Consider the following 56128-nt stretch of genomic DNA (forward strand, 5'->3'; position numbering starts at 1 on the left):
AGGACGGGGTGACCCTGGCCCGGCGCAGCAGCGGGGGCGGGGCCGTGTTTCACGACCTTGGCAACAGCTGCTTCACCTTCATGGCGGGCAAGCCCGGCTATGACAAGAGCGTCTCCACCGCCATCGTGCTGGATGCGCTGAGGCGGCTCGGGGTCGAGGCCTTTGCCTCCGGTCGCAACGATTTGCTGGTGGCGACTCCGGACGGGGATCGCAAGGTGTCGGGCTCCGCCTACCGGGAGACCCAGGATCGCGGCTTTCACCACGGCACCCTGCTGTTGGACGCCGACCTTGGCCGACTCGCCAACTACCTCAATCCCGATCCCAAGAAGCTGGCGGCCAAGGGGATCAGCTCGGTACGCAGCCGGGTCGCGAACCTCTGCGATCTGCTGCCGGGGATCGACCATCAACAGGTGAGCGAGGCGCTAGTCGAGGCCTTCTTCGGCTACTACGGTGAGCGGGTGCTACCCGAGCATATCTCCCCCGAACAGATGCCCGACCTGCCAGGCTTTGCCGAGACCTTCGCCCGTCAGCGCAGCTGGGAGTGGAACTTCGGTCACGCCCCGGCGTTCAGCCATCAGCTGGACGAGCGCTTCGGCTGGGGCGGGGTGGAGCTGCACTTCGACGTGGAGAAGGGGGTGATAGGGAGGGCGCAGATCTTCAGCGACAGCCTGGATCCGGCCCCTCTGGATGTGCTGGCCGAGCGGCTGGTGGGCGCGTCCTACCGACCCGAGGCGATGGCGGTGCTGTTGCGCCAGCTGATGAGCGAGTTCCCGGCCAGGGCCCACGAGCTGGCGGAACTGGAGGCCTGGCTGGTGACGGCGCTACGCTGAGACGCTTGACCCGGATCACGAAACGGAGCAAGCCATCCGTCGCCGGTTTGTCGTCAGCCCGCGACTGTCGCGGTCATGATAAAAAGTAGGGCAGACCATTAGTTATTGTCGCTGTTTCCTGTGCCGCCCCGGGGGTATAACCGGGACACATTTGCAGTACTAATGGTCTTGTCATGAACGATCTTGTCTATCTGAAAGAGGAAGGCGTCAACGCCGTCCACCCCGACTTCTCCGCCCGTTTTGCCACCGTCAAAGCCAATTTCTTCTCGCGCAACCCCGATCTCTGGCCGGTGTTCCGCGAACCCGGCTTCGCCACCCTCAACGAGTTTCGCGCCCGTGGCCTGGCCCCGGATGCGCGCCTCAATGCCTGGCCCGATGGCCGTGCCCGCCTCGCCGACTTGTGCGAGACCATGCCGGTGCCCGCACAGATGCGCACCCCGGGTGAACCCATGACCGAGCTGCTGTTTGCCGGCGCCCTCTCCAAAGACTGGGAGAACCCCTCCAGCGTCGAGAACGTCATCACCATGTCGGCGGATCCCGCCATCTATGGCGCCCAGATGGGGATCCTCGCCAACCCCAACCTGGTCTACTCCGAATATGCCGGGGTGGCCGAGGAGCTCGAAAAAAAGGTGGTACGCCAGATTGCCCTGCTGGCGGGTTACGACCCGGCCCGCGCCACCGGCATCTTCACCCAGGGGGGGACCTTCTGTAACCTCTATGGCTATCTGCTCGGCATTCGCAAGAGTTTGCCAGAGGCCAAGCACAAGGGGCTCGGCCACTATCAGGATTACCGCATCATCAACTCCCAGGGCGGTCACTACTCCAACATCACCAACCTCTCCCTGCTCGGGGTCGACATCGAGAACAAGACCATCCGCATCCAGGTCGGCGAGAACAACGACATCGATCTGGTGGATCTCGAGCGTACCCTGACCGCCTGCTTTGCCCTCAAACACGTGGTGCCCACCATCATGCTCACCATGGGCACCACCGACACCTTCGGGGTGGATAGGGTGAAACCCGTGGTGGACCTGCGGGATCGGCTGTGCGAACGGTTCGAGGTGGCGGTCAAGCCCCACATCCACGTGGATGCTGCCATCGGCTGGTCGATGATCTTATTCCTGGATTACGACTTTGCCGCCAACCCGCTCGCGATCAACGCCGCGACGCTGGCCGGGATCGAGCGCAACGTGGCGCGCTTTGCGGAGCTGAAATTCGCCGACTCCTTCACCGTCGACTTCCAGAAGTGGGGCTATGTGCCTTACACCTCCAGCCTGGTGATGATCAAGGAGCGGGAGGACCTCAAGGCGATGGAGAATGACCCGGAAAACTTCTCCTACTTCGAGCGTGACATTCAGGGTCAGACCCACCTGCAGTCCACCATCGAGTGCTCCCGCGGGGCGAGCGGCCTGTTCGGCGCCTATGCGGCGCTCAACTACCTGGGGGTGGAGGGCTATCGCACCGTGCTGGCCCACTGCCTGCAAAACGCCAACTACTTCCGCTTCCGGTTAAGCCAGCTCGGCAACGTCAAGCTGGTGGCCCAGGAGAACCAGGGACCGAGCGTAGGCTTCAAGATCTACAACCCCGAGTGGGTGAGCGACCCGGAGGCCGAGTTCGCCTTCGAGCTGGCCCGCAGCCCGGACGCTGCCTACAAGGCGCGGCTGGCCCGCAACACCGAATACCACCGCAACCTGTTCAAGCAGCGCGGCAAGGTGGGGCTCTACACCAACTGGGTGGAGGCGGTGGCGCACTCGGAATACGACGAGCGCGGCAAGTACTCCTACATCGCCGGCGAGAAGGCGGTCTTCATGAACCCGGCCTGCACCCGCGAACAGATCGACGCCTTTATCGAGCATATTCGCGGCTGACGGCAGATTATCCATATGGAAAATGGGCAGGAATGACCTGCCCATTTTTATTTCACACCTTCTCTATATGAGGTGTTCCTTGTTGGCATGAAATATTGCGCCAAGGGGTTGATAGTCGGTCAAGAGTATCACCCGCAATGACAATTCAATAATGTCGACGCAAGTGCGCCGGCACGATATCTTCAGTCAATATTGAGCTCTCTGATTTCAGGGGTTGGGGACAGCACTGGCGCAGTCATATTGTTCACCCTTTAATCCCATGACATCACAAGTGACAGCCAACACATCGTTGGGTCTGGCCCAGGCAGGATCCCAACCACCCATGGGTTCATCATGGCGTTTGTCTTTATAAAGATCCCACATAATCATGCCGGAAGGGGCATATTTGGCAGTGCGGGTGGCAATTTCATGAAGCAGTTCTTTGCTCAACAACAAATTACCTGTCGCCGGTCTGCCTACTTCAAAACCGACCGTGATAGGGGGGGCTATCAATAACTTCTGGGGCTGAATGGATGCCATAGCATAGCTCGGTGAACCTTTTACCACCGCGTGTCCTGGGCGTACGGTGTCACCGGATTTCAACCAGTTGAAGAACGAACCGTAGTAATAATCAACTTGTCCTGCCAGATCGCAGGGAATATTGGTGTCTCCGCCACAATCTGTTTCACTCAGATCATAGGACATGATGCCGATGGTGCTGAGTCGGTCAACCAGTTCCGGATATTGCAGTGCCGCATTGTAAATCAATCCGTATAAATTGCCGCCCCACCAAGCACCGCCATAGGTATTGCTGGTATGGGCATTACTGCCCCAGTTGGCAGACATGTTCGGGATCCCGCCGGTTGCCGGGGCTGCGGTGCTCAGTGCCAGCTCAGGATTGATGGTATCGATGGCGCTGTAGAGGGAACGCATGATGGCCGCAAACTTGTCGACGGTATCCGGCATGATCCTGGGATAGGGTTGTTCAGCTGGAACGAGCTGCATGTTGTCATCGTAGACCAGCACGCCCTTACCCTGGCTCATCAGGCTGGCGGTGTCGATATATTCCACGTTGTTGGCTGGCGGTTGCACCGAATCCGGAGTCAGTCGCCAGCTGTAGGCGTTGAGATCCGCGTGCCAGAACTCCTCGTAATCGAGATCGATGCCTGCCACGCCAAGATCATTGGCCAATTGCACCACATTCAGATATGCCTGATCCGCAACCGGGCCGGATATCGGGTTGTCAAAGCGATTGCGAGTACCAGGGTTGGGGAAGGAGTCGTATTTCTCCCCTGCTGGACCACAGGCATCGACCTTGCCTGCCGTCACATCGTAGTATTCCGGGATGCAGCTGAAATTCCAGCCCCCGACGGCGATATAGGTTTCGACCCCATTATTCTTGAAGGTATTGATGATATCCTTGAGTCGGGAAAAATCGGCTGTGGATTGATTATCTCTGGGCATTTTATTGGTTGCAGCCGTGTCGCAGACATAACCAAACAATCCGGTGCAGGCCAGATCATTTTGCGTGTAATTGACCAGGCTGGGCTGAACAAAGGACAGCACCAATTTATTGAAATTGCTCTTTTGACTGGCCACCTGTTGACTCAAGGCTTCCAGATTGGCCAGTGAAGCGTAGTAGGCGGGAGTATTGGCAGCGGCATCCGGGCCACTCAGATAGTAGGCTGCTATTTCCGGGGATTGTGCCATGGCACCACCGGTGAACAGCAACGTGATGGCACCGAACAGGGTATGATTTTTCATATAACATCCTTATTGTTCTCTACCTGAATGCAGTAGAGCCGAAAGCAATATGGTTGCTCTCATATAGATTTATATTGGTTAGGTTTATCGATCGTTTTATTGGTCTGATATGACTCCTGTCATGAATGAGGAGTCCTGATAGTAAGGGGAGATGGCTACTTTTTGCTGAATGTAAACTGAATGGTGAGCAATGATGTGTTATTAACAGGGTTGTTATTTTTACTATCTTCTTAAAGCTGCGCGGGTAATATCACGCCGAGTTTTAAAAGGTAGCCAAGCCTAATGAGTTTTTTATTTTCAAGGCTTGGGTGGTGTCACTCCAGTAGAAGGACAGGATGACTGGAAATATAAAGAAAAAGAGTATGGGAGGTGAAGAACAGCCACCTTCCATACCCGAATATCACTTCTACCGCTTGACGCTTACTGTTTCTGCAAGCGGGTGAGTGTCAGCTTTCCACCCGGGTTCTCGGCGTGGAAGCGCACCGCATCCCCCACCTTCAGACCCTGGATCAGGGCCGGATCGGCCACCCGAAACACCATGGTCATAGGGGGCATCTTGAGGTTGTCGATCGCCTCGTGCTTGATGCCTACCTTGCCGTTGGCCGCGTCGATGCGGCTGATGACCCCCTGGGTCATCGCCATCTCGCCCATCTCGTTCATGCCTTCCATTTGGCTCATCTGGCCCATGTCGTGGCCGGCATGGTTCATCATCTCCTCGGCTTGCAGGCTGGTGTGGGCGGCGAGACCAAGCAGCAGGGTCAGGGTCAGCGTCTTGTAGTTCATGGTGTTTCCTCGTCGTTTATTCACATTCTTGGTTGTTAAAAAGGGCGCAGCCACCGGGTTAGCCGGCGGATTGGTGCTCGGTCGCTCCCAGGTGCCGGCTGCGCCACAGGTAGTAGGCGGCGGGCAGCACCAGCAGGGTCAGCACCAGCGCGCTCACCATGCCGCCGATCATGGGGGCGGCGATGCGCTGCATCACCTCGGAGCCTGTGCCCTGGCTCCACATGATGGGCAACAGGCCGGCGATGATGGTCACCACCGTCATCATCTTGGGGCGCAGGCGCAGGGCGGCGCCGTGGATCACTGCCCGGTGCAGGCCCGCCTGGTCCGGCTTGCCGCAGGCCACGAGGTCATCCCAGGCGTGGTTGAGGTAGACCAGCATCAAGACACCGGTCTCCACCGCTACCCCGGCCAGGGCGATAAAGCCCACCCCGACCGCCACCGAGAGGTTGAAGTCGAGCAGCCAGAGGGTCCAGATCCCGCCTACCACCGCCAGCGGCAGGGTAGTGAGGATGAGCAGTACCTCCTGGAAGCGGCGAAACGCCAGATAGAGCAGCAGCACGATAATGGCGACCGTGAGCGGCACCACGTAGGCGAGGCGTGCCTTGGCCCGCTCCATGTATTCGTACTGACCGGACCAGGTGAGGGCGTAGCCCGCCGGCAGCACCAGCTGCTTGTCCACCTCGGTTTTGGCCTCTGCCACAAAAGAGCCGATGTCGCGGCCGCGAATATCCACGTAGACCCAGCCGTTGAGGCGCGCGTTTTCACTGCGCAGCATGGGCGCCTCGTCGCTGATGTAGACCCGGGCCACGTCCGCCAGCGCGATGCGCGCCCCGCTCGGCGTCACCAGCGGCAGCAGCTCAAGACTGGCCACAGAATCGCGATAGCTCTGGGGGTAGCGCAGGTTGATGGGGTAGCGCTCGCGCCCCTCGATGGTCTGCCCCACCTCCATGCCGCCCACTGCGGTGGCGAGCACCGCCTGCACGTCGGCGATGTTGAGGCCGTAGCGGGCCGCCTTGAGCCGGTCGATATCCACCTTCACATAGCGGCCGCCTGCTACCCGCTCGGCGTAGACCGATGAGGCGCCCTCCACCTTGCCGACTACTTGCTCAAGCTGTTGGCCGAGCTGCTGGATCACCTTGAGATCGGGCCCGGCAATCTTGATGCCGACCGGGGTCTTGATGCCGGTGGCCAGCATGTCGATACGGGTCTTGATGGGGGGCACCCAGGCGTTGGTGAGGCCGGGGAAGCGGATAAGGGAGTCGAGCTCCTCCTTGAGCTTCTCCGGGGTCATGCCGGGGCGCCACTGGTCACGGGGTTTGAGCTGGATGCTGGTCTCCATCATCACCAGATCGGCGGGGTCGGTGGCCGATTCTGCGCGCCCCGCCTTGCCGAACACGTTCTGCACCTCGGGCACGGTACGAATCAGCTTGTCGGTCTGCTGCAAAATCTCCCGCGCCTTGCCCACCGAGATATTGGCCGCGGTGGTGGGCATATACATGATGTCCCCCTCATCGAGCGGCGGAATGAATTCGGAGCCCAGGTACTTGAGGGGCCAGAAGCCCGCCACCGTCACCACGGCGGCGATGGCCAGCGTGGTTTTCGGACGGGCCAAGACGGCCTTGAGCAGCGGCACATAGCCCTGGCTTAGCCAGCGGTTGAGGGGGTTGGCCTGCTCCGCCAGCACCTTGCCACGGATGAAGTAGCCCATGATCACCGGCACCAGCGTGATGGCGAGCGCGGCCGCCGCCGCCATGGCATAGGTCTTGGTGTAGGCGAGCGGGTGGAACATCCGCCCCTCCTGCGCCTCCAGCGCAAACACTGGCAGGAAGCTGATGGTGATGATCAGCAGGGAGAAGAAGATGGCGGGCCCCACCTCGATGCTCGCCTCGACGATCACTTGCCAGCGGTTCTTCTCCGTCAGCTCGGTGCGCTCCATATGCTTGTGGACGTTCTCGATCATCACGATGGCGCCATCCACCATGGCGCCGATGGCGATGGCGATGCCCCCCAGCGACATGATGTTGGCGTTGATCCCCTGCAGGTGCATGACGATGAAGGCGGTCAGGATGGCGATGGGCAAGGAGATGACCACCACCAGGGATGAGCGCAGGTGAAACAGGAAGGCGAGGCAGACCAGCACCACCACCGCGAACTCCTCCAGCAGCTTGCCGGAGAGGTTGTCGATGGCGCGCTGGATAAGATCGGATCGATCGTAGACGGTGACGATCTCCACCCCTTCCGGCAGGCTACTTTTGAGCTCTGCGAGCCGTTTCTTGACCCCGTCTATGGTGTGCTGGGCGTTCTCGCCGAAACGCATGACGATGATGCCACCCACCACTTCCCCCTCGCCGTTAAGCTCGGCGACGCCGCGTCGACTCTGGGGGCCGGTGACCACATCCGCCACATCGCCCAGCAGCAGCGGGGCGCCGCGCACATTGGTACCGAGCGGGATCTGCTTCAGATCCTCAACGCTTTTCAGATAGCCGTTGGAGCGTACCATGTACTCCGCTTCCGCCATCTCGATGACGGAGGCGCCGGTCTCCTGGTTGCCCTGCTGGATGGCAGTCTCGATAAGGGAGAGCGGGATGCCGTAGGCGCGCAACTTGTCGGGATCGACCCGCACCTGATACTGGCGCACCATGCCACCCACGGTGGCGACCTCGGAGACGCCGTCCACCGTCTGCAGCTCGAACTTGAGCAACCAGTTCTGCAGCGACGTGAGCTCGCTCAAGTCGTGCTTGCCGGTTCTGTCCACCAGCGCGTACTGGTAGACCCAGCCCACCCCGGTAGCATCGGGGCCGAGCTGGGGGCGGGCGGAGGCGGGCAGGTTGGGCGCAACCTGGCTCAAATACTCCAGCACCCGGGCACGGGCCCAGTAGAGGTCGGTGTTGTCATCAAACAGCACATAGACGAAGGAGTCGCCGAAGAAGGAGTAGCCACGCACCGTGGTGGCCCCCGGCACCGCCAGCATGGCGGTGGTGAGCGGGTAGGTCACCTGATCCTCCACCACCTGGGGCGCCTGGCCCGGATAGGCCGTCTTGATGATCACCTGCACGTCGGAGAGATCCGGCAGGGCGTCCACCGGGGTCTGCTTGACCGACCAGAGCCCCCAGGCGGTAAGCATGACGGTCAGCAGCAGCACCAGAAAGCGGTTGCCCACGGACCAGCGAATAATCGACGGGATCATGATTGGGCTCCTTGCTCATTTGGTGCAGAGAGCTGAACCTGTTTGTCGGCAAGGTAGCAAATGATGGCAGGGATCATGACTTGGCTCCCATATCGTGTTGGCTATGGTCCATGCCTTCCATCTTGCCCATCTCATCCGTCGCGGGTTTAGCTGCGTCGCCGCTTGCTGGCGCTTTCTCCTGATGGATGGTGGTGATGCGGTACTCATCCCCCTCCTGCATCACCTGCAGATGGAGGGTTTGTCCCTCGGCCAGCTTGCTGATATCGACCCCCTCGGCCACGGTGAATTCCATCTCCATGGCGGGCCACTGCCACTCGGGGATGGGCTGGTGGGAGACCATCAGGGTGCGGTTGGCGAGATCGATGCTTTCAACCTCACCCTGGGTCCACACCTGGGCGGGGCGCACCGCCGTCATGCGCTGGAAGTCCGAATCGATGGCCGATTCGGAGTCGAGCAGGAACTGGGCCGAGCTGACGATGCTGTCCCCCGCTTCAACCCCCTCCTGGATGGCAACCTTGTCGCCAAACTGCGGGCCCAGGGTGACGGCCACCGACTTGAAGCTGCCATCCCCCAGCGCCAGCACCAGCCTGTCCTGGCTGCCGGTACGGATCACCGCTTCGCTCGGCACCACCAGCCGGGGTTCCCCCTGCCCGGAGCGAATGCTCACCTTGGCGAACATATTGGGTTTCAAGAACTCGTCGGGGTTGGCGAAGCGCAGCCGTACCTTGAGGGTGCGAGTGGCGGCATCCAGGGTCGGATAGAGGTAATCGACCCGGCCCTGCCAGTGACGGCCGGGGGCATAGTCCAGGGTCATGGTGACCGGATCACCCACCTTCAGCTGGGCCGCCTGGCGCTCGAACACCTCGGCACTCACCCACACCTGCTTGAGGGTGCTGATGTTGAACAGCGCTGCAGCGGGCTCCACGTACTGGCCCTCGCGCACCTTGAGCTCGGAGACATAACCGCTGCTCGGGGCATAGATGCGCACCGTCTCCTGCACCTGACGGCTGCGCTTGAGGGCCGCTATCTGATCCGCCGGCACCTGCAGGGATTTCAGCTTGCCCTCGGCGGCGCGCAGCAGCAGCGGGTTGGCTGTATTGAGCGCCAGCAGGTACTCGTGCTGGGCATTGACCAGATCCGGGGCGTAGAGCTCGTAAATCAGGCTTCCCTTGCTGACCTGCTGCCCCTCGCTCTTGATGGCGAGGGTGCGGATCCAGCCCGCCATGCGGGCGTTGACCGCCTCCAGCCGGTCTTCGTCATAGCCGACGTAGCCCACCGTCTCGATCTGCTGGTGGATGGGCAATCGTTCCACCTTGGTGAGCCGCACCCCCAGGTTCTGCTGGATCTCGGGGCTGATGGTGACGGTGCCCGGCGAGCCGCTCTTCTGCTCCTCGTAGACGGGAATAAAGTCCATCCCCATGTTGTCCTTGGCGGGGCCGTCGCGCTTGTCGCGCGGATCCATGGGGTTGACCCAGTAGAGGGGCGTCTTCTCGGCGCTGGCGCCATCCGTGGTCTGTTTGGCGGCCCAGTAGCCGCCGCCGGCGCCGAGGGCGAGCAGCAACGCCGCCATTAACAGGGTCTTGTTCATGACAGGCCTCCGGCACACAGCGGGCGGGAGGACAGTGCGCTACGGGGCGCGAACGTCTTGGGTGATGACATGGTACTTCTTCTCTCGTATCGGGCCGTCCGGCCGTGAGCGGATGCGGTGCAACAGGCACGTGGCGCTCGGCGGACTGGGTTGGCCGACAATGGGGGCAGGGCCGACGGATCGGCCGTGCACGGCATGGCGATGGCAGCGCCATCGCCCGGGCTAACGGGAGAAGTGGTTTCTAATGGCGCAGCACGGACAGCATCAGATGCCGTCTGGGCCAGGAGGGGGGGTGGGTTCCACGCAGGCGCAGGAAGGGATCCCGCAACCAGTTGTCCAGCAGGGGACCGACATGCCACGAAGGGGGCAGCAACAACAGCGGAAGCAGCAATGACAGCAGCAGGCCGAGCAGGGGCGGCACACTGGTGGCGCCAAAGACGCCGCTCTGCATCTGGCACTCCTCCCCCGATGGGGCCGCCTCACTCAAGGGGCCCCCGTGGCAGGAGAGGGACGCTGTGTCGGCCTGGTGCATGGCGGCGTGCTGCACCGGCTCGCTCTGGTGCAGCCCATGAGACAGGGGGGACAGCGCCGGAGTCAGGATGGAACCGGATGCGTCGCTTGGCAGGGCGGTGGCTGCCCCATGCCAGCCGATGCAGAGGGTGAGATTGCAGACGAGCAACAACGCCAGCAATAGCCGGGCGATGAGTTCTGTGGGCAATCTCGATGACAACATGGTGCATCTTTCCTGTAACGAATATGAGAAATGTAAACCTTACCAACAGGAGAAGGTCAAGGTATGGCAGACCCGCTCTGCCAAAGAGTTGATATGGATTAAGAAATGGCGGGGCTATAAACAAAAAAGCCCCCGCATCGGCAGGGGCTTGGGGTCGGGAGATGGCAGAGATCCGGGCCAGGAGGCCCGGCACCGGGATCAGGCGAAGCAGGTCCAGATGGGGGCGTGATCGGAGGGTTTCTCGATGCCGCGCAGCTCGTAGTCGATGCCGGTCTCGGTCACTTTGTCCTTGAGGGCATTGGACGCCATGATGAGGTCGATGCGCAGGCCACGGTTCTCGTCAAAGCCCCTGGAGCGGTAGTCAAACCAGGAGAAACGCTCGCACTCGGTGGGGTTGGCGGCGCGGAAGGTGTCGGTGAGGCCGAAGCCTTTGAGCCGCTCCATCCACTCACGCTCGATGGGCAGGAAGGAGCACTTGCCATCCCGCAGCCAGCGCTTGCGGTTCGCCTCGCCGATGCCGATGTCGAGATCCGTGGGAGAGATGTTCATATCCCCGATCAGCGCTATCTGGTCGTCCGGGCTGTGGTGGGTCTCGAGGTAGTGCTGCAGGTCCTCGTAGAACTTCTGCTTGGCCGGGAACTTGGTCTCGTGATCCTGGCTCTCCCCTTGGGGGAAGTAGCCGTTCATCACCTTGATGAGGGAGCCATCTTCCCGCTTGAAACTGGCCATGATCATGCGGCGCTGGGCATCCTCGGGATCGGTGGGGAACCCCTTCTGCACGTCGATGGGCGCCTGCTTGCTCATGATGGCGACCCCGTAGTGACCCTTCTGGCCGTGGAAGACCACGTGGTAGCCCATGGCCTCCACGTCCGCGACCGGGAAGGCCTCGTCGTGGACCTTGATCTCCTGCAGGCCGATCACATCGGGCTGGTGCTTGTCGATGATGGCTTGCAACTGATGAAGACGGGCACGCAGGCCATTGATATTGAAAGAGATGATCTTCATGTCAGGGATGCTCATGTCGTTTTTATTAGTCGCTATTGGACTAGGAATCCGGTCTGGATGCAAGTTCCCGGGCTGTGCTCGGCGCGGCTCCTCTGCCCGGTATAGGGTTATCGGCAACCTGTTTACTGCCCCGCCGCAGGAGTGTGGAGAGCTTGTCAGCGGGTCATCTTTTTGACAAATACCACCACGAACAGCGCCAGCGTGAAGCTGCCGGTGAAGGCCTCGAAGGCGGCGAAGATCCGTGAGAGGCCGACCGGGGTGAAGTCGCCGTAGCCGAGAGTGGTGAAGGTCACCACGCTGTAGTAGAGGCATTCCAGCAGGAAGATGGCGTTCTCTTCGAGGGTCGCCTCCGGGCGGTAGATGAGGTGGTTGCCCGCGAAGTTGAGGCCGCAGAAGAAGTAGAAGATGCTGCAGATGAAGATGAGCAGCAGGGAGAAGAGCACCACCCGCATGGGGGCCTCGCCGTAGCCGCAGAAGAGATCCACTATCCAGGAGGCGAATCGGTGATAGGACCAGAACGGCATCTGCAGGCGGCGCATGGTGAGCTCCTGCTGGATGTAGCGGCCGGACATGGTGAAGATCCCCTGGGCCTCCGAGGCCTTGCGCAGATCCCGATAGGTCTCTTCCGCCTCCTTGAACCAGACGCGGGCCTGCACCGGATCCCGCTCGCTTCGCCCCTTCCTGTCCTGCATCAGGCGCCTGCCGGTATCCAGGTTGTCGAGCCGGGTGTTCTTCCAGCGGATGCCGAGCAGGTTGACGTCGTGCAACTCGGCGCAGTGCAGGTTGGCATCACTGACATCGGCCTTCATCAGGCTGCCGCCCTTGATGCGAATGCCGTAGAGATGAGCCCCCCGCAGGTTGGCGCGATAGAGGTTGCACTGCTCCAGCAGGAACCCCTGTGGCCCCTCTCTGTTCACCAGGTTGAGACCGGCGAGATCGGCGCGGGCCAGTTGCAGACCGTGGCACAGGCCTCCCTGGCGCACATAGTGCTCCAGCGCCGCGGCGGTGTCCGGGGATGAGTGAGAGGCATGAGGGTCGTGCCAGTGGCACAGGTCGTGATCCCCCGCCTCTTCGCTGCAGTGGCGGCCATCTGCCACCAGGTATCGGCACATCCCCATGCTGTCGCCCCTCCTTGCCTGAGTCTGTATCAGCATAGGTGAGGGAGGCGCGCCGCTGGTTAGGCTATCTGGTTAAATTCCTGGCGCAGCTTGCGGAAGCGATCCTGCTGGGCGGGATTGAGGGGGATGCCCTCCAGCACCTCCAGGGTCTCCTTGCACTCGGCGCCGAATTCCGGGCTCTTGCGGTGCTTCTGCATCAGTTGCAGCAGCACCTGGATCTTGTTGAGGGCGGCGCCGGTATTGGCGGGCGCCCGGCGCAGGGCCTCGCGGAAATGGCCGAGGGCCTGCTCCAGCTCCCCGCTCTGGTAGGCCTTGATGCCGAGATCGTTGAGCTGCTGGTAGCGCTGACGGCGCTCCTGCACCGTCTTGTCGTCGCGGGTCACCTGGATGCAGGTGGTGAGCAGCCGGTCTTCGTCCTGTGCCAGCAGGGATTGCAGGCTCTCGGCGTACTCGAACTCCCCGAGCTGGTAGAGGGCGAGTATGGTCTCGCCGAGCAGGGCGGGGGGCATGGTCTCGGGCTTGTCCAGCCAGTTCTGGTTGGCGCGATAGAGCATCTTCTTGCCCTTGAGCAGTTCTCCCAAGGCAATCCGGACCCTGGCCTGACAGATCTGCTCGAACACCGGGTAGTTGAACTCCGACATCATCAGGGAATCGCGAATGCGCGACAGGGCGGAGTTCACCTGCTTTTGCAGATTGGCGATGTGATAGCCGTCGTTGCTGTTGAGGGCATAGAGCGTCAGGGTCTGGATGTAGGCCCCCAGGTAGTGGGGCGTGCGATGGATGGAGTTGCGCGACAGGTCGATGAGGGAGAGCAACACATCCTTGGCCTGGCCGTAGTCGTGGCGCAGCAGGCACACCTCTGCCAGCCGGCGGGAGAGCTGCACCGACTGGGGGGAGATGTCCACCGCCCGGCGCAGCTCCTGCTGGGCCAGCTCCTCCTTGCCCAGGGAGAGCAGGGACTCCGCCAGCCAGAGATGGGCCTCCACCATCAGGGGGGTATTCTTCAGCGTCGCCTGCAGGTGGCTCACCGCCTCGTCATAGAGCGCCAGACGGTAGCAGGCCTTGCCCAGAGTCAGTCTGGCCCAGCTGTTCTCCTGGGCGGCCAGCAGCTGGCGCATCAGGCTGCGCGCCTCCTTGGCCTGGCCGAGCTTGAGCTGGGTGTCGGCCTGCAGGCAGCGGCAGAAGTTGGCGAAGCGCGGCGCCGCATCGGCCTGCCTGGCGCAGGCTTCGACCAGCGCTGGCAGGTCATCCCGGGTGAGGGCGGTAAAGACGCTCTCCAGGGCCTGGCGGCGGGCGAGGGCGCGCTTCAAGCGAAACGAGAACTGCTCCTGGGAGAAGGGTTTCATCAGGTATTCGTCGGGCTCGGCTTCAAGGGCGCTCAGCACCATGGCGCGGGAGCTGTCGCTGCTGACCATGATCACCACGCTCTGGGGTGGGATCAGCTGCTGATCCCGCAGGCTCTCCAGCAACTGGCGGCCGTTCTCCCCCGCCCCCAGCTCGTAGTCGAGCAGATAGATGTCGAAGCTCTCTTTCTGGCAGCGACGGCGCGCCTCGTCGGCGGAATTGATGTAGGTGATGCGGCTGATGCCGATGTTGATCAGCATTGCCTTCATCATCATCTGGAAGGATCGCTGCTCGTTGACCAGCAGGATGCGCCTGGGTTTGGGCTGTGCTTTCTTCTCTGGTGCGGGATCCGGTGTCTGCATCTGTCTTGCATCGAGGCGCTGCGGGCTGGTGGGAGAAGTGTGCCACCAAAGTCCGCAGGCAGGCAATTGAACATGGGAAGGGTCCCCGTTTTTCCCGCCGAGCGCAGAGCCGGGCCGCAAAAAATCATGGCGCGTACTTGATCTCCGTCAACCGGGCACGAGATGACAGTGGCGCGGTTCCATCCATTTTTTAGACTTGAAGGGAGGCAGATCCCGGCGATCTGCAGACGGGCAGCGGGCCCGCCGATGTTTTACCCGCACCATAAGGAGGAATCAAATGAGTTTGCTACCGAGCCGAACCAGCCTGTTTGATGACCTGTTCCACGACATGGCCTCCGGTTTCTACATCCGGCCCTTGCACGGGGATCCCCTGCCCAGCCAGATCAAGCTGGATCTGAGGGAAAGCGACGGCGGTTACCTGCTGCAAGCCGAGTTGCCCGGGGTGGCCAAGGAGGACATCCACGTGGACGTGCACGGCAAGCTGGTGACCCTGAAGGCGGAGATCCGCCAGCACGACAGTCAGAACAAGGAAGACAGGGCTCTGCGCAGCGAGCGCTACTATGGCAGCGTGTCACGCACCGTCGAACTGCCGGTGGAGGTGGCGCCGGACAAGGTCAGCGCCCGCTTCGACAACGGCATCCTCACGTTGCAACTGCCCAAACAGGCGGTCACCCCGGCGCCCCATCGGGTCCCCATCGAATAGCCGTCCGTCATGAAGAGGCCCCGCATTGCGGGGCCTCGTTGCTCATGGCTGGCTGCGCACCAGATAGGGGGCGAACTCCGGGGTGTGGCGCGCCGCAAACCCCTGATCCGTCTTCTCGATGAGATAGACCGCCAGCTTGTGCTCGGTGGCAAAGGCCATCGCCTGCTCCGGCCCCATCACCATGAGGGCGGTATCGAGGGCGTCGGCCTCGAGCGCGGTCGGGGTGATGACGCTGGCGGAGACCAGCTTGTGGGTGACGGGCTCGCCAGTGGCGGGATCGATGATGTGGGAGTAGCGTCGGCCATCGAGTTCGTAATAGTTGCGATAGCTGCCTGCGGTGCTGAGGGCCATGCCGTTCGGGGTGACCACATCCTCGATGGCGCCCGGCCTGTCCGAGGGCTCGACTATGGCCACCCGCCAGGGGTTGCCCTTGTCGTTGTGCCCCTTGCTGCGCACGGCGCCCGCCACCTCGACGAGATAGTTGTGCACCCCCTTGCGCTCGAGCAGTGCGGCGATTTCGTCGGACGCCGCCCCTTCCCCCAGGGTGGAGAGATCCAGATAAAGGTCGGGGATGGCCTTGCCGAGCAGGAAATGCTCCCCTTGCGGCGTCAGGCTGAGCTTGTCGATGCCGACTCGCTCCCGCGCCTTGGCAATCTGCTCTGCGGTGGGCCGCTTGACCGGGCGCTTGTCCGGCCCGAAGCCCCACAGGTTGACCAGGGGGCCCACTGTGACGTCCAGCTTGCCCTGGGTGAGGCGCCCCGCATCCATGCCCTGCTGCACTATCCTGGCCATGCTGGCCGGTATGACCATGGGGGCCTTGCCTGCGTCCTGATTGAAGCGGGAGATGAGGGAGCCAGGATCATAGGTGGAGATCTCCTGGTTGATGCGCGCCAGCAGGGTATCGACCTCCCCCTGCAGCGCGGCCTGGCCACCGGGGAAGGGGTCGCTCAGGGTCACCGCATAGTAGGTGCCCATGGTGTTGCCCTGAATGCGGGTCTGGGTCGGCGCCGGCTGACAGGCGGTCAACAGCAGCGTCAGGGAGAGCAGCAGGCCGCGGGGGGCCAGGGAGAGGGTCTTCATCTTGCATTCTCGCGGGAGTCATCGACGGGGGAGCAGCTTAGCCAAGGGCGCCGCAATTGACGAGCCCCGGGCGCCGGGTCTGGGTGGAAATAATTAAGCCGCGGCGGGGTGACGCCGGCAAATCTGTTCCACAGTTCAATGGACCCCGGGAGTGACCTGGTCCGCAGCTTTGAGCAAAAGCCGCTGCCATCCGGTGACATTTGGGTACAATGAAGATCGATCATGACAGCATCTTTAGCGTGTCGCCGAGCGATTCGCCAGACAAGGGTGTTGCCATTCCTCGTCAATCAAAGGAGAAGATGATGAAAAAGGTGTTAACCCTGCTGCTTCTGAGTTCACTGGCAGCCCCGGTGCTGGCCGATGAGTGCGCATTGGTCATCGAAGGCAATGACGCCATGCAGTACAACCTCAAAGAGATGAGCGTGCCGGCCACTTGCAAGGAGGTGACGGTGACTCTCAACCACACGGGCAAGTTGCCGGTGGCCAACATGGGTCACAACTGGGTGCTGGCCAACACCGCCGACTATCAGGCCGTCGCCACCGCGGGCATGAGCGCCGGTGTCGATCATGACTACCTGCCCAAGGACGATGCCAGGATACTGGCGCACACCAAGCTGGTGGGCGGCGGCGAGAGCACCAGTGTCACCTTCAAGACCGACGGGCTGGCAGGCAAGGATCTCACCTTCTTCTGCTCCTTCCCCGGCCACTTCGCCATGATGAAGGGCGCTTTCAAGGTCGGCTAAGCCGCTTTGCCTGTCATGACATTAAAAAGCCGGGATCTCCCGGCTTTTTCATTGGGGTTTACATCGGGGGGAGAAGGGCGGTGAATAAGCGTCTCTTTTCATGATCTGACCGGCGGTAGCCGGAGAATCAATGAGATAGACTGGGCCGCAAACGGGCCAGCGTCCCGCCGATGAACCGAACGGATAGAGAGAATGAGAGCAGTCAAATGGGTGCTCGGCTGCTGCCTGCTGCTGATGTGTGCCATCGCGCTGGCGGCGGAGCCCCCGGTCAAGAAGAGCCGCAACGGCATCTGCCATCCCAAGGGCGGCACCTACTACAGCCGCACCAAGTACTACGAACCCTACGACAGCATGCAGGCTTGCCTCGATAGTGGAGGCCGGGCTCCCAAACGCTGATCCTGCCTGTTGTTTAGCCGATCGGCTGCAGAGTAAAGAAGGCGATGGCCGTCTTCTTCTGGCACTCCAGTCGTATGCTCTCTTCCCCCTTGACCACCAAGGTCTCGTTGATGGCCACGGCTTGGCCTGCCACCTCGAGCTGACCGCTCAGCAGGTGGCAGAGGTAGGTCTTGTCCGCCTCCAGGGTGAGGGTCAGGGGGAAGGGCACATTGAGCACTCGCACGTTGGCGCTGAGGCGTTTCGGGTCGTAGATGAGCCCCAGATCCGTCACTTCCTTTTTCAGCAGCTCGCAGTGGGTCTCATCATCCCCGCTGAAATGGGCCGCCTCGAAGGTGGCATAGGGGTGGCCGTTGAGCACGAAACCGGCGCCGCTGACGGGCAGCAGGATGCGCTGATAACCGGGAAATTTGGAGAAGGGGCCCGCCGCCTTGATGGGGGCAGAGCTCAGCCGGTAGTCAAAATCGAGCTTGTCCAGGCTCGAGCCCGGGGGGGAGACAAGGATCTGGGCCGTGGTGCCCTGCTTGTTTTTCCAGGGCATCTTCAGCTGGTCAGACTCTTTAATCAGGGTGATCACGTTGGCGCCTCGACGAGGAGTGGGAGAGTGAGGCCAAGTGATACCATCCCGCAGGCCTGCTCACAAGGCGCGGGGGGCTGGGGACGGTCCGACTGTCCAGAATGTCGTCACTCCGGCCCCTGACCATCACAGGCTCCTGGATGAGGTGCTCAAGATGTCGCCGATCGGCGGAGTGTGGGGGAGTCAAAGGTCGAGGCTGTGATCCTGACGCTGTTAAACGGGCTCGAGGTCGCTACACTGGCACTTCTGCCGTATGGAGGCCCCATGACCCACAAGATCATTCTGGATACCGATCCCGGTATCGACGACGCCATGGCAATACTCTTTGCCGAGGCCCACCCCGCCATCGACTTGCTCGCCATCACTACTGTGTTTGGCAACGCCACCATAGAGAACGGGACCCGCAACGCCCTTTGGCTCAAGCAGAAATACGGTATGAGGGCGGAGGTGGCCCAGGGCGCCGCCGCGCCACTGCTGCGCGAACCCGTGGGGCCGACCACTGTGGTGCACGGCCCGAGCGGGCTGGGGGATGTGGAGGCGGGGGAGGTGACCCTGGCGCCGGATCCTCGCCCGGCCTGGCAATACATCGTCGAGACGGTGAAGGCCAACCCCGGCGAGATCACCCTGGTGACAATCGGGCCCCTCACCAATCTGGCGCTGGCGCTCGAGGCCGCCCCCGAGATCACCGCGCTAGTGAAGCAGGTGGTGGTGATGGGGGGCGCCTTTGGCGTCAACGGCCATCGCGGCAACGTGACCCCCTATGCCGAGGCCAACATTCACGACGATCCCGAGGCGGCCGATCGGGTGTTCACTGCCCCCTGGCCCGTGGTGATCATCGGGCTGGACGTGACCCAGCAGAGCTTCTTCAGCAGTGCCTACCTGGATGCCCTGCGGGACGATGCCGGTGAGCCCGGCCGCTTCCTGTGGGCGGTGAGCCGCTTCTACCTGCGCTTCTATTCCGAGCGCATCGGCCTCAATGGTTGCCACGTGCACGATCCGTCCGCCATCGCCTATGTGATCGATCCCGAGCTGTTCACCCTGCGGGAGGGCCCGGTACGGGTCATCGACCATGGTCCCGCCATCGGCCACACCCTGCAGAAGTTCGACGGCAAGTCCCACCCCCACGATGAGTGGGCGGGTTACCCGGCCCAGCGGGTCGGGGTGGCGGTGCGGGATCAGGCCCTGCTGGCGCTCTATCGTGAGACGCTGGTGGCCTGGGGGAAGGATTGCTGAGACGCTCGCCAGCGTGATGGACAAAGCGTGAGGCTCGCCAAATAATTGCCAGCCGACGCTGGCCTATACTGACGAAAACTGAGGTATTCAAGGAGCAAGCGGATGGCCTGGTTGTCTTTGTTGGTGGCGATAGCCCTCATCTGGTGGTTGATGAAGCTGGGGCGGGGCGCCCTGTTCGAGATCCGGTTGCAGCCTGGCAAGGTACTGCTGAAGCGAGGCTCTGTGCCGCCGCGCTTCCTGGCCCAGGCCAAGCAGATCCTGCAGCAGGAGCCGGTACGGGGGCGCATCCTGGGTCAGCGCGATGGCAACGGGGTCAGGCTGGTCTTCTCCCGCTCCATCCCTGAGCCCGTGGCCCAGCGCCTGCGCAGCGTCTTCCCCTATGGGGATTATCGCGGCGTCACCTCACCCCCGGATGGGCGCAATGCTCGCTGAACCCGCGGGCTGAACTCTTCCGCTGAACGTGCTGTTCACACCGGACGCCGGGCACTCTGCCCGGCGTTTGCTTTTCCCATAAGTCATGGCCAGGACGCAGTCATCAGCGCGGCACTTGCAGGGGCTTCATCACCTCGATCAGAAAGTCGATGAAGGCGCGGGTCTGGGGCTTCAAGAAGCGGCCGCCGCGAAAGACCGCATGGATCTCGTCATGGCGATCCTCATACGGGGAGGCCTGCCAGTCCGGCAACAGCGGCTGCAGAGTGCCATCGTCGATCCCCTGTTGCACCATCCAGCTCGACAGCAGCAAGATGCCGGTGCCCGCCTGGGCCGCGCACAGCAGCGGCGTGCCGCCGACCGAGGCGAGGTTGCCCCGCACCGCGACCCTGTGCCGCTGCGCCCCTTGCCGGAAATACCAGTGCTGGCGCTGGCGGCCATGGCCGCGGATGAGGCAGTTGTGGTGTGCCAGTTCATCGGGATGGGCGGGCTCGCCATGGCGCGCCAGATAAGCGGGGGAGGCAACCAGCAGGGTCCGGTTGGTGAGCAGGTGGCGGGCATGGAGGCCGCTGTCCACGGGGCGCCCGATGCGCACCGCCAGGTCCACGTTTTCGGCGTCGAGATCCACCAGCCGGTTGTCGAGCTCGATCTCGAGCCGCACCCCGGGGTAGCGGGCCAGGAAGGCCGGCAGGCGCGGCGCCAGCCAGGCGGCGCCGAAGCTCTCGAACACCGAGACCCGAAGCGGGCCCTCTGGCGCCGCCGGCAGGGGCTGCAGGGACTGCACCAGTTGATCCGCCTCCTCCAGCAGGGGGATGGAGCGGGCGAGGAAGTACTCCCCCTGCTCGGTCAGCACCAGCTGGCGGGTGCTGCGCTTGAACAGGGGGATCCCCAGCTGTTGCTCCAGCGCATCTATGGTGCGGGTCACCGAGGAGGGGGCCAGGTTGAGGGCCCGGGCGGCCCGGGAGAAACTTCCCGATTCCACCACCTGAGCCAGGATGCGGACGCGATCCAGCATGGGTATACCTTTGCGATAAACGCAAAACTGTTGCAGGTTATGGCGGTATTCTATCCATGGATGAAAGTGTGAACAATGTGCTCATCGCCCAAGGGGGGCGCTCACCTCAGGAGTATTGCCATGTCAGATCGTATCCAGCTTGCCAGCCAGGTACCCGCCGCCGTCTCGGCCATGATGGGGCTCGAAGCCTATCTCGGCGGGACCGATATTCCCCTGTCGCTCAAGGAGCTCATCAAGCTGCGGGCCTCCATGCTCAACGGCTGCGCCTACTGCATCGAGATGCACGCCGAGGTGGCCATGAAACACGGTGACAGCCCGCAGCGCCTGTTGGCGCTGGCCGCCTGGCGCGAATCCCCGCTGTTCGACGAGCGGGAGCGGGCCGTGCTGGCCTTGACCGACGAGGTGACCCTGATCGGCGAGCGAGGGCTCACCGAGGAGACCTACCAACAGGCCCTGGCCCTGCTTGGGGAAACCCTGCTGGCCCAGTGCTTGATGCAGGTGGTCACCATCAATGCCTGGAACCGGATCGCCGTGGCGACCCGAATGGAGCATAAACACCCCTGAGGGAGACGCAGTGGTGGGGTGTTGTCGTCAACGGGCCTTGTATGAGGCCCGTTTTTCATGGCGGGCCTCAGACAGGGCAGCCCCTTCTGCACCTCCATCGGTCCCGGGAAGTTAATCATACATTCGTTTGATTAATTATTTTTTTATTCCACCTCGGAATATGCGCATCCAGATCAAGGAATGGTGATGGCGCTTGTGCATCAAGAGGGGGTTGAATGGCTCTTTTTTGCCCTGTTTATCCCTCTGAAAATAAGGGTAATGGGTCATTTTGATTAATTGGTGAGCGATTTTGGCGAGGGGATAAATTAATGGAAGATGAATTGATGAACTGTGAATTTAATAAATTGGTCACTGTCAAGCGATTAACATCTGATACCTGTTGTCACCAGTCTTAAAACAATTTCGGGATTAATTTTTCATGTTGTTCACATGCCGGTCTGATGCAATAAAATGCGGCATTTTTATTATACCAATAAGCCTTGAAACGATGAGGACATTGCATGAGACCTTTTGAAGTAAAGAGGGGCTTGGGCGCTTTGCTGTTGATGGCAACCGCTGGCTTGCTGAGTGGCTGCGACATGGCACTGATGAGCCCCAAGGGGCAGGTTGGTCTGGAGCAGAAGTCACTGATATTGACCGCACTCGGGTTGATGTTAATCGTGGTGATTCCTGTGATTATTATGACGGTGGCATTTGCTCGTAAATACAGAGCATCCAATACCACTGCCAAATACACCCCGGATTGGTCCCACTCCAACAAGATTGAAGCGGTCGTCTGGACCGTGCCTGTCATTATTGTCGCCATCCTGGCGGTGATTACCTGGAAAACCTCCCACTCCCTCGACCCCTACAAGCCGCTGGAATCTGACGTCAAGCCGATCCAGGTCGATGTGATTTCGCTGGACTGGAAATGGCTGTTCGTCTATCCGGAGCTGGGGATCGCCTCGGTCAACGAGCTGGCCTTCCCGGTCAACACCCCGATCAACTTCCGGGTGACCTCAGACACAGTGATGAACTCCTTCTTCATCCCCCAGCTGGGCGGTCAGATCTACGCCATGGCCGGGATGCAGACCAAGCTGCACCTGATTGCCAACGAGGCGGGTCAGTACAAGGGGATCTCCGGCAGTTACAGCGGTGCCGGTTTCTCTGGCATGAAGTTCAAGGCGATTGCCACCCAGGACCAGGCCGGTTTCGATGCCTGGGTCGCCAAGGTGAAACAGTCGCCCAAGATGCTGAGCACCATGGGTGAGTTCGATGCCCTGGCCAAGAAGAGCGAAAACCACCCGGTTGAGTACTTCGCCAGCGCCGATCCCAAGCTGTTCGTCAATGTGATCAACAAGTTCATGGGCGGCATGTCCCATGGCGGCCATGACGCTGCAAAAGATGGCGCCATGGACCACGAGGCCATGAAGCATGACGCCGCGAAAGCAGAACCCATGGACCACGCGGCCATGAGTCACGACGAGCATGCCGGACACATGGCCACGTCCATGGCTGACAAGAGTGTGAAAGCAGGATCCGAGGAATAATCGATGTTTGGAAAATTGACACTCGAGGCTGTTCCGTACCATGAACCCATCATCATGGTCACGATAGCCGGTATCATCTTGGGTGGGCTGGCGCTTGCCGGTCTCATCACTTATTACGGCAAGTGGCAATATCTGTGGAAAGAGTGGTTCACCTCGGTAGACCACAAGCGCCTCGGTATCATGTATCTCATTCTGGGCATGGTCATGCTGCTGCGCGGCTTCGCCGATGCGGTCATGATGCGTGGTCAGCAGGTCATGGCCTCCGCCGGTAGCGAAGGCTACCTGAACGCGCACCACTACGATCAGATCTTCACCGCCCACGGCGTCATCATGATCTTCTTCGTGGCCATGCCGCTGGTGATCGGCCTGATGAACATCGTCGTGCCGCTGCAGATCGGTGCCCGTGACGTCGCCTTCCCCTTCCTGAACAACCTGAGCTTCTGGTTTACCGCCGCGGCCGTGGTGCTGATCAACGTCTCCCTCGGGGTCGGTGAATTCGCCCAGACCGGCTGGCTGGCCTATCCGCCCTTGTCGGGGCTGGAGTTCAGTCCCGGGGTCGGGGTCGATTACTGGATCTGGAGTCTGCAGATTTCAGGGTTAGGTACCCTGCTGACCGGCGTGAACTTCTTTGCCACCATCATCCGGATGCGTGCCCCCGGCATGACCATGATGCGTCTGCCGGTCTTCACCTGGACCGCCCTGTGCGCCAACATCCTGATCATCGCCTCCTTCCCGATCCTGACCGTCACCATCGCCCTGCTCACCGCAGACCGCTATCTGGGTACCCATTTCTTTACCAATGACATGGGTGGCAACATGATGATGTACATCAACCTGATCTGGGCCTGGGGTCACCCCGAGGTGTATATCCTGGTGCTGCCGGTGTTCGGGATCTTCTCCGAAGTGGTGGCGACCTTCTGCAAGAAGAAGCTGTTCGGCTACACCTCCCTGGTGTGGGCGACCGTGGCAATCACAGTGCTCTCCTTCGTGGTCTGGCTGCACCACTTCTTCACCATGGGGTCTGGCGCCAACGTGAATGCCTTCTTCGGCATCACCACCATGATCATCTCCATCCCGACCGGGGTGAAGATCTTCAACTGGCTGTTCACCATGTACCGCGGTCGCATCGAGTTCACCTCGCCCATGCTGTGGACCGTCGGCTTCATCATCACCTTTACCGTGGGTGGCATGACAGGGGTACTGCTCTCCGTGCCGGCCGCCAACTTCGTGCTGCACAACAGCCTGTTCCTGATTGCCCACTTCCACAACGTCATCATCGGCGGCGTGGTGTTCGGTTGCTTCGCCGGTATCACCTACTGGTTCCCGAAAGCGTTCGGCTTCAAGCTCGATGACGTCTGGGGCAAGCGTGCGTTCTGGTTCTGGATCACCGGCTTCTTCGTGGCCTTCATGCCGCTCTACGTGCTGGGCTTCATGGGCATGACCCGTCGTGTCAGCCAGAACATCGATCCCGAGTTCCACGGCTGGCTGGTGGTTGCCGCCTGCGGCGCCGGCCTCATCGCCATCGGTGTCTTGTGCCAGCTGATCCAGGTCGTGGTCAGTATCCGTGACCGCGAGAAGAACCGTGACTGGACCGGCGATCCCTGGGGTGGCCGTACCCTGGAGTGGGCCACCTCCTCTCCGCCGCCCTTCTACAACTTCGCCATCGAGCCCAAGGTGACCGGTCTGGACGCCTTCTGGGAAGCGAAAGAGGACGGCAGCGCCTATCGCCAGCCGGCCAAGTACGCTCCCATCCACATGCCGAAGAACTCAGGTGCCGGTGTCATCATCGCCGCCTTCAGCGTGGTGTTTGGCTTTGCCATGATCTGGCACATCTGGTGGATGGCCATCGCCGGCTTCGTCGGCATGATCGCCACCTGGATCATCCACAGCTTCAACGACGATGTGGACTACTACGTACAGGTTGACGAGATCGAGCGCATCGAAGGTCAGCATTTCGACAATATCAACAAGGTGGCTTAACTCCATGGCGACTGACGTTCTACATCACTCTCACGGTGCCCATGAGGATGGGCACCATGATGCCGGTGCCACCAAGGTGTTCGGCTTCTGGATCTACCTGATGAGTGACTGCATCCTGTTCGCGACCCTGTTCGCAACCTATGCAGTCCTGGTCAACGGCACTGCCGGCGGCCCCACCGGCAAGGACATCTTCGAACTGCCGTTCGTGTTCGCCGAAACCATGCTGCTGCTGCTGAGCTCCATCACCTTCGGGTTCGGCATGCTGGCCATGAACAAGAACAAGGTCTCGGCGGTCAACACCTGGCTGCTGGTCACCTTCATTCTTGGCGCTGGCTTCATCGCCATGGAGATCTACGAGTTCCATCATCTAATCGTCAATGATGTGGGCCCGGATCGCAGCGGCTTCCTGTCCGCCTTCTTCACCCTGGTCGGTACCCACGGTATCCACGTCACCAGCGGCCTTATCTGGATCATCGTGATGATGGTCCTGATCACCAAGAAGGGGCTGACCGAGCGCAACCGCACTCGCCTGATGTGCCTGAGCCTGTTCTGGCACTTCCTGGACGTGGTGTGGATCTGCGTCTTCACCGTGGTTTATCTGATGGGGGTCATGTAAATGAGTCATTCCGTTGACAATATTGACTGTGCCAGCCACGACAGTGTCAGAACCTATCTGAAGGGGGTCATGTAAATGAGCACTCATTCCGTTGACAATCACGGCGCCAGCCACGGCAGCGTCAAGTCCTACATGACAGGCTTCGTGCTGTCACTCATCTTGACCGCAATCCCGTTCTGGATGGTGATGGATGGCTCCGCGTCCCATGCCATGGTGCTCGGCACCGTGGTCGGCATGGCGGTGGTGCAGATCTTCGTGCACCTGATCTACTTCCTGCACATGAACACCTCCTCCGAGGAGCGCTGGAACCTGGTGGCACTGGTCTTTACCGTGCTCATCATCGCCATCGTGGTCGTGGGTTCCCTGTGGATCATGTACAACCTCAACATCAACATGATGGTTCACTGAGCGGGTTGATGTGATGATGAAGCAATACCTGCAAGTGACCAAGCCGGGCATCATCTTCGGTAACCTCATCTCGGTTATCGGCGGCTTCCTGCTGGCCTCGAAGGGGAGCCTGGATGTGCCCCTGTTCATCCTGACCATGGTGGGGGTGTCACTGGTGGTGGCCTCCGGTTGCGTGTTCAACAACTACATCGACCGGGACATCGACTGCATCATGGAGCGCACCAAGAACCGCGCCCTGGTGAAGGGGTTGATCGCGCCGGGCGTCTCGCTCTGGTATGCGACGGCGCTGGGCGTTGCGGGCATTGCACTGCTCTACTTTGCGGCCAACCCGTTGGCCGCCTTGCTGGCGGTGCTGGGCTTCCTGGTTTATGTGGGGGTCTACAGCCTCTACATGAAGCGTCACTCTGTCTATGGCACCCTGGTCGGCAGCCTCTCTGGCGCCGCGCCACCCGTCATCGGCTACTGCGCGGTGAGCGGCCAGTTCGACTCGGGGGCGCTTATCCTGCTGGCGATCTTCAGCCTGTGGCAGATGCCGCACTCCTATGCGATTGCCATCTTCCGCTTCAAGGATTACCAGGCCGCCAACATACCCGTGTTGCCGGTGGTGAAGGGCATTTCTGTGGCCAAGCACCACATCACCCTCTACATACTGGCGTTCATGGTGCCGACCCTGATGCTGTTCCTCGGCGGTTACGCCGGTTACAAGTACCTGATCGTCGCCACCGCGGTGAGCGTCTGGTGGCTGGGGATGGCGCTGTCTGGCTACAAGGCGGCGGTGGATGACTCCCTCTGGGCGCGCAAGCTGTTCATGTTCTCCATCGTCACCATCACCTGCCTGAGCGTGATGATGTCGGTGGACTTCCAGCCGGACGCAGCGCCCGTGCTGGTGAGCATGCTGCCCTGAGGCTGGAGCTGACATGTTCTCCATCGTCGTCATCATCTTCACCTGTCTGAGCGTGATGATGTCGGTGGACTTCCAGCCGGACGCAGCGCCCGTGCTGGTGAGCATGCTGCCCTGATAGTGTGAACTGCACCCCTAAATACATGAAATCCAGAGCCGGGAACCTTCCCGGCTCTGTTATTATGAGGCCCGCCCCACGGGGCACCTTGTCGGCTTTTTCGGGTGTGGCGTGCCTTGTCATCCGCCCCTATCTGTCTCCTCTCCCTGACCTATCGAGGCCATCATGAATGATTTCACCATGACGAGGGGCGAGCGCCGCGCGACCTGGGCGCTCGGCTCCGTCTTCTCGTTGCGCATGCTCGGCATGTTTATGGTCCTGCCGGTGCTGACCACCTACGGCATGTCCCTGGCGGGTGCCTCGGAGGCGCTCATCGGTCTTGCCATCGGCATCTACGGCATGACCCAGGCGCTGTTCCAGATCCCCTTCGGCCTGCTCTCCGATCGCATCGGCCGCAAGCCCCTCATCGTCGGCGGCCTGCTGATGTTTGCGGCAGGCAGTGTCATCGCCGCCCTGAGCGACTCCATCTGGGGGGTTATCGTCGGGCGCGCCCTGCAGGGGAGCGGCGCCATCTCCGCCGCCGTCATGGCGCTCTTGTCGGATCTCACCCGGGAGCAGAATCGCACCAAGGCCATGGCCTTCATCGGGGTGAGCTTTGGCATCACCTTTGCCATCGCCATGGTGACAGGCCCCCTGATCACCCAGGCGGTGGGACTCTCCGGGCTGTTCTGGCTCATCGCCCTGCTGGCGCTGGCGGCCATCGCCATGGTGATCTGGGTGGTGCCGACCCCGGCGGCTCACCTGCAGAATCGCGAGTCCGCCATGGTGCGCGGCGGTTTTCGCACCGTGCTCACCAATCCGCGCCTGCTCAAGCTCAACCTCGGCATCCTCTGCGTTCACACCCTGCTGATGTCGAGCTTCGTGGCGCTGCCGCCCCTGCTCGAACAAGCGGGGCTGGCTCGGGAGCACCAGTGGCAGGCCTATCTGGTCACCATGCTGGTCGCCTTCGTGAGTGTGGTGCCCTTCATCATCTATGCCGAGAAGCACCGCCAGATGAAGCGGGTCTTCATCGGGTGCGTGCTGGTGATGCTGGCCGCCGAGCTGGTGCTCTGGCAGGCAGGTCTGCAGCTCTGGGGTCTGCTCGCCGGGCTGCAGCTCTTCTTTGTCGGCTTCAACGTGATGGAGGCGCTGCTGCCGTCGCTGATCAGCAAGGAGTCCCCGCCGGGTTACAAGGGGACCGCCATGGGGGTCTACTCCACCAGCCAGTTCCTCGGGGTTGCCATCGGCGGCAGCCTCGGGGGCCTGCTCTACAGTCTGGGGGGCGGCCCTCTGGTGTTTGGCGGCTGCGCCGTGCTGGCCCTGCTCTGGTTCGGGGTCAGCCTCACCATGGCGGAGCCTCCCTACGTCAGCAGCCTGCGCATCGTACTGCCGGAGGGGGTCGAGGCCACCCCGGCGCTGGAGCAGCGGATCCGCGCCTGCGACGGAGTGAGCGACGTGCTGCTGGTGCGCGAGGAGCACTCCCTCTACGTGAAGGTGGACAGCAAGCGCCTGACCCGCAGCGATCTGGAACGGCTGGTGTCCCTCTGAGGGCGGCCAGGGGCACGGCTGCTATGCTGAGATCCTCAACCACAGGAGGAACCTCTCATGTCATATGTAGACGGATTCGTGATCGCTGTGCCCACGGTCAACAAACAGGCCCTGATCGATCATGCGGGGCTGTTTGACCCCATCTTTCTCGAATATGGCGCCACCCGGGTGCTGGAGTGCTGGGGGGATGACGTACCCCACGGCAAGCAGACCGACTTTTACCGCGCGGTGGCGGCCAAGGAGGACGAAGCCGTGGTCTTCTCCTGGGTGGAGTGGCCGAGCAAGGCGGTGCGGGATGAGGCCATGACCAAGATGATGAAGGACCCCAGGATGGATCCGGCCAGCCCCATGCACCAGACCATGCCCTTCGATGGCGCCCGCATGATCTTCGGGGGCTTCACCACAGTGCTGGAGCTCAAGGGCTGATACCCCGCCAGCGCCCAAAGCCCGCCTGGCCTTGGAGGGCTTCACCATTGTGGCTGGCGCTCAAGGGCTGATACCCGCCAGCGACACCCAGGCCCATTAGAGATGAAAAAGCCCGCCATTTGACGGGCTTTTTACTGGGCGTCATGCCATGGGATCAGCGCTCCACCAGCGGGGCCGAGCGGTAACTCCAGAGGCCATAGGTGCGCAGGGCGTCGCGGTAGATGCCGAGCAGCTCCTCGGGGCTCGCCTTGGCCAGCGCCGAGAGGGGCTTGTCCGGGTAGGCGACGCTGTCGATGCGGATAGTGGCCGGGCCGCTCTGCCAGCAGGCGATTTCCAGCAGGGTCTGGCCCCGGCGCACGTGGCTCGCCGAGCTCACCAGAGTGGCGTATTCAATCTCGTGGCGGGCGAGGGCATAGCCGCTGTAGAGGGCGTTCTCCACCGTGCTGGTGGCGTAGTTCTCCTCGATGATGCGGGAGCGGTCGATGCCCTTCTTCGCCAGCCAGTCCGCCATCAGCTTGCCCTCGGTCTGGCGGTTCTGGGGCACGCCGCCGGTGAGGATGACGAGGGCCGCCGGATCGGCCTGGGCCAGGGCGCGGGTGGTCTCGAGGCGCCCCAGCAGGATATCGTTCATGGAGCCATCGGGATTGAGGGCATAGCCCAGAGTGACGATGGCGCGGCGCCCCTTCTTCTCGCCCCGTCCCTGACGCTCCTTGAGGGGGGTGGCGACCACCCGGTCCACGGTGGCGAACAGCCGCTGCAGATCGGCGGCGCGACCGGCGTTGAGCTCGCCGACCCGCTTGACGTAGCCATCGGACTTGGCCTGATCGCCCTTGAAGCGCAGCCAGGTGGCGAGATAAGTGTTGATGTCCAGATCGTCCGGCGCGGCGGTGAGGGCCTGCTCGAACAGGGCGATGGCCCTCTCCACGTTGCCGTTGTAGATCTGGGCGTTGGCCGCCGAGATGAGCAGATCGGTGCGATAGGGCTCGAGCTGATGAGTCTCCAGCAGCAGGGTGGTCACCTGCTCCATGTTGCTCGGCATCTTGGCGGTGAAGCCCGCATCGGAGACCCGGGCGGGGGAGTGGAAGATGCGGGCGGCGTCCGCCAGCAGTTGATCCACCACCTGGCGCTTGCTGATGTACTGGTCGTAGTTCTGCTCCTTTTGCAGGGAGCGCACCGGGGCGGCCCAGGCATCGGATGAGACAAAGAGTGGCAGCGCCAGCAGGCTGGTGAGGGTCAGGGCAATCGCGGTTTTCTTCATCATGGGGCTCCACCTGGGGTGAGGGGCGCGATGCCGTGGCTCGTCCCCTGAACGCTTTTCCAATAAAAACAGATGCTTGGTTTGCTGCCTACTCTACTCCTTTCCCGATGAAAAAAACGTGAACCGTTCCGGTTATCCCGATGGCGCGCCTCAGCGCAGCCCCAGCCGCTCCTGCAGGAAGGCGAGCCAGGCCTCCACCTTGGCGGGCAGGTGGCGGCGCCTGGGATAGACGCACCAGATGCCGTGCTCGGGCAGGGCATGGTCAGGCAGCACGGGCACCAGTCGGCCGATGGCGAGATCCCGCGCCACGATGAAGTCCGGCATGTTGCCGATGCCGAGCCCCGCCAGCAGTGCGGTGTGGATGGCATCGCTGTTGTTGACCTCGAAATTGCCCCTGGGGGTGATGGCCACTTCTCCTTCGGGCCCGTGCAGTCGCCACTGGGTGCCGCCGCGAAACAGGGAGTAGAAGAGGCAGTTGTGACGCTCGAGATCGGCCGGGGTGCGGGGCGTGCCGGCCTGTGCCAGGTAGGCGGGGGCGGCGCACAGGGTGCTGAGACAGGGGGCGAGGCGGCGGGCGACCAGGCTCGAATCCTCCAGCTCGCCGATGCGCACCGCCACGTCGAACCCCTCGGCCACCAGATCCTGCTGGGCATCGCTCATCTCGAGCTGCAACTGCACCTCGGGGTGGAGGGAGAGAAATTCGGGGACAAGGGGGGCGATGTGGCGTCGGCCATAGACCATGGGCACAGTCACCCGCAGCAGGCCGCGGGGCGCCGATTGCAGGGCGCCGATGGCATCTTCCCCTTCGCTTGCCAGGCGCACCGCATGGCGCACCGTCTCGAAGTAGCGCTCCCCCGCCTCGGTCAGGGTGAGGGAGCGGGTGGTGCGGTAGATAAGCTGGCAACCGAGGGTTTGCTCAAGCTGGCTCACCTTCTTGCTCAGCACCGACTTGCTGAGGCCGAGCTGGCGGGCGGCGCCGGAGAAAGTGCCCGCCTCCACCACGGCGACGAAGGCGGGGAGCAGGGCGAAGGCATCCTGGTTCATGTTGTTCTCGATGTGGAAACAATGTTGTTCAACAAGGGTAGATTATCCCCATATCGAAAACAATTTACCCTGCTCCTCAGTTCAACCAAGGAGTGACCCCATGATCCCCCCGCTTATCGACCGCCGCCCCGGACGCCTCGCCCTCGGCCAGACACTTGGCCAGGCCATCGGCGCACTTGCCGCCTTCGCCGCCGGCCTGCTGCTGGCGTTGATGATCGCCCAGAACGGCGCCCTGGCCCGCGCCACCGACCCCTGGCTCGGGAGCTGGCTGGCCCACGGGGTCGGCACCCTGGTGGCCGCGCTCCTGTGGTGGCTGGCCCCACGCCCCCCACAGCCAGAAGCTGCCCCGCCCTGGGCCTGGCTCGGCGGCCTGCCGGGGGCGCTCACCGTGGTGCTGGCGGCCCTCTGTCTCAACTCCCCCCTCGGCATGGCGGGCACCCTGGCCCTGCTGCTGCTCGGCCAGCTGCTGTTTGGCGCCCTGTGCGATGGCCTCGGCTGGCTCGGGCTGGCCCGCCGCCGCCCCTCGGGAAAGGACGCGCTCGCCGCCTTGCTGGTGCTGGCCGGCGCCCTGCTCATCGTACTCGGTTAGGAGAAACACCATGACCATATTGATCCTGCTGGGACTGCTTAACGGCGTGGCGGTGAGCCTGTCGCGCACCCTCAATGGCCGCCTCGCCAGCGCCCGGGGCGCCATGACGGCTTCCCTTGCCAACCACCTGCTCGGCTTTGGGCTGCTCGGCGCCCTGCTCATCCTCAAGGGGGCGCCCTGGGAGCGGCTCGCCGGGCTCGATCCCTGGCTGCTGGTCGGCGGTGTGCTGGGGGCGCTGTTCGTGGCCATCAGCAGCTGGGCCATAGGCCGGGTCGGCGCCCTGGCCTGCGCCCTGCTCATCGTCACGGGCCAGCTGGCGGGGGGCGCACTGCTCGATGCCCTGGCCGGACGGCTGGCGGGGAGCGATCTGCTCGGCATTCTGCTGGTGCTGGCGGGCGCCGCGCTGCAACGCTGGCAGGGCGGCAAGCCGCGCCCTTCAACATGAGGGGAGCTGGCGTGGCGACATCTGGGAGGCCTACGCGCCGCCCTTGCCTTGGCAAGGACCAACCAGATCACGCCCTGGCGGAAGGGAAAAGGCGAAAGGAAGAGAAATGAAGGGAAAGAAAGAGAGGCCGCCTGTGGGCCAGGCCCGGCCCAAAACGCAGAACACCGGCGCTTGGCCGGTGCTCTGAAATAACAGGGTCGCACCCCTCAGGGGGCGCGCTGTCAGGGCAGCTTAGGCGTAGAAGGCCTCGACGGTACCCTTGACGGTGATCAGCATGGGGTTGCCGTAGCGATCCTTGGCCTTGGGGGAGGGGATCTTCACCCAACCTTCGCTGATGCAGTACTCCTCGACATTGGTGCGCTCCTTGCCGTTCACGCGAATGCCGATCTCGTGCTGGAAGCACTCCGCCACATGGTGCGGGCTGCGCGGGTTGGCCGCCAGACGGTCGGGCAGTGCAGGTTTGTTGTCGCTCATTTTATAGACCTGAGTGTGATAAAAAGTGGGTCATTGTAGGCAATGCCCGCCACGGGCTCAAGGCTGGGTTGCGTCCCATGGGGGTGGACAAGGCCCGGCTACAGTTGCAGCTCGGGCAACAGCGTCGCCTGCTCCTGAAAATGGTGGCAACGGCGCTCAACGTCGTCTCGGTAGCCTGCCAGATAAGCCAGCTCGGCGGGATTGTCTGTCTCAACCATGGCGATGGCGGCATCCAGATGAAGGAGGATGTCGTTGGCCATCTTGTGCAAGGTCTGTTGCAACAGGCGTTTGGGCAGCTCACATGCCTCAGCCATCTCCAGCAACTGCCATGCGTTGACCGCCTCGGGAGCAAACTCGTCGCCGATGGCCATGGCCAGATGCTGGTTGAACTCGGGGTAAAGCCCCACATTGACCAGATCGTACCAGGGGGTGGGCATCAGCCCGGCTTTTGATACGAAGAAGCTGTAGTTCTTGCCGTGGGCATCGTGATTGTTGACGCAGAGGTTGAAGAGCAGCCATTGCAGCATGTCCAGTCTGGCCTGCGCCGGATTGACACAGAGGGCGCTGAGACTGAACAGCCGTGGCAGGCTTACCCCTTCCCGAATATGGGCCACATCTCGCCCGTCACCGAAGTTGCGTTCATATTTTCGGGCCACGGGAAATCCCAGTCCCTGACAGGCATCGATCATATGGCGACGGCGCACCCTCACGCCATCCTCGTCAAGGCGCCGATCGAACCGTTCTACCAGCAAGCCTCTGTGGGACTTATCGCCTTGACCTACCCTGTGCAGTTCGACCTGTGCCACCGGCATGCCCAGCAGTGCGGCCAGTCGCATGGTCACAAACTCATTGATCACCAGATGAGGGTGATGCTCGAACTTGAGGAGGTGGGTGGAACAGAGCTCGCCCTCGCCAAATCCCAGCGTCCCCTCGAGTCGCAGCAGGTTGAGCTTGGCCTGCACGCCCGCAACCGAGAGGCGGGGGCGACCATCCCAGACTTCCAGCGGCCAGATCTCGGGCTGATCGAGGCGCAGCAACAGCTCTTCCGGGGTGATGGGGCGAAAATGGGTGGGGACGTCGGGCTCTGCGGGCAGGGTAAAGGTGACAGCCCCTGAGACATCGCGGCCGATGCCGTGGATCAGGGCAAAGAGATTGCTGCGCGAAACGGAGAGCGCCTCAATCAGATGGTCCAGACCGCGATTTTCAGGCAGCAAGTTGCCGAGATACGCCCGGACTTGGGCGCTGCTGGCCGAGCCATCCAGCGCCAGCGGGGGGGAGAGCGGGAATCCGCGCGCCTGCCACTCAGGTGTATAGCCGAGCTGAAACGCATCCCGGCTGGAGTCATATTCGAGATGGCCGATCAGCTGATTACCCAGCCGAAGTTCCAGCCGATGGTGCTCAGAACCACTCATCATCACCGACCTCTGGTTGGCTGTTGCCGCTCGCTACCTGTGAGCCCGTTTCTTGCACCAGTTGCAACCTCAGCCCCAGCGCCTTCATCACCTGTAACAGGGTCGAGAGGTAGACATCACCCCCCTTTTCAATCTTGATCAGGGTCTTCTTGGAGATGCCGCACAGTGAGGCCGTCACCTCCTGGGTCATCCTGGCGGCCTTGCGTCTCTCGCGGATCGCTAGCCCCAGCGAGGCGGGATCCAGTTCTTTCGGGCCGGTTTGCAACGATGCGTCTGCCATCATGATCACGAAAAAAGTGTAGGTTGTTACACCTTAACTCATGGTAAGAGCAAACAGCAATCAAAAGTGTACGATAGTGCACTTTTTAAGGTCCTGGTGCTGGTTGTGAGATAAAAGTGTAGAGGAGTTCACTTTTTAGAACAGAAAGGTGGTTAGGGATGGTCTGGGGGATGGCCGAGGGGCAGGGAGGATGTCGCTTGCAGAGCAGCATTGCACTTCATGTTCACTTCACCGAGCGGGGGTAGGGTAGGAACAGGTTTTCAGTTGGAGCTTCACCCTATGCCCACCATAGTCACCCACGCCGCCGTGCCCCTCTGCCTTGGACTCGGGCTTGGCAGCCGGATTATTCCGCCGCGCCTGCTGCTGGCGGGGGTTGCCATCGCCATGCTGCCCGATGCCGATGTGCTCGCCTTCAAGCTGGGGGTCGCCTACGGCCATGTCTTTGGCCACCGCGGCTTTACCCACTCATTGCTGTTCGCCTTTGCCCTGCCCACTCTGGCCATGCTGTTTCACCGCCAATTTCGGGCCAGCACCACCACCGTCTGGTCGTTTCTGTTGGTCTCTCTGCTCTCCCACAGCCTGCTCGATTCGCTCACCACAGGTGGCAAGGGGGTTGGCTGGTTTTGGCCGTGGCGTGACGAGCGCTTCTTCGCCCCCTGGCAGCTGATCCGGGTCGCCCCCTTCAAGCTGGAGGCCTATCTCACCGCCCGAGGTGAAGCGGTGATCCTCTCCGAGCTTTACTGGGTCTGGCTGCCGGGGATCGCAATGATGCTGGTGTTGATGGGGTGGCGGGTGATAACTAGATCTGTACACTCGATTTCTTTTGGCACACCCTTTTGTTAGTTAACGCCTCAAACACTGGCTCAGATTTGTTATTTTTAGTAGAAAACTGAAATATCTTGTTCTCCAAAATAATTTAAGGTTTTGTTTAAGAAATCTATCAGGTCACGTCTTTTGATATTATAATTCCCAGCTGTTTCGCTAAGTTGGAAAGGGTTGGTTTTTAGCTTTCTTTTATCTCTGAGATAAGACTGATAGATCTTTTCTAATTTTGACTCAAGAGTACAAACAAATTTTTGATAGCGTTCATCTCCAATCATGCTAGATGGAACAGTTTGAAAAACAAGATTTCTTGACCAGTTATCATAGAGAAATCCTGTCTTTAGAAAAGCTTTCATCAACACTAAAGCATGTTCAAAGTCATCGTAATTTCTTTCATGTAAAAAGTTATCTTTAAATGCAGGTCGGTCGAATGCTATTCTCACTGCGGCTAGGTGGTTTTTAATGTCTGACTGCCCAAACTGTTCTTGAAATGCTTGATAAGCATTTGCTCTTATAGCACTTGATCTATTTATTTCTTGGTTTATATCATCCCAAAACATTAACTGTACTTTAAAGGGGAGATTTCCTGATGAGTTTAAAATATTCACATGCTTTTGAAGGCTTGCATCTATTCTGAGAGATGTCGCGATGATAAATAAATCTAATTTTGGAGTAAACTCTATAGCCTTCTCTATTTCTTTGTCGATTAATTTATCTGTCAGCCCACCATTCTTAGTTTCTTTACATTGGATACCAATACACTTATTCCATATGTCTACTGCATATACATCTACGCCATTTTGACTTTGTCCTTGCCTTCCATATTCTTGCACTGAATATTCTACAAATTTTACCTTTGCAATATCGCCGATCAACATTTGAAAGTCTTGCCAGTTTGATGGCGGAGGCATGTAAACTTGAATTTGATTCATATATTCTCCTTGCTTATTTAGCTAGTTTACTCACGAAAGCATAAGGTCCGCAGCAGAGACCAAACGAAATCGCTCTTCTTCTGCTTGCACTTGTTAAATTATTTGCGCCATTATTTCTGGCTTTTTTAAGCCTTTTTCAGCGTATAAGGCTTTCAGTTTTTCGTCATGTTGTTTTAGCTGGTCTAATTTTGCATAAGCTATTTTACTTTTTTCTGGGTCTTTCTTTATATGTGGCTTTAACGAAGTTAAAGAAATATCTAACATATGCTTACCTATGCTGGAATAACACAGTCTTGATTCATGTAGTACCCATCACGAGCGTGTTTAAATTTGTGTTTTATTGACACCTCGCTGTAGGTGTAAATATTTTCGTTATCAGATATATAGCCAACAGCAGCTATAAGCTCATCAAACAAGTCATCAAATAGAGTTGTTGACTTTTGTAGGGATGCTCTTAACTCGTGGCCATCTGGAAGATCGTCCAAAAATAGCAAATGTTCATCAATAGGAACTCTTGGTCGATGATAAACAATTACAGCAGGCTGGCCTGTTGTTTGTACCTTAATATGAGCCTCTGGTCGCAAAAAGAACCAAACCCAAATAAATGCTGCAGCACTAATTGCATATCTATCTAGTTCAATAATTACATTGGCTTTAGTAGCTGCAATTGCTTTAATAAGATCAATTGCTGCGCCAACAGACCCACCTGAATTGTAGGGAAGCAGAATCTTTATCTCTTCCTGATCATAAGCATCATTCAATGCATTAATTGAAGCAGCCACCGACGCATCTGATATTTCGCTTGCTATTTCGAATGTTTCCATATTCTGCCTAGATAAATAAACGTTTGAAGTGAGTGACGGAGGGTATTTTCAAGCGTAGGTGTATCCTAAACTTTGACAGTGATTAGATAGAAGGCGGTACGAATCCGAATGTAGAGCCTCCCATATAAATCATTTCGTATATTGGGCTAAAAACCGTAGGTTGGTGTTGAACGAAGTGAAGCCCAACGTTTACCGCGAATATATCTGTAAATCTGTTTTACGGATCTGCCACATCCTTGTTTATCCCGATCTGGTCGGTGCAATAATGCTCGCCTGTTGGGCTTCGCTACGCTCTGCGCCAACCTACAAAAAACCACGCTACCGCCCCTGAGTGACAGCCCCCAGTTCGCTGTTTTTAACCTGCGAGATTGCAACAATCGCTGTCATGGTGCACTCCCGAGAGAGGAATTGTCGTTTGGCTATCTTAAGGGCCCTGAACGAGGCATGGGAAGGGGTGGTTGATAGAAATCTGAGCTGGTTCAATCAATTAGTGAGCAACTGCCGTTTTAAGTGGGCTGTTGGGTGAGCAGAAGTGCGAAAACTCCCCTCACCCCAGCCCTCTCCCAGGGGGAGAGGGTGCATATCTGCGGTTTAGGCGGAAGCTGAGGGCCGGCACGGTTTTGATCCCCCTCTTATTCGCTGAGGCGAGCCCTCTTGTCCAGGCCGCGAGGCAGGATGCCGAGCGAGCGGCGCTGGGCCATGGGCAAAATCGGAAAGGGCGAGCACAGCTCGACCCGATTTGGCGCGAGAACACGGATGTTCGAAGCGGACTTTGGCCGGAGCCATGGATGGCGCAGGCCAAAGGCCCATCGGCGCGTGCCGTTGGACAAGAGGGTGAGCCGAAGGAACCCGACGTCAGTCGGGCGAATAAGTGGGGGAGAAGACCTTTGGTGTGATTTGCCAAAGAGAGCGGGTCTTTCCAAAGTCACTCGCCCAGGCCCGAAGGGCGGGCGAAACTCCGTAGAGGGCGAAGCCTCGTGTCCCATGCGGTGTAGCCGCATCAAGGGGCCAACCGCTGGCTCGGGGATCCGGCGAGAGTCTGTCGTCGTGGAGCGGACTATTTCCTGCGGTGCAATGCGCTGCGCTTATTGCACCCTACGGTGCCACCACATCAACTCCGCGAACGTCCGAATACGCTGCGCTATTCGAACCTACGGGCCCCATTACATCATTAACCTTCGGGGAGCCCTGACTCCCCTCACCCTGGCCCTCTCCCGGAGGGATAGGGGACAAAGAGATAGGACGCAAAAGAGATAAATAGAAAAGGGAGCCCAAGTGGGCTCCCATTATGCTGGCTGGCTGGCTGGCTGGCTGGCTGGCTGGCTGGCTGGCTGGCTGGTCAGGGTCAACGGCATCTGACCCTATACCTGCCCCTACTTATTGGTCGCGGCCTTCATCCCTTCCACAAACTCCTTCAGACGAGTGAGCATATGCTCCGGGTTCTTGTGGTGGGTCTCGATGATCTTCACCACGGCGGAGCCGGAGATGGCACCGGCGGCGCCGGCCTTGATGGCCTCGCGCACCTGGGCCGGTTCGCTGATACCAAAACCGAGCAGGGCGGGGGGGGCATTGAACTCGCGCAAGGTGTTGATCAGGCCATCCACCGGCATGCCGGCCTTGGTCTCGGCGCCGGTCACGCCGGCGCGGCTCACCAGGTAGGTGTAACCGCTGCCAAGCTCGGCCACCGCTTTAAGGGTCTCGGTGTCACCGTTGGGCGGGGCGATAAAGATGCTGTCGATGCCGAACTTGTCGGCCGCCGCCTTGTAGGGGGCGCACATCTGCACCGGCACGTCGGCCACCAGCACCGAGTCCACCCCCGCCTGCTGGCACTTCTCGTAGAAGCCGTCGATGTGGCGCACATAAACGAGATTCGCGTAGACCAGCAGGCCGATGGGCAGCTCTGGGTACTTGGCGCGGATGCGGGCGAGCAGGGTGAAGCAGTCATCCGGGGTGGTGTGGCTGGCAAAGGCGCGCAGGGCCGCCCCCTGGATGGTGGGGCCGTCCGCTACCGGATCGGAGAAGGGAATGCCCAATTCGAGCGCATCGGCGCCCCCTTCGACCAGGGCATCGACGATGGCCAGGGAGAGTTCGGGGGTGGGGTCACCCAGCATCACGAACGGCACGAAGGCGCCCTGATTGGCGACATCCAGACGGGAGAAGAGTTGTGCGTAGCGATTCATGACAGGGTTCCTTCTTTCTCGAAAATGTCGGCAACGGTGAAGATGTCTTTGTCGCCACGACCGGAGAGGTTGACGATGAGCACCTGCTCTTTTTCCGGTTCACTGCGGGCCATCTTGAGGGCGTGGGCCAGGGCGTGGGAGGACTCCAGCGCAGGGATTATCCCCTCGGATTTGGCCAGCTCCTGGAAGGCGTCGAGCGCCTCCTTGTCGGTGATGGAGACATACTCGGCCCGGCCGATGGCGGCCAGGTGGGCGTGCTGGGGGCCGACGGAGGGGAAGTCGAGCCCCGCCGAGACGGAGTAGGACTCCTGGATCTGACCCTGTTTGTCCTGCATCAGGTAGGAGTGCATGCCGAAGAAGACCCCCTTGCTGCCGTGACCCAGGGGTGCACCGTGTTCGCCGCTCTCTATGCCGTGGCCACCGGGTTCGACCCCGATAAGGCGCACTTCCTTGTTGTCAATGAAGTCAGCAAACATGCCGATGGCGTTGGAGCCGCCGCCGACGCAGGCGATCACGGCGTCGGGCAAGCGCTCTTCTTTTTCGAAGCACTGGGCCTTGGCCTCCTCGCCGATCATCTTCTGGAACTCCCGCACGATTGTGGGGAAGGGGTGAGGGCCGGCGGCGGTGCCGAGCAGGTAGTGGGCGCTGTCGTAATTGGCAGCCCAGTCACGCAGCGCCTCGTTGCAGGCATCTTTCAGGGTGGATGAGCCCGAATGCACAGGAATGACGGTGGCCCCCATCAACTTCATGCGGAACACGTTCGGCTTCTGGCGCTCGCAATCCTTGGCACCCATGTAGACCCGGCACTTGAGGCCGAGCAGGGCGCAGGCCAGCGCCGTTGCCACACCGTGCTGACCGGCGCCGGTCTCGGCGATGATCTCGTGCTTGCCCATGCGCTTGGCGAGCAGGGCCTGACCCAGCACCTGGTTGGTCTTGTGGGCGCCGCCGTGCAGCAGATCTTCACGCTTGAGGTAAAGGCGGGTCTTGGTACCCTTGGTCAGATTGCGGGTCAGGGTGAGGGGGGTCGGGCGACCGGCATACTCGGTGAGCAGCTCCTCAAACTCGGCAACGAAGGCCGGGTCATCCTTGGCATCGACGAAGGCCTTCTCCAGTTGGAGCAGGGCGGGGATCAGGATCTGGGGCACATACATGCCACCAAATTCACCAAAAAACGGATTGAGCAGGGTCATGGTTATCTTCCTTTACATTCTGCAATTGAGATCAGGTATGAGCCTTGGCGGGCTGAGGCGTATGGCTGGGGCACATACATGTCATCGACGAAATTCACCGAAAAACGGGTTGAGCAGAGTCATAGATTATTCCTTGTGCTTATAGGCAAACGCAGTTCATTAATTTGGTGCATGTTCAGAGGGCGCGCAGGGCACTCTTACAGTTGGCGCAGGGCGCCAAAGGCCGCCGCTATCTTGTGCGCATCCTTCTGGCCCGGGGCACTCTCCACCCCGGAGTTGAAATCAAGGCCGAGGCAACCCACCCGGGCGGCCTGCAGGGCGTTGTCGGGATTGAGCCCCCCCGCCAGCATCAGCTTGCTCTTGTCGAGATTGGCCAGCATGGCCCAGTCGAACGCCTGACCTGTGCCGCCGCTCTGGCTGCCGACTTTCGTATCCAGCAGCAGGCGATCCGCCGGGTAGTCGAGGGCGGGCAGCGGCTCGCCGCTCGTGACACCGACCGCCTTCCAGATCTGGCAAGCCGCAGGCAGCAGGGCGCGCAGGGTCTGGATATAGGCGGCGTCTTCATCCCCGTGCAGTTGCACGGCGGCAAGGTTCAGGGCCTCCACCGTCTTGGCGATGGTGGCGGGCTGGGCATTGCGAAACACCCCGACAAAGCTAAGCGGCGCCCCGGCCATGACGGCGCGGGCGGCGGGGATGTCCACGTAGCGCGGGCTCTTGGCCACGAAGATAAGGCCGCCAAATACCGCACCTGCCTGATGGGCGGCGGCGGCATCTTCGGGGCGGGTGAGGCCGCACAACTTGTTCTGACCCAGGACAAGCTTGCGTACCGCCGCCTCCAGATCCGGCTCGCTCATCAGGGAGGAGCCCACCAGGAAGCCCTTGGCATGGGCGCGCAGATCCGCCACCTGGGCGCGGTGGTTGATGCCGGACTCGCTGATGACCACCCTATCGCTTGGAATATCTTTGGCCAGCTGCTTGGTGCGGGCGAGATCTACGCTGAGATCCCGCAGATCCCGGTTGTTGATGCCAATCACGGGGGCGCCGAGGGCCAGGGCGCGATCCCGCTCCTCTGCATTGCTCACCTCGGTCAGCACCCCGAGGCCCAGCTCCCTGGCCACCTTGAACAGGGCGCGATAGCCCTCGTCGGTGAGCACGGAGAGCATCAGCAAGATGGCGTCCGCCTGATAGTGGCGGGCCAGATAGACCTGATAGGGGTCAATCATGAAGTCCTTGCACAGCACAGGCTGCTTGACCCGGGCACGCACCCTGGGCAGGAAGGCGAAATCCCCCTGGAAGAACTGCTCGTCGGTCAGTACAGAGATGGCGGTGGCGTAGTTGCCATAGATGTCGGCGATGGCCTCGGGGCTGAAGTCGTCGCGGATCAAGCCTTTGGAGGGGGAGGCCTTCTTGCATTCGAGAATGAAGCGGGTGGAGCCTGCGCGCAGCTCGCCCTCGAAGTCACGATCGCTTGGCACCAGAGCGCCCTGGAAGCTCGCCAGGGGCTGGGCCAGCTTGCGGGCCGCGACCCACTCCTGCTTGGCGGCCACGATTTTGCCGAGAATGGTCTGGTTGATGGAAGCCCGATTCAGGAAGGCATCGGGGGAGGAGAGGGGGTCGAGCATCTCGATATCCTTGCTAAGAGTGGTACTGCCTTGTTGGCTGCCGTGAGTAGTGACTGACATCATGCCTCCTGATGGCTCAGGGTGGCGAGTGCCTGGGCGAGCAGGCGGGTTTCACCGCTTGCAAGCTTGGCCAGCACCTGCGCGGCCGCCTGCTTGAAGTCCGGGGCCTTGCCCGCCATCACCAAGAGCGGCGCCACGTTGGCGGCGATGGCGGCGTTGTGGGCCGCGGTGCCTTCGCCCGCCAGTATGGCGTCCGTGATGGCGCGATTCTCCTCCGGCTCCCCCCCTTGAATGGCGCTGACCGGGTAGGTCTCGAGGCCAAAGTCTGCCGGGGTGAGCAGGTACTCGCGAATTTCGCCGTCACGGATCTCAGCCACCTGGGTCGGTCCGTGAATGGCCACTTCGTCCAGCCCCGCGCCGTGTACCACCATACCGGTTTTCAGCCCCAGTGCCAGCAGGGTTTCTGCGATGGGACGCACCAGCTCGGGGGCATAGACCCCCATCAGTTGGTAGCTGGGGCGGGCGGGGTTGATAAGCGGCCCCAAGACGTTGAATAGCGTCCTGGTTTTCAAGGCCTGGCGCACCGGCATGGCGTGGCGCACCCCGGCGTGGTACTGGGGGGCGAACAGGAAGCAGATGCCGAGCTGGTCCAGACAGCGGCGAGCCTGCTCCGGGCTCATGTCGAGCTTGATCCCCATCTTGTCCAGCAGATCGCTGGAACCCGATTTGCTCGAGACCGAGCGGTTGCCGTGCTTGGCCACCTTAAGGCCGCAGGCGGCGGCCACCAGGGCCGAGGTGGTGGAGACGTTGATGGTGTTGAGGCCATCGCCACCTGTGCCGACGATGTCGCAGAACGCATAATCCGGGCGCGGGAAATCACGGGCCTCCGCCAGCAGCGCCTCGGCGGCGCCGGCGATCTCCTCCGGGGTCTCCCCCTTGATCTTGAGAGCAGTCAACAAGCTTGCGAGGACGATGGGATCCACTTCGCCACGGACCACCTGGCCGAAGGCGTCGCGGGCGGCGTCGCGGGTGAGAGACTGTCCCTGATAGAGGGTGTTGAGATGTTGATGCATGGGGTCTCCTTACCGCACGTGGCTTTCTGGACGGGTGATGTGGGCGAGGGCCTGGGTCAGCAGGCGGGCCCCTTCCGAGGTCATGATGGATTCCGGGTGGAACTGGAAGCCCAGCACCCGCTCGTCCCGTTGCTCTATGGCCATGGGCATGCCTTGATAGTGGGCAATCACCTGCAACTCCTCCGGCACATAGGTCGCCACCAGGGAGTGGTAGCGGGCCACCGGCAGCGGGCTCGGCAACCCCGCGAAGGCGCCGTGGCCGTTGTGCTCAATCAGCGAGCGCTTGCCGTGGACGATTTCCCCGGCCGCCCCGACGGTGCCGCCGTAGGCTTCGCACAGGGCCTGATGACCGAGGCAGATGCCGAGGATGGGCACCCGGCCGCGAGCCAGCTTGATGAGATCGATGAGGCAACCGGCCTCGTGGGGAGCGCCCGGTCCCGGGGAGAGCACCAGCACGGCGTCGCCGTCGCAGGCTTCTATCTCCTGCATGATGCGGCTCGCCGGCAGGCTGTTGCGATAGATGCGCACCGGATAGCCCAGGGTGCGGAACTGATCGACGAGGTTGTAGGTAAACGAGTCGAAGTTGTCGAGCAGGAAGATGTTAGTCATGGCTCACGTCCTTATGTTGCTCCTGCTGGGCGCTCAGGGCTTGCAGGGAGGTGCCATGGCTGGCGGCGATGGCGGCCAGCACGGCGGCCGCCTTGGCGCGGGTCTCGTCCGCTTCGGCCTGGGGCTTGGAGTCATAGACCACGCCGGCACCAGCCTGGACATGGGCCAGGCCCGCTTTCACGAAGGCGGAGCGGATGACGATGCAGGTGTCCATCTCCCCCGCGCCGTTGAGGTAGCCGACGGCGCCGCCGTAGCTGCCACGGCGCTTGCCTTCCACCATGCGGATAAGCTCGCTGGCCCGCAGCTTGGGGGCACCGGTCAGGGTGCCCATGTTCATGCAGGCCTGATAGGCGTGCAGGGCATCAAGGTCGGCACGAAGGCGGCCCACCACCCGGGAGACCAGGTGCATCACGTGGCTGTAGCGATCCACTTTGAGCAGATCCTTCACGTAGCGGGTGCCGGGCTCGGAGATGCGGGCGATGTCATTGCGACCCAGATCCACCAGCATCAGGTGTTCGGCCACCTCTTTCTCGTCCTGGCGCAGCTCGAGCTCGATGCGACCATCCAGATCCAGATTGATGCTGCCATCGGGGTTGAGGCCACGGCGGCGGGTGCCGGCGATGGGGTACATCTCCACCTGGCGGCTGGCGGCGCAGAATTTGACCGCGCTCTCCGGGGAGGCGCCAAACAGGGTGAAGCCCTCATCCTGCACATAGAACATGTAGGGGCTGGGGTTGGTCTGCTTGAGGCGGCGATAGGCAGCCAGCGGGTCGGGGCAGGGCAGGGAGAAACTGCGGGACGGCACCACCTGGAAGATGTCCCCACGGCGGATAAAGCCCTTGAGCTTCTCCACCTCGGCGCAGAACTGCTTGTCGCTCTTGTCGATCTGGAGGTTGCCTGTGAGCGGCTTGGCGCCCTGAGCCCCCGGTTGCGGCTGCTGGCAGGCCTGCTTGAAGGCCTCGAGGCGGGCGGTCAGCTGGGTGTAACGCGCATCGAGCTGGCTCTCGTCCTGCTCGCCGCCAAAGAGGCAGGCCAGCAGGGCCGTGCTCTGCTTGATGTGATCGATGGTGATCAGGGTCTCGGCCACATAGAAGCAGTAGTCGGGGCAGTCGTTGCTTCCTTCAGGCACTTCTGGCAACTCTTCAAAGGAGGCGATGAGGTCGTAGGCGAAGCTGCCGCCCATGAAGAGCGCCTCTTTGCCCTGCTGGCATTGCAGCTCCCGCTGCAGGGTGCGCAGCACGTCCAGCACGCTGCTGCCCTTGAGGCGGCTGTCTTCGTCAAGGGTGCGGTCGGAGGCCGGGAAGTCGAGTTGCAGCTCGTCTGCCACTCGGGTCTGGGTGATGACGGCGCTCAGGCGCTGCTCGAGCAGGCGCTGCAACTGGACGCCGTTGCTGGTGAGGGCACGGACCCGCACCGTGCGGCCACGGCATTCGATGCGCAGGCAGGCATCCACCAGCAGCAGGCTCTGGGTGCCGGCCTTGGAGTCGATCTCCACCGATTCCAGCAGCAGGTTGTTGGGGCTGTCCTGGCAGAGTCGGGTGTAGAGCGCCAGGGGATCTGTCACATAAGGGGCATTGAGCCGGATGGTATCGAATTCGCCCAGTGGTAACCGGGTCTTGTTGCCTGTCATAATGCCTTCCCTTGCATGTGTTGTGTGTAACCGATGGTCATGGCGTTTCTCTCGAATTGGGATGGGGGTTTCGTCACGTCAGCGAGTTCGCCATCGCCATGTCAGTGCACTTGTCTGAATTGTCGGTTTCATCACAGGTCCATTTGCCGGATAATAAAAAAGCCCGCTGGGGTCAGCGGGCTTTTTCTTTGGGTTCTTAATTTGCTGTCAGATTACAGGTACAGCAACGACCACACGCCCGCATGTCAGGGAGTGTGCCACCACCAGATGGTCAGGATGGAAGTCGTTTGCATGATAAAGTCCTGTAAAAAGATGTTTGCAATGAAGTGCCTACAGAAAACGATAAAGCCGCGGCCAAGTCAAGTCGCTTTTTTGCCTTCTTTTTCCCAAGCAGGCCCCCTGATGAGAGCGAAACAAGCCGATGAGATTCGATCTTCACTGTCATACCACTGCCTCGGATGGTGTGCTGAGCCCTGCCGAGCTGGTGCGCCGCGCCGCCGAGAAAGGGGTGGAAGTGTTAGCGGTCACTGACCACGACACCCTTGACGGGCTTGATGAAGTCCGCCAGACGATCCAGAACGAACAGTTGCCGCTGCGACTGGTGAGCGGAGTCGAGATCTCCACCGGGTGGGAGCACCACGAGATCCACATAGTGGCGCTCGGGGTGGATGAAAAAAATACGCAGCTGGTCACCTTCCTGGCCGGTCAGCGGGCCCGCCGCGAGGCGCGCGCCCAGGAAATAGGGCGCCGTCTGGAGAAGTGCCTCATCCCTGGCACCTATGAAGAGGCCAAGCAGCTCGCCGGTGACGCCGCCGTGACCCGTGCCCATTTTGCCCGGGTGCTGGTGGCGCGCGGGGTGGCCGACAACATGCAAAAGGTATTCAAGAAGTACCTGAGCCGGGGCAACAAGGGCTATGTGCCCGCCGAGTGGCCCGAGATGGGGGAGGCCATCGCCGCCATTCATGCCGCGGGCGGGCTGGCGGTGCTGGCCCACCCCAGCCGTTACGATCTCACCGCCAAGTGGATCAAGCGGCTGCTGGTGGTCTTCAAGGCCGCCGGTGGCGATGCCATGGAGGTCTCCCTGCCCCAGCAGAGCCCCCAGGAGCGGGCCAACCTCGGTCAGTGGGCCAAGGATCACGACCTCTACATCTCGGTGGGGTCCGATTTTCACTTCCCCTCCAACTGGACCGAGCTGGGCCGCCATCTGTGGCTGCCCAAGGAGGGCATACCGCTCTGGTTAGGCCATCCCGATCACTTTGGGCTCAGCCAGGAGCAGCATGCCAGTCTGCTGGCCAGCCGCTGAGCACAATGGGCGGGCCAGCATCTTTGGTGCGGGCGAGTCTGTGCCAAACAGGGTAAGGTAGTGTCATGGGCCAAGGGGCCCGTGACCATGAAGCGGGCACCCGGTGTGCCCCTATCGCGAGAAGAGCATATGAGTCAGCATTTTTACGTACACCCGGACAATCCCCAGGTTCGCCTCATCGGTCAGGCGGTGCAGATCCTGCAAAACGGCGGCGTCATCGTCTATCCTACCGACTCCGGTTACGCCCTGGGCTGCCAGATGGGCAACAAGGATGCGCTGGAGCGCATCTGCCGCATCCGCCGCATCGAGCCGAACCACGACTTCACCCTGGTGTGCCGGGATCTCTCGGAGATCTCCACCTACGCCAAGGTGGACAACACCGCCTTCCGGCTGGTCAAGAACAACACCCCAGGGCCCTACACCTTCATCTTCAAGGCCACCAAGGAGGTGCCGCGCCGCCTCATGAACGAGAAGAAGAAGACCATCGGCATCCGGGTGCCCGCCAACAATATAGCGCTCGCATTGCTCGAGGCCCTCGGTGAGCCGCTGCTCTCCACCACCCTGATCCTGCCGGGCTCCGAGATGGCGGAGTTCGACCCGGAAGAGATCTTCGACAAGCTCGGCAAGCAACTGGATCTGGTGGTCAACGGCGGCTATCTGGGTGAGCAACCCACTACTGTGGTGGACTTCTCCGACGACGAGCCCGTGCTGCGCCGTCGCGGTGCCGGGGATCCGACGCCGTTTGAGTGATACTGCCGAGCCCGTACCCGAGACGATGATCGCACCGGGTGCGATGGGGGAGGTACTGCTTCCCCCGCCCATCGCGAAAGTGCTGGGGCAGCCCTACCATGAGCTGCCCCAGGATTTGTTTATTCCGCCCGATGCGCTCGAGGTGTTTCTCGACACCTTCGAGGGGCCGCTGGATCTGCTGCTCTACCTCATCCGGCGTCAGCAGCTCGACATCCTGAACCTGCCTATCCTGCAGATCACCGCCCAGTACATGGAGTACGTGGAGCTGATGCAGGGCCTCAATCTGGAGCTGGCGGCGGAATACCTGCTGATGGCGGCTTGGCTTGCAGAGATAAAATCCCGCCTGCTGCTGCCCAAGGCCCCGGAGCTGGAAGACGAGGAGGAGGGGGAAGACCCTCGCGTCACCCTGATCCGCCGGCTGCAGGAGTACGAGCGCTTCAAGCTGGGCGCAGAGCGGGTCAACGCCTTGCCGAGGCTGGAGCGGGAGATCTTTATCGCCACCGCCCTGCCACCGGATTTTGGCGCCTTGAAGCCGCTGGCTCCCGATGTTTCGCTGGTTGAGCTCGCCCTTTACATGCAAAGTGTGGTAAAACGCGCGACTCATTTTGAACATCACCAGATCCGCCGCGAGCAGATCCCGACCCGGGTGCGCATGGCGGAGATCCTCGCCATGTTGTCTCTGGGCCAGACCCTGCGGCTCGAGCAGGTGCTGCGGGCCGAAGAGGGGCGCATGGGGGTGCTGGTGACCTTCCTGGCCCTGCTGGAACTGTGCAAGGAGCAGCTTATCTGGATCCTGCAGGCCGAGCCGCTGGGGCCCATCCATTTTGCATTGGCCGAGCAGGGCGAGGAGGGTAACCGTGGCGCTGCCCATTGAACGACTCAAGACCCTGACTCAGGGAGGGATACGTCATGGCGCTGCCAGCTGAACGGCTGAAGACCCTGATCGAGGCGGCGCTGTTCGTGGCCGGCCGCCCGCTCACGGTGAGCGAGCTCAAGGCCGGGGTGCTCTCGGATTACCCTGTCACCAGCCGCTATGTGCAGCTGCTGCTGGCGGAACTCAGGCAGGACTACAGCGAGCGGGGGGTGGAGCTCAAGGAGGTCGCCTCCGGCTGGCGCTTCCAGGCCCGCCAGGAGTACGCCGAGGAGCTGTCGCGCCTGTGGAGCGAACGGGCGCCCCGCTATTCGCGCGCCGTGTTGGAAACCCTGACGCTGATTGCCTATCGTCAGCCCATCACCCGGGCCGAGATAGAAGCCATCCGCGGGGTGGCGGTATCGAGCCAGATCATCAATACCCTGAAAGAGCGCGGCTGGGTGCGCAGCATAGGTCACAAGGAGGTGGTGGGTCGCCCCGAGCTGCTCGCCACCACCCGAGAATTTCTGGACTATTTCAATCTGCAGAGTCTGGAGCAGCTCCCCGAGCTGGATCCCGAACTGCACTCCCCCTTGCCGGTCATGCTGGGCGAGGGGAGCGACGGTCAATAAGCGGCAGGCCGTCTTGAGAATGAACGTGGTGACGATGCCCGAGGGCGCGTCACAGGAGTCAATGTTGTCCGCTATGTCAGCGGGCAGCGATCAACAATCAGGTAAACCCGATGAGTGAAAAACTGCAAAAAGTATTGGCCCGCGCGGGTCAAGGCTCCCGTCGTGAGATGGAGGCCCTGATCACCGCAGGTCGGGTCAGCGTGGATGGCAAGGTCGCCATGCTGGGGGATCGCGTCGAAGTGAACGCCGTGATCCGGGTGGATGGTCACCAGGTCAAGACCCGTGCGGCCGAGGAGCAGATCTGCCGCGTGCTGGCGTACCACAAGCCCGAAGGGGAGATGTGTACCCGTCACGATCCGGAAGGTCGTCCCACCGTGTTTGATCGTCTGCCCAAGATGGACGGGGCCCGCTGGATTGCGGTGGGTCGCCTCGACGTCAACACCTCAGGCCTCTTGCTGTTCACCACCGACGGTGAGCTGGCGAATCGCCTGATGCACCCGAGCCACGAAGTGGAGCGGGAATACGCGGTGCGCGTCTTTGGCGAGATCACCGAAGCCATGCTGCAGCGCCTGCGCAAGGGGGTGCAGCTGGAAGACGGCATGGCCAAGTTCAACAAGATCAAACCGGCCGGCGGTGAAGGGCTGAACCAGTGGTTCAACGTCACCCTGACCGAGGGTCGCAACCGTGAAGTGCGCCGCCTGTGGGAATCCCAGGAAGTGCAGGTGAGCCGCCTGATGCGTATTCGCTACGGTGACGTCACCCTGGATCGCGGCATCCCCCGCGGTGGCTGGCAGGAGCTCAAGCTGCCCGAGGTGAACTACCTGCGCGGCCTGGTCAACCTGCCCAACGAGACCGAGTCCAAGGTCGACCTGCAGCAGGATGGCAAGAGTACCCGCCACAAGCAGGCCGCCCAGATCCGCCGCGCCGTCAAGCGCCACAAGGACATGCAGGGCAAGGAGCCGCGCGCTCGCAGCACCACGGCCCGCCGCAAGCCGCAAGCCTCGACCCGCAACTCCGGCACCGGCAGCAAGTAAGCCGCCTCCGTGCCTGACGTGATTGGCCTCGGCTAACAAAGCCCGCACCCTCTGGTGCGGGCTTTTTGTTTGCGGCTCCCGCCGGAATTGACTGCGACTCAAAGTGCACAGGGCTGAGAGACAGGGTCAGACATGCTCCTCCCCCTGTTGAAGGGGGAGGTCGGGAAGGGGCTGCTGCTGTGGGATGTGGATCAGGATGGTTGCCCTGCAGGGGCTGGCTTGTTAGCCTTTGCGGCACTGATAGAGGAGATAATAATGAGCAAGGTACTGGATGAGCTGCTGGCACTGCTGGCGCTGGAAAAGATCGAGGAGGGCCTGTTTCGGGGCCAGAGCCAGGATCTCGGATTGCGATCCGTGTTTGGCGGACAGGTGATGGGGCAGGCCTTGTCAGCCGCCAAGCAGACGGTCGCCCTCGATCGCCAGGTCCACAGCTGTCACTCCTACTTCCTGCGCCCGGGGGATGCCAACAAGCCCATCGTCTACGACGTGGAGAACATCCGCGACGGTCAGACCGTCTCCACCCGTCGGGTCAAGGCCATTCAGAATGGCAAACCCATCTTCTATCTCAACGCCTCCTTCCAGGTGGAGGCCGAGGGGTTCGAGCATCAGGCTCAGATGCCCGAAGGCATCACGCCCCCCGAGCAGCTCAAGAGCGAGCTGGAGCTGGTGCGCCCCTACGAGCAGATGATCCCGGCGGCCCTGCGGGACAAGATCCTGTGCGAGAAACCCATCGAGATCCGCCCCGTGACCCTGGTCGATCCCATTCGCCCGGATGTGCACGAGCCGCTGCGCTACACCTGGTTCAAGGCCAACGGCCCGGTGCCGGACGATCAGCGGGTGCACAACTACCTGCTCGCCTATGCCTCCGACTTCCACTTCCTGTTTGCCGCCCTGCAGCCCCACGGGGTCTCCTACTGGGAGCCGGACATGCAGGTGGCCACCATAGATCACTCCATGTGGTTCCACCGGGAGTTCCGGCTCGATGACTGGCTGCTCTACGTGGTAGACAGCCCGAGTGCCAGCGGCGGGCGCGGTCTGGTACGCGGCCAGTTCTTCACCCGCGACGGCGTGCTGGTGGCGAGCACCATGCAGGAAGGCGTGATCCGTCGCCGGGGCTGAGCCTGCCTTCATCGACGGTGCATCAACAAAAACGGGAGCCAGTGGCTCCCGTTTTTTTATTGTGGTGCAGGCCTCAGGCGGCGTCACGTTCCGGGGCTGCCAGGGTCTCTTCGCCCTGGGCGAAGCGGTCGGCCCAGAGGGCGATGACGCCATCCCCGGTGACGTTGCAGGCGGTGCCGAAGCTGTCCTGGGCCAGGTAGAGGGCGATCATCAGGGCGATGGAGGCCTCACCGAAGCCGAGCATGGAGGTGAGCAGGCCGAGCGCCGACATGACGCCGCCGCCGGGGGCGCCCGGCGCCGCAATCATGATGACGCCGAGCATCATGATGAAGGGTAGCATGGTGCCATAGCCAGGGATGGCCAGGTGCTCGGAGAGGAACATTACCGCGGTGGCGCAGGTCACCAGGGTGATGGTGGAGCCACAGAGGTGAATGGTGGCGCACAGGGGCACGGTGAAGTTGGCGATGCCGTCGCTCACGCCGTTGTTCTTGCTGGCCTGCAGGGCCACCGGGATGGTGGCGGCGCTGGACATGGTGCCAAGCGCGGTGAAGTAGGCGGGCAGCATGTTCTTGATGAGCATGGCGGGGGAGCGACCCAGCGCCAGCCCGGTGCCGATGAAGAGCATGCTGAGCCAGAGCCAGTGCATGACGATGGCCATCACCAGCACCACACCAAAGGTCTTGAGAGTGGCGAACACGGTGCCTTCCACCGTCATCTCGACGAAGACGCCCGCGATGTAGAAGGGCAGCAGCGGGATGATCACGCGGGCCAGCAGGCGGTCGATGATGTCACGGCCCTGATCGGCGACCCGGCGCAGGTCGGTGGCCTGGGTGGCGCTGATGCCGATACCGAACACGAAGGCGGCGGCCAGCGCCGACATCACCTCGAACAGCGGCGGGATCTCGAGGCTGATGTAGGAGCTGAGCTTGATGGCGGCTTGCGCCGTGGGCTCGGCGGCGGTGGTCAGCTGCGGGATCAGCTGGCTCGCCACCGTGAAGGCGAACAGGCCCGCCAGTATGGTGGAGCAGTAGGAGAGGGCGACCGTCTTGCCCAGCAGCTTGCCGGAGTTCTTCGGCAGGCTGGCGATGCCGCTCATGATGAAGAACAGGATGATGAGCGGAATGGTGAAGGTGATCAGCTGACCTATCACTGTCTTGGCCGTGAACAGCACCCGTGCGACCCATTCCGGGGCATAGATGCCGAGCAGGAGACCGGCGAGGATGCCGGCAATCAGATTGAGGACGAGTTTCATGGGGGAATCCAGGTGTTGGTGTCTGTTTTGTTATTTAATCTTGATTTTAATGCCGCTTTTTAACACAAATGCCGCATCTTGTCTGCCATCACCTGGTTAACTCAGAGTTAAATATTGTTATCTGGATGCTGAATCGCGTCGGGCACCCTGTCTGGATCGACGGCCGCGATATTGATTGATTGTGGCGGTATTGGGGTCGCGGATCAGCAGGGCATGGAGCCAGCGGCCGTGCACGGCATCGTCGCTGCACCAACTCTGATGCAGCTCAAACGGCAGGGGGGCGATCAGCTGCTGCAACCGTGCCTCATCGAGCCGGGTCAGCAGCGGGTATTCGTCCTGTGAGGGGGGCAAGGGGCTGCCGGGTTCATTCTCGCCATAGGGGAAGGAGCAGTAGAGGGGCCCCTGGGGTTTGAGCAGGGCGGCGAGGTGCATCAGGGCGGGGGCCAGCTCATCCTCGGTGAGGCAGGGCAGCGAACCGCTGGCCCAGATGCCGTCATAGGGCAGCACGTTGTGCATCTGCTCGAAGCGGCAGACCCGCACCGGCTGGCCGCACAGGCGCGAGGCGGCGCTGGCCAGGTTCAGGCTGGCATCGAAGGCGGTGACCATGAACCCCAGTTCCCGAAAATGGTGCAGATCCTCCCCCGCGCCGCAGCCGGCTTCCAGCAGGTGGGCACCGGGTTGCAGGCGGGCCAGGAAGGGGGAGTGGGCCTGGCCGATGAGGGCGGGGCGTGGCGCCAGCGGGGCAGCGCTTTGGGCGGGTGACTGTGGCAGTGGCATAGGGCTCGTCTCTAAGGTGGGCGGCTACTCTAGCAAATTTGCCCCCTGCTGTTCAGATCTGCTGATGACCCTCTATGACCCAGGGCGGCATCAGCGCCATCAGGGGCGGCGCAAGAGCGAGGGAGAGGGGTTGGCGAGCAGGCTGAACAGGGTGTCGAGCAGGAAGTCGGCCTCCTTAATCAGGTCGATGCGCTCCGGGAAGTGCAGCCAGTTGACGATGTAACCGTCCAGGGTGCAGTGCAGCAGGGTGGCGGCGCGCCGCAGATCCAGCTCTTTGGGCAGATGGCCGAGGCGCACGGCGTTGGCCAGGGTGATTTCCAGATCCCGGAAGAAGTTGATGGATTGCAGACGCATGTGATCCCTCAGGGCCTCGGCCTCCCCCTCCAGAGGCTCCAAGTTGAAGATGATGGTGAACATCTGCTGGTGGGCGGGTTCGGTGCTGATCTTGTACATCACCTCCTTGAGGAAGCCGCGCAGCTTGCCGAGGGGATCCTGCTCCTGCTCATCCACACAGGCGTCTATCTGGTGGGAGAGGGGGGCGCACAGCTCCTCCCACAGGGTGACGAACAGCTCCTCCTTGTTCTTGAAGTGCCAGTAGATGGCACCCCGGGTCAGGTCTGCCGCCTTGGCGATGTCGGTCAGGTTGGTCTTCGCCAATCCCTGTTGGCAGAACAGATTCAGGGCCGTGCCCATGATGTGGCAGCGGGTCTGCTGCGCCTCTTCTTTGGTTCTTCTGGCCATCGGATCCGTACCTGTTAAAAGGGGAAAAAGTTACTTACATACATTTATGAATGTATGTATATTGCCTCATCTTCGCAGTTTTACCAACAGGGACCCTATAAACCCTGTGGTTTTGTGATTTTTTTTGTTTGAAACAGAGGCTCAGAAACTCCATGCATAAACACATTCTCGCACGTTCGGTGGGCCTTGCCTTGTTGGCAAGCGGCCTGCTGGCTGGTTGTGGCGACAAGGGCGAGGCCGGGCAAGGGGCGGGCGAGATGCCGCCTGCTGCCGTGGACGTGGTCACGCTCCATGCCGCACCGCTGCAACTCATGTCCGAGCTCACCGGCCGCACCGCCCCCCTGCGGGTGGCCGAGGTGCGCCCCCAGGTGAATGGCATCATCCTCAAGCGCCTGTTCACCGAGGGCAGCGACGTCAAGGCTGGCCAGTTGCTGTACCAGATCGATCCCGCCGTCTATCAGGCCGCCGTCGCCAGTGCCAAGGCCAATCTGGCCAAGGCGCAGGCCAACGAGCAGAGCGCCCGCCTCAAGGCCCAGCGTTATGCCGAGCTGGTGAAGGTGAAAGCCATCAGCCGTCAGGAGTATGACGACGCCGACGCGGCCTGGAAGCAGCAGGTTGCCGAGATCGGGGCCGCCAAAGCCGCCCTGCAGAGCGCGAACATCAACCTGGCCTATACCCGGATCACGGCCCCCATCAGCGGCCGCATCGGCAAGTCTGCGGTGACCGAGGGTGCCCTGGTCACCGCCCAGCAGGCGGACAGCCTCACCTCCATCTCCCAGCTCGATCCCATGTACGTGGATGTGCGTCAGTCCACCGCCGATCTGTTACGCCTCAAGCGCCAGGTCGCCGCCGGCAAGCTGACCCAGGGCAAACAGGATGGCGCCAAGGTCAGCTTCCAGCTGGAAGATGGCAGCCAGTACGGCGAGCAGGGGACCTTGCAGTTCTCCGACGTGACCGTGGACGAGACCACCGGCATGGTGACCCTGCGGGTCCTGGTCCCGAATCCCCATGATCTGCTGCTGCCCGGCATGTTCATGCGTGCCACCCTGCAGGAAGGCGAGCGCCCAGAAGGCCTGCTGGTGCCCCAGACCGCCGTGACCCGCACGCCGAAAGGCGGGGCCACCGTCATGGTGGTGACCGCGGACAACAAGGTCGAGCTGCGGGAAGTGCAACTCAGCCGCGTCGTCGGCGACAGCTGGGTAGTGGAGTCCGGCCTCGATGCCGGCGAGAAGGTGATAGTGGCCGGTTTGCAGAAGGTCAAACCCGGTGCCGTGGTGGCGCCCGCTGAGCGCACCGGCAACACCACGACCACACAGGCCAATCAGACCCCGGTCACCAAGCAGTAGGATGGAGTAGTCGCCTCATGGCACGATTTTTCATAGACAGACCCATTTTCGCCTGGGTGATTGCCCTGGTGATCATGCTGGCCGGGGCCATGGCCATCATAGGCCTGCCGGTCGCCCAGTACCCGACCATAGCCCCGCCGGCCGTCGGCATTTCCGCCAGCTACCCGGGGGCCTCCGCCAAGACGGTGGAAGACTCGGTGACCCAGATCATCGAGCAGAACATGACGGGGCTGGATCACCTGCTCTACATGTCTGCCCAGTCCGATTCGTCCGGCAACGTCAGCGTGACCCTCACCTTCAAGCCGGGCACCGATCCCGACATCGCCCAGGTGCAGGTGCAGAACAAGTTGCAGCAGGCCATGTCGCTCCTGCCCCAAGAGGTGCAGCAGCAGGGTGTGCGGGTCCAGAAGACCTCCAGCAGCTTCCTGATGGTGGCCGCCTTCATCTCCACCGATGGCAACATGACCAACGACGATCTCGCCGATTACGTGGTCTCCAACATCAAGGAGCCTCTGAGCCGGCTGGACGGGGTGGGTGACATCACCTTGTTCGGCAGCCAGTACTCCATGCGGGTCTGGCTCGATCCCCACAAGCTCAACCGGGTACAGATGACCCCGGGAGACGTGCAGGCCGCCATCCAGGCCCAGAACGCCCAGGTTGCGTTCGGCAAGCTGGGGGGCACCCCGGCGGTGAGCGATCAGCAATTTACCGCCACCATCATGGGGCAGACCCGTCTCTCCACCCCGGAGGAGTTCAACAACATCCTGCTGCGGGTGAATCAGGATGGCTCCAAGGTGCTGCTCAAAGACGTGGCCCGGGTCGAGCTCGCCGGCGAAAGCTACGATGCCTCCGCCCTCTACAACGGTCAGGCCACGGCGGCGCTGGCGATCAAGCTGGCCACCGGGGCCAATGCCCTGGATACCGCGGACGAGGTGCGCGGCAAGCTCGATGAGCTGTCGGGCTACTTCCCGGCCAACATGAAGATCGTCTACCCCTACGACACCACGCCGTTCGTGAAGATCTCCATCGAGGAGGTGGTGCAGACGCTGATCGAGGCCATCTTCCTGGTGTTCTGCGTCATGTATCTGTTCCTGCAGAACTTCCGGGCGACCCTGATCCCGACCATCGCCGTGCCCG

General features: G+C 61.5%; 54 protein-coding genes (2 of these 54 only partly in view). 26 read left to right on the forward strand and 28 right to left on the reverse strand.

Going from position 1 to position 56128, the window contains the following annotated elements; translation table 11 throughout:
- Window positions 1-830, forward strand: the 3' portion of a protein-coding gene (locus ACB039_RS13520; protein ID WP_371165863.1) for a lipoate--protein ligase A. Its footprint begins 187 nt before the window's first position; only the last 830 of its 1017 coding nucleotides appear in the window; its start codon lies off the left edge, out of view; its stop codon occupies window positions 828-830.
- 173 nt (window positions 831-1003) lie between these two features.
- Window positions 1004-2698 carry an aspartate aminotransferase family protein gene (locus ACB039_RS13525; RefSeq protein WP_371165864.1) on the forward strand — a complete coding sequence of 565 codons (1695 nt, stop codon included), beginning with the start codon at window positions 1004-1006 and terminating at the stop codon, window positions 2696-2698.
- A gap of 207 nt (window positions 2699-2905) precedes the next feature.
- Here ACB039_RS13525 and ACB039_RS13530 read toward each other — a convergent pair whose 3' ends face one another.
- The 8 genes from ACB039_RS13530 to ACB039_RS13565 all read right to left on the reverse strand — a co-directional run bounded on the left by ACB039_RS13530 (window position 2906) and on the right by ACB039_RS13565 (window position 14561).
- A complete protein-coding gene (locus tag ACB039_RS13530) occupies window positions 2906-4441 on the reverse strand; it encodes a toxin (RefSeq protein ID WP_371165865.1) in 1536 nt (511 codons plus the stop codon).
- A gap of 420 nt (window positions 4442-4861) precedes the next feature.
- On the reverse strand, window positions 4862-5224 hold the full coding sequence (locus ACB039_RS13535) for a copper-binding protein (protein WP_371165866.1): 363 nt from the start codon (window positions 5222-5224) through the stop codon (window positions 4862-4864).
- Between the two features lie 58 nt (window positions 5225-5282).
- Window positions 5283-8411, reverse strand: coding sequence for an efflux RND transporter permease subunit (locus tag ACB039_RS13540; protein ID WP_182788316.1), 3129 nt, complete (start codon window positions 8409-8411; stop codon window positions 5283-5285).
- A gap of 73 nt (window positions 8412-8484) precedes the next feature.
- Complete coding sequence (locus tag ACB039_RS13545; protein WP_371165867.1) at window positions 8485-9999, reverse strand: efflux RND transporter periplasmic adaptor subunit; 1515 nt, start codon at window positions 9997-9999, stop codon at window positions 8485-8487.
- A gap of 241 nt (window positions 10000-10240) precedes the next feature.
- Entirely contained in the window at window positions 10241-10732 is a 492-nt protein-coding gene (locus tag ACB039_RS13550) for a hypothetical protein (RefSeq protein ID WP_371165868.1), read from the reverse strand.
- Between the two features lie 198 nt (window positions 10733-10930).
- A complete protein-coding gene (gene xthA / locus ACB039_RS13555) occupies window positions 10931-11737 on the reverse strand; it encodes an exodeoxyribonuclease III (RefSeq protein ID WP_041205378.1) in 807 nt (268 codons plus the stop codon).
- 155 nt (window positions 11738-11892) lie between these two features.
- Window positions 11893-12855, reverse strand: a complete 963-nt coding sequence (locus ACB039_RS13560) for an ion channel (RefSeq protein WP_371165869.1) — start codon at window positions 12853-12855, stop codon at window positions 11893-11895.
- 59 nt (window positions 12856-12914) lie between these two features.
- Window positions 12915-14561 (reverse strand): tetratricopeptide repeat-containing response regulator, encoded by a 1647-nt coding sequence (locus ACB039_RS13565; RefSeq protein WP_005326910.1) that lies wholly within the window; start codon window positions 14559-14561, stop codon window positions 12915-12917.
- 277 nt (window positions 14562-14838) lie between these two features.
- Between ACB039_RS13565 and ACB039_RS13570 the strand changes: the two genes are divergently transcribed.
- On the forward strand, window positions 14839-15264 hold the full coding sequence (locus ACB039_RS13570; RefSeq protein WP_041205380.1) for an Hsp20/alpha crystallin family protein: 426 nt from the start codon (window positions 14839-14841) through the stop codon (window positions 15262-15264).
- 42 nt (window positions 15265-15306) lie between these two features.
- Here ACB039_RS13570 and ACB039_RS13575 read toward each other — a convergent pair whose 3' ends face one another.
- Complete coding sequence (locus ACB039_RS13575) at window positions 15307-16344, reverse strand: FAD:protein FMN transferase (RefSeq protein ID WP_371165870.1); 1038 nt, start codon at window positions 16342-16344, stop codon at window positions 15307-15309.
- A gap of 302 nt (window positions 16345-16646) precedes the next feature.
- On the opposite strand from ACB039_RS13575, the gene azu reads away from it, so the two are divergent.
- Both azu and ACB039_RS13585 read left to right on the forward strand, forming a co-directional pair.
- Window positions 16647-17087 (forward strand): azurin, encoded by a 441-nt coding sequence (gene azu, locus ACB039_RS13580; RefSeq protein ID WP_042648133.1) that lies wholly within the window; start codon window positions 16647-16649, stop codon window positions 17085-17087.
- A 192-nt stretch (window positions 17088-17279) separates the two neighbouring features.
- Window positions 17280-17483 carry a hypothetical protein gene (locus ACB039_RS13585; RefSeq protein WP_041205382.1) on the forward strand — a complete coding sequence of 68 codons (204 nt, stop codon included), beginning with the start codon at window positions 17280-17282 and terminating at the stop codon, window positions 17481-17483.
- A gap of 13 nt (window positions 17484-17496) precedes the next feature.
- Here the strand turns inward: ACB039_RS13585 and ACB039_RS13590 are convergent, their stop codons facing one another.
- The gene (locus tag ACB039_RS13590) at window positions 17497-18057 is read right to left on the reverse strand and encodes a HutD family protein (RefSeq protein WP_171273505.1); all 561 of its coding nucleotides are present in this window, start codon (window positions 18055-18057) and stop codon (window positions 17497-17499) included.
- A gap of 264 nt (window positions 18058-18321) precedes the next feature.
- On the opposite strand from ACB039_RS13590, the gene ACB039_RS13595 reads away from it, so the two are divergent.
- The gene (locus ACB039_RS13595; protein WP_371165871.1) at window positions 18322-19290 is read left to right on the forward strand and encodes a nucleoside hydrolase; all 969 of its coding nucleotides are present in this window, start codon (window positions 18322-18324) and stop codon (window positions 19288-19290) included.
- 102 nt (window positions 19291-19392) lie between these two features.
- Window positions 19393-19722, forward strand: coding sequence for a DUF3634 family protein (locus tag ACB039_RS13600; protein WP_005326902.1), 330 nt, complete (start codon window positions 19393-19395; stop codon window positions 19720-19722).
- Between the two features lie 103 nt (window positions 19723-19825).
- On the opposite strand, the gene ACB039_RS13605 is transcribed toward ACB039_RS13600, so the two are convergent.
- Window positions 19826-20734 carry a LysR family transcriptional regulator gene (locus ACB039_RS13605; protein ID WP_371165872.1) on the reverse strand — a complete coding sequence of 303 codons (909 nt, stop codon included), beginning with the start codon at window positions 20732-20734 and terminating at the stop codon, window positions 19826-19828.
- Window positions 20735-20854: 120 nt separating this feature from the next.
- On the opposite strand from ACB039_RS13605, the gene ACB039_RS13610 reads away from it, so the two are divergent.
- The 8 genes from ACB039_RS13610 (at window position 20855) to ACB039_RS13645 (ending at window position 28803) form a co-directional block, all read left to right on the forward strand.
- Window positions 20855-21298, forward strand: a complete 444-nt coding sequence (locus tag ACB039_RS13610) for a carboxymuconolactone decarboxylase family protein (RefSeq protein ID WP_171269910.1) — start codon at window positions 20855-20857, stop codon at window positions 21296-21298.
- 500 nt (window positions 21299-21798) lie between these two features.
- Window positions 21799-22827 carry a cytochrome o ubiquinol oxidase subunit II gene (gene cyoA / locus ACB039_RS13615; RefSeq protein ID WP_371165873.1) on the forward strand — a complete coding sequence of 343 codons (1029 nt, stop codon included), beginning with the start codon at window positions 21799-21801 and terminating at the stop codon, window positions 22825-22827.
- Between the two features lie 3 nt (window positions 22828-22830).
- Window positions 22831-24807: a cytochrome o ubiquinol oxidase subunit I gene (gene cyoB, locus ACB039_RS13620; protein ID WP_139436392.1), complete on the forward strand. Its 1977-nt coding sequence runs from the start codon at window positions 22831-22833 to the stop codon at window positions 24805-24807.
- Window positions 24728-25423 carry a cytochrome o ubiquinol oxidase subunit III gene (locus ACB039_RS13625; RefSeq protein WP_371165874.1) on the forward strand — a complete coding sequence of 232 codons (696 nt, stop codon included), beginning with the start codon at window positions 24728-24730 and terminating at the stop codon, window positions 25421-25423. Before cyoB ends, ACB039_RS13625 begins: the two co-directional genes overlap by 80 nt.
- A gap of 75 nt (window positions 25424-25498) precedes the next feature.
- Complete coding sequence (locus ACB039_RS13630) at window positions 25499-25831, forward strand: cytochrome o ubiquinol oxidase subunit IV (RefSeq protein ID WP_371165875.1); 333 nt, start codon at window positions 25499-25501, stop codon at window positions 25829-25831.
- Between the two features lie 10 nt (window positions 25832-25841).
- On the forward strand, window positions 25842-26735 hold the full coding sequence (gene cyoE / locus ACB039_RS13635; protein ID WP_139751821.1) for a heme o synthase: 894 nt from the start codon (window positions 25842-25844) through the stop codon (window positions 26733-26735).
- 280 nt (window positions 26736-27015) lie between these two features.
- Window positions 27016-28377 carry an MFS transporter gene (locus tag ACB039_RS13640; protein WP_317842285.1) on the forward strand — a complete coding sequence of 454 codons (1362 nt, stop codon included), beginning with the start codon at window positions 27016-27018 and terminating at the stop codon, window positions 28375-28377.
- 57 nt (window positions 28378-28434) lie between these two features.
- On the forward strand, window positions 28435-28803 hold the full coding sequence (locus ACB039_RS13645; RefSeq protein WP_043133720.1) for a DUF1428 domain-containing protein: 369 nt from the start codon (window positions 28435-28437) through the stop codon (window positions 28801-28803).
- 154 nt (window positions 28804-28957) lie between these two features.
- Here the strand turns inward: ACB039_RS13645 and ACB039_RS13650 are convergent, their stop codons facing one another.
- Entirely contained in the window at window positions 28958-30061 is a 1104-nt protein-coding gene (locus ACB039_RS13650; protein ID WP_371165895.1) for an ElyC/SanA/YdcF family protein, read from the reverse strand.
- Window positions 30062-30211: 150 nt separating this feature from the next.
- Entirely contained in the window at window positions 30212-31105 is an 894-nt protein-coding gene (locus ACB039_RS13655) for a LysR family transcriptional regulator (protein WP_371165876.1), read from the reverse strand.
- Between the two features lie 100 nt (window positions 31106-31205).
- On the opposite strand from ACB039_RS13655, the gene ACB039_RS13660 reads away from it, so the two are divergent.
- Entirely contained in the window at window positions 31206-31694 is a 489-nt protein-coding gene (locus ACB039_RS13660) for a DMT family transporter (RefSeq protein ID WP_371165877.1), read from the forward strand.
- Between the two features lie 10 nt (window positions 31695-31704).
- On the forward strand, window positions 31705-32139 hold the full coding sequence (locus ACB039_RS13665; RefSeq protein ID WP_371165878.1) for a DMT family transporter: 435 nt from the start codon (window positions 31705-31707) through the stop codon (window positions 32137-32139).
- A gap of 231 nt (window positions 32140-32370) precedes the next feature.
- Here ACB039_RS13665 and ACB039_RS13670 read toward each other — a convergent pair whose 3' ends face one another.
- From ACB039_RS13670 to ACB039_RS13680, 3 genes are all read right to left on the reverse strand, one after another.
- Window positions 32371-32613 carry a DUF3297 family protein gene (locus ACB039_RS13670; RefSeq protein WP_005302916.1) on the reverse strand — a complete coding sequence of 81 codons (243 nt, stop codon included), beginning with the start codon at window positions 32611-32613 and terminating at the stop codon, window positions 32371-32373.
- 98 nt (window positions 32614-32711) lie between these two features.
- On the reverse strand, window positions 32712-34028 hold the full coding sequence (locus ACB039_RS13675) for a HipA domain-containing protein (protein WP_371165879.1): 1317 nt from the start codon (window positions 34026-34028) through the stop codon (window positions 32712-32714).
- A complete protein-coding gene (locus ACB039_RS13680; protein ID WP_232301917.1) occupies window positions 34012-34305 on the reverse strand; it encodes a helix-turn-helix domain-containing protein in 294 nt (97 codons plus the stop codon). Before ACB039_RS13680 ends, ACB039_RS13675 begins: the two co-directional genes overlap by 17 nt.
- Window positions 34306-34584: 279 nt before the next feature.
- Here ACB039_RS13680 and ACB039_RS13685 point away from each other — a divergent pair, with 279 nt between their 5' ends.
- Window positions 34585-35148: a metal-dependent hydrolase gene (locus ACB039_RS13685; RefSeq protein WP_371165880.1), complete on the forward strand. Its 564-nt coding sequence runs from the start codon at window positions 34585-34587 to the stop codon at window positions 35146-35148.
- Window positions 35149-35183: 35 nt separating this feature from the next.
- Here the strand turns inward: ACB039_RS13685 and ACB039_RS13690 are convergent, their stop codons facing one another.
- The 9 genes from ACB039_RS13690 to ACB039_RS13730 form a co-directional block, all read right to left on the reverse strand.
- Window positions 35184-36059, reverse strand: coding sequence for a hypothetical protein (locus tag ACB039_RS13690; RefSeq protein ID WP_371165881.1), 876 nt, complete (start codon window positions 36057-36059; stop codon window positions 35184-35186).
- A gap of 93 nt (window positions 36060-36152) precedes the next feature.
- Complete coding sequence (locus ACB039_RS13695; protein ID WP_371165882.1) at window positions 36153-36323, reverse strand: hypothetical protein; 171 nt, start codon at window positions 36321-36323, stop codon at window positions 36153-36155.
- Window positions 36324-36331: 8 nt separating this feature from the next.
- On the reverse strand, window positions 36332-36883 hold the full coding sequence (locus ACB039_RS13700; protein ID WP_371165883.1) for a hypothetical protein: 552 nt from the start codon (window positions 36881-36883) through the stop codon (window positions 36332-36334).
- Between the two features lie 1373 nt (window positions 36884-38256).
- The gene (trpA, locus tag ACB039_RS13705; RefSeq protein ID WP_371165884.1) at window positions 38257-39063 is read right to left on the reverse strand and encodes a tryptophan synthase subunit alpha; all 807 of its coding nucleotides are present in this window, start codon (window positions 39061-39063) and stop codon (window positions 38257-38259) included.
- A complete protein-coding gene (gene trpB / locus ACB039_RS13710) occupies window positions 39060-40253 on the reverse strand; it encodes a tryptophan synthase subunit beta (protein ID WP_371165885.1) in 1194 nt (397 codons plus the stop codon). Before trpB ends, trpA begins: the two co-directional genes overlap by 4 nt.
- A gap of 197 nt (window positions 40254-40450) precedes the next feature.
- On the reverse strand, window positions 40451-41938 hold the full coding sequence (gene trpCF, locus ACB039_RS13715) for a bifunctional indole-3-glycerol-phosphate synthase TrpC/phosphoribosylanthranilate isomerase TrpF (protein WP_371165886.1): 1488 nt from the start codon (window positions 41936-41938) through the stop codon (window positions 40451-40453).
- The gene (gene trpD, locus ACB039_RS13720; protein WP_371165887.1) at window positions 41935-42948 is read right to left on the reverse strand and encodes an anthranilate phosphoribosyltransferase; all 1014 of its coding nucleotides are present in this window, start codon (window positions 42946-42948) and stop codon (window positions 41935-41937) included. The genes trpCF and trpD overlap by 4 nt, the downstream gene beginning before the upstream one ends.
- A gap of 9 nt (window positions 42949-42957) precedes the next feature.
- Entirely contained in the window at window positions 42958-43557 is a 600-nt protein-coding gene (locus tag ACB039_RS13725; protein ID WP_005323478.1) for an aminodeoxychorismate/anthranilate synthase component II, read from the reverse strand.
- The gene (locus ACB039_RS13730; RefSeq protein WP_371165888.1) at window positions 43550-45187 is read right to left on the reverse strand and encodes an anthranilate synthase component 1; all 1638 of its coding nucleotides are present in this window, start codon (window positions 45185-45187) and stop codon (window positions 43550-43552) included. Before ACB039_RS13730 ends, ACB039_RS13725 begins: the two co-directional genes overlap by 8 nt.
- Before the next feature lie 421 nt (window positions 45188-45608).
- On the opposite strand from ACB039_RS13730, the gene ACB039_RS13735 reads away from it, so the two are divergent.
- The 6 genes from ACB039_RS13735 (at window position 45609) to tesB (ending at window position 50875) form a co-directional block, all read left to right on the forward strand.
- Window positions 45609-46490: a PHP domain-containing protein gene (locus ACB039_RS13735; protein ID WP_317842294.1), complete on the forward strand. Its 882-nt coding sequence runs from the start codon at window positions 45609-45611 to the stop codon at window positions 46488-46490.
- 129 nt (window positions 46491-46619) lie between these two features.
- The gene (locus tag ACB039_RS13740) at window positions 46620-47240 is read left to right on the forward strand and encodes an L-threonylcarbamoyladenylate synthase (RefSeq protein ID WP_005323475.1); all 621 of its coding nucleotides are present in this window, start codon (window positions 46620-46622) and stop codon (window positions 47238-47240) included.
- Entirely contained in the window at window positions 47233-48114 is an 882-nt protein-coding gene (locus tag ACB039_RS13745) for a ScpA family protein (RefSeq protein WP_218409293.1), read from the forward strand. Before ACB039_RS13740 ends, ACB039_RS13745 begins: the two co-directional genes overlap by 8 nt.
- Before the next feature lie 35 nt (window positions 48115-48149).
- Window positions 48150-48722 carry an SMC-Scp complex subunit ScpB gene (gene scpB / locus ACB039_RS13750; protein WP_139750969.1) on the forward strand — a complete coding sequence of 191 codons (573 nt, stop codon included), beginning with the start codon at window positions 48150-48152 and terminating at the stop codon, window positions 48720-48722.
- Between the two features lie 110 nt (window positions 48723-48832).
- A complete protein-coding gene (rluB, locus tag ACB039_RS13755; RefSeq protein ID WP_005323472.1) occupies window positions 48833-49756 on the forward strand; it encodes a 23S rRNA pseudouridine(2605) synthase RluB in 924 nt (307 codons plus the stop codon).
- Window positions 49757-50011: 255 nt separating this feature from the next.
- Window positions 50012-50875 carry an acyl-CoA thioesterase II gene (tesB, locus tag ACB039_RS13760; RefSeq protein ID WP_005323471.1) on the forward strand — a complete coding sequence of 288 codons (864 nt, stop codon included), beginning with the start codon at window positions 50012-50014 and terminating at the stop codon, window positions 50873-50875.
- 73 nt (window positions 50876-50948) lie between these two features.
- On the opposite strand, the gene ACB039_RS13765 is transcribed toward tesB, so the two are convergent.
- The 3 genes from ACB039_RS13765 to ACB039_RS13775 all read right to left on the reverse strand — a co-directional run bounded on the left by ACB039_RS13765 (window position 50949) and on the right by ACB039_RS13775 (window position 53645).
- A complete protein-coding gene (locus ACB039_RS13765; protein WP_371165889.1) occupies window positions 50949-52127 on the reverse strand; it encodes a dicarboxylate/amino acid:cation symporter in 1179 nt (392 codons plus the stop codon).
- Between the two features lie 117 nt (window positions 52128-52244).
- The gene (locus ACB039_RS13770; protein WP_371165890.1) at window positions 52245-52904 is read right to left on the reverse strand and encodes a class I SAM-dependent methyltransferase; all 660 of its coding nucleotides are present in this window, start codon (window positions 52902-52904) and stop codon (window positions 52245-52247) included.
- 99 nt (window positions 52905-53003) lie between these two features.
- Window positions 53004-53645, reverse strand: a complete 642-nt coding sequence (locus tag ACB039_RS13775) for a TetR family transcriptional regulator (protein ID WP_283940874.1) — start codon at window positions 53643-53645, stop codon at window positions 53004-53006.
- A gap of 152 nt (window positions 53646-53797) precedes the next feature.
- Between ACB039_RS13775 and ACB039_RS13780 the strand changes: the two genes are divergently transcribed.
- Entirely contained in the window at window positions 53798-54991 is a 1194-nt protein-coding gene (locus tag ACB039_RS13780; RefSeq protein ID WP_171273522.1) for an efflux RND transporter periplasmic adaptor subunit, read from the forward strand.
- Between the two features lie 17 nt (window positions 54992-55008).
- Window positions 55009-56128, forward strand: the start of a protein-coding gene (locus ACB039_RS13785) for an efflux RND transporter permease subunit (RefSeq protein WP_371165891.1). 2030 nt of this gene lie beyond the right edge of the window; 1120 of the gene's 3150 nt are visible here — the first part of the coding sequence; its start codon is at window positions 55009-55011; the stop codon falls past the right edge of the window.

Origin of the sequence: Aeromonas sp. S2(2024), assembly GCF_041402505.1 — a bacterium.
Taxonomy (GTDB): Bacteria; Pseudomonadota; Gammaproteobacteria; order Enterobacterales; family Aeromonadaceae; genus Aeromonas; species Aeromonas media.

Excerpts from the sequence above, each read along its gene's own strand:
- ACB039_RS13725 (WP_005323478.1), bottom strand. The coding sequence starts at position 43,557 with ATGACTAACATCTTCCTGCTCGACAACTTCGACTCGTTTACCTACAAC.
- ACB039_RS13525 (WP_371165864.1), top strand. The coding sequence starts at position 1,004 with ATGAACGATCTTGTCTATCTGAAAGAGGAAGGCGTCAACGCCGTCCAC.
- scpB (WP_139750969.1), top strand. The coding sequence starts at position 48,150 with ATGGCGCTGCCAGCTGAACGGCTGAAGACCCTGATCGAGGCGGCGCTG.
- ACB039_RS13655 (WP_371165876.1), bottom strand. The coding sequence starts at position 31,105 with ATGAACCAGGATGCCTTCGCCCTGCTCCCCGCCTTCGTCGCCGTGGTG.
- ACB039_RS13645 (WP_043133720.1), top strand. The coding sequence starts at position 28,435 with ATGTCATATGTAGACGGATTCGTGATCGCTGTGCCCACGGTCAACAAA.
- ACB039_RS13550 (WP_371165868.1), bottom strand. The coding sequence starts at position 10,732 with ATGTTGTCATCGAGATTGCCCACAGAACTCATCGCCCGGCTATTGCTG.
- ACB039_RS13545 (WP_371165867.1), bottom strand. The coding sequence starts at position 9,999 with ATGAACAAGACCCTGTTAATGGCGGCGTTGCTGCTCGCCCTCGGCGCC.
- ACB039_RS13735 (WP_317842294.1), top strand. The coding sequence starts at position 45,609 with ATGAGATTCGATCTTCACTGTCATACCACTGCCTCGGATGGTGTGCTG.
- ACB039_RS13765 (WP_371165889.1), bottom strand. The coding sequence starts at position 52,127 with ATGAAACTCGTCCTCAATCTGATTGCCGGCATCCTCGCCGGTCTCCTG.
- ACB039_RS13610 (WP_171269910.1), top strand. The coding sequence starts at position 20,855 with ATGTCAGATCGTATCCAGCTTGCCAGCCAGGTACCCGCCGCCGTCTCG.
- ACB039_RS13630 (WP_371165875.1), top strand. The coding sequence starts at position 25,499 with ATGAGCACTCATTCCGTTGACAATCACGGCGCCAGCCACGGCAGCGTC.
- ACB039_RS13695 (WP_371165882.1), bottom strand. The coding sequence starts at position 36,323 with ATGTTAGATATTTCTTTAACTTCGTTAAAGCCACATATAAAGAAAGAC.
- ACB039_RS13740 (WP_005323475.1), top strand. The coding sequence starts at position 46,620 with ATGAGTCAGCATTTTTACGTACACCCGGACAATCCCCAGGTTCGCCTC.
- ACB039_RS13665 (WP_371165878.1), top strand. The coding sequence starts at position 31,705 with ATGACCATATTGATCCTGCTGGGACTGCTTAACGGCGTGGCGGTGAGC.
- rluB (WP_005323472.1), top strand. The coding sequence starts at position 48,833 with ATGAGTGAAAAACTGCAAAAAGTATTGGCCCGCGCGGGTCAAGGCTCC.
- azu (WP_042648133.1), top strand. The coding sequence starts at position 16,647 with ATGAAAAAGGTGTTAACCCTGCTGCTTCTGAGTTCACTGGCAGCCCCG.
- ACB039_RS13570 (WP_041205380.1), top strand. The coding sequence starts at position 14,839 with ATGAGTTTGCTACCGAGCCGAACCAGCCTGTTTGATGACCTGTTCCAC.
- ACB039_RS13780 (WP_171273522.1), top strand. The coding sequence starts at position 53,798 with ATGCATAAACACATTCTCGCACGTTCGGTGGGCCTTGCCTTGTTGGCA.
- ACB039_RS13605 (WP_371165872.1), bottom strand. The coding sequence starts at position 20,734 with ATGCTGGATCGCGTCCGCATCCTGGCTCAGGTGGTGGAATCGGGAAGT.
- tesB (WP_005323471.1), top strand. The coding sequence starts at position 50,012 with ATGAGCAAGGTACTGGATGAGCTGCTGGCACTGCTGGCGCTGGAAAAG.
- ACB039_RS13595 (WP_371165871.1), top strand. The coding sequence starts at position 18,322 with ATGACCCACAAGATCATTCTGGATACCGATCCCGGTATCGACGACGCC.
- xthA (WP_041205378.1), bottom strand. The coding sequence starts at position 11,737 with ATGAAGATCATCTCTTTCAATATCAATGGCCTGCGTGCCCGTCTTCAT.
- ACB039_RS13535 (WP_371165866.1), bottom strand. The coding sequence starts at position 5,224 with ATGAACTACAAGACGCTGACCCTGACCCTGCTGCTTGGTCTCGCCGCC.
- ACB039_RS13670 (WP_005302916.1), bottom strand. The coding sequence starts at position 32,613 with ATGAGCGACAACAAACCTGCACTGCCCGACCGTCTGGCGGCCAACCCG.
- ACB039_RS13600 (WP_005326902.1), top strand. The coding sequence starts at position 19,393 with ATGGCCTGGTTGTCTTTGTTGGTGGCGATAGCCCTCATCTGGTGGTTG.
- ACB039_RS13530 (WP_371165865.1), bottom strand. The coding sequence starts at position 4,441 with ATGAAAAATCATACCCTGTTCGGTGCCATCACGTTGCTGTTCACCGGT.
- ACB039_RS13700 (WP_371165883.1), bottom strand. The coding sequence starts at position 36,883 with ATGGAAACATTCGAAATAGCAAGCGAAATATCAGATGCGTCGGTGGCT.
- ACB039_RS13540 (WP_182788316.1), bottom strand. The coding sequence starts at position 8,411 with ATGATCCCGTCGATTATTCGCTGGTCCGTGGGCAACCGCTTTCTGGTG.
- ACB039_RS13685 (WP_371165880.1), top strand. The coding sequence starts at position 34,585 with ATGCCCACCATAGTCACCCACGCCGCCGTGCCCCTCTGCCTTGGACTC.
- cyoA (WP_371165873.1), top strand. The coding sequence starts at position 21,799 with ATGAGACCTTTTGAAGTAAAGAGGGGCTTGGGCGCTTTGCTGTTGATG.
- trpCF (WP_371165886.1), bottom strand. The coding sequence starts at position 41,938 with ATGATGTCAGTCACTACTCACGGCAGCCAACAAGGCAGTACCACTCTT.
- ACB039_RS13650 (WP_371165895.1), bottom strand. The coding sequence starts at position 30,061 with ATGAAGAAAACCGCGATTGCCCTGACCCTCACCAGCCTGCTGGCGCTG.
- ACB039_RS13565 (WP_005326910.1), bottom strand. The coding sequence starts at position 14,561 with ATGCAGACACCGGATCCCGCACCAGAGAAGAAAGCACAGCCCAAACCC.
- trpA (WP_371165884.1), bottom strand. The coding sequence starts at position 39,063 with ATGAATCGCTACGCACAACTCTTCTCCCGTCTGGATGTCGCCAATCAG.
- trpB (WP_371165885.1), bottom strand. The coding sequence starts at position 40,253 with ATGACCCTGCTCAATCCGTTTTTTGGTGAATTTGGTGGCATGTATGTG.
- ACB039_RS13560 (WP_371165869.1), bottom strand. The coding sequence starts at position 12,855 with ATGGGGATGTGCCGATACCTGGTGGCAGATGGCCGCCACTGCAGCGAA.
- ACB039_RS13675 (WP_371165879.1), bottom strand. The coding sequence starts at position 34,028 with ATGATGAGTGGTTCTGAGCACCATCGGCTGGAACTTCGGCTGGGTAAT.
- ACB039_RS13770 (WP_371165890.1), bottom strand. The coding sequence starts at position 52,904 with ATGCCACTGCCACAGTCACCCGCCCAAAGCGCTGCCCCGCTGGCGCCA.
- ACB039_RS13660 (WP_371165877.1), top strand. The coding sequence starts at position 31,206 with ATGATCCCCCCGCTTATCGACCGCCGCCCCGGACGCCTCGCCCTCGGC.
- ACB039_RS13730 (WP_371165888.1), bottom strand. The coding sequence starts at position 45,187 with ATGACAGGCAACAAGACCCGGTTACCACTGGGCGAATTCGATACCATC.
- ACB039_RS13575 (WP_371165870.1), bottom strand. The coding sequence starts at position 16,344 with ATGAAGACCCTCTCCCTGGCCCCCCGCGGCCTGCTGCTCTCCCTGACG.
- ACB039_RS13775 (WP_283940874.1), bottom strand. The coding sequence starts at position 53,645 with ATGGCCAGAAGAACCAAAGAAGAGGCGCAGCAGACCCGCTGCCACATC.
- cyoB (WP_139436392.1), top strand. The coding sequence starts at position 22,831 with ATGTTTGGAAAATTGACACTCGAGGCTGTTCCGTACCATGAACCCATC.
- ACB039_RS13690 (WP_371165881.1), bottom strand. The coding sequence starts at position 36,059 with ATGAATCAAATTCAAGTTTACATGCCTCCGCCATCAAACTGGCAAGAC.
- ACB039_RS13640 (WP_317842285.1), top strand. The coding sequence starts at position 27,016 with ATGAATGATTTCACCATGACGAGGGGCGAGCGCCGCGCGACCTGGGCG.
- ACB039_RS13680 (WP_232301917.1), bottom strand. The coding sequence starts at position 34,305 with ATGGCAGACGCATCGTTGCAAACCGGCCCGAAAGAACTGGATCCCGCC.
- ACB039_RS13625 (WP_371165874.1), top strand. The coding sequence starts at position 24,728 with ATGTGGACTACTACGTACAGGTTGACGAGATCGAGCGCATCGAAGGTC.
- trpD (WP_371165887.1), bottom strand. The coding sequence starts at position 42,948 with ATGCATCAACATCTCAACACCCTCTATCAGGGACAGTCTCTCACCCGC.
- ACB039_RS13585 (WP_041205382.1), top strand. The coding sequence starts at position 17,280 with ATGAGAGCAGTCAAATGGGTGCTCGGCTGCTGCCTGCTGCTGATGTGT.